Here is a 57,671-nt window from a genome sequence, read left to right as displayed (position 1 = left end):
TTGCACCGCGGCCTCGGCCAACTGCTGGGTTTGCTGGTCGCTGACGGTCAAGTCGCTACGCATCTGCTCCACCGCGTGGAACAGGCTGTCGAGTTGCACCCGATTGGTCTCCGTGCCCTGGGCAATGGCGTTGACCTGGCCTTCCACGCCCGCCGCCAAGGTGGCAATGCTCTCCAGTTGCTCGCCGGCGTGTTCCACCTGCTCGACACCAGCCTGCAGATCCACGGACAGTTGGCGGATTTGCTCTACCACCTGCGCGGTACGCTGCTGGATATCAGCCACCATCACCCCCACTTCATCGGTGGCGGTCGCCGTACGACCCGCCAGCCCACGCACTTCATCGGCCACCACGGCGAACCCGCGCCCATGCTCGCCGGCACGGGCGGCTTCAATGGCGGCATTCAAGGCCAACAGGTTGGTCTGGCTAGCAATGGACTGAATCACCAGGGTCACGCGCTGGATCTCTTCGCTGCGCTGGCTCAGGGCCTCGATCAATTGCCGGCTATCACTGGCGCGCTGGCTGAGTTGATGCATGCGGCTGATGGACTCCCCCAGCACCGCGCGCCCCTCGGTGCTGCGCTGATGGGCCTGGCCCGCCGCGCCGAGGGCTTCACGACTGAGTTGGGATGTCAGCTGCTCAGTGCCAATCATCACTTCGGCACTGCTGACAATTTGCTGGGCGGCGCCCAATTGCGATTGCACCCGGGCCGCCAGTTGCTTGACCGAATAGGCCACGCCAGCGGCTGACAACGCATTATGGCTGGTGGTGTAGGACAGATCGCGAGTCAACGCGCCCATGGCATCCTCGGCCACATCAGGTGCGAGGCTGCGCGGCGGTTTTTTCAGGCGCGGCAGCCAGACCAGCAGCAGAGCGACGGGTACGCAGAGGTAGATCGACAGGTCGACAAACGCCAGGCCCAACAGGACCAGCACCAGGGCGATGCTTTGCAGGAGCGGTGTTACCCAGCCAGGCAGTTGGCGGCTCACCGCGTGCGGCGCCACGACGGCGCCCATCAGAGATCCATCCCCGGCCATGCTTGTCACCCCACTGCTTGTCATTATTGTCTCTGCATTAAACGCCACTAATTAGCCATTATCTATGGGCCTTTGGTGTTAGGGCTTGCAGCAGATCAATAGACTGGGGGATGAGGTTGCTGACGCTCACCTGATGTAGGAGCGAGCTTGCTCGCGAAGAACTCAGGGACAACACGTTTATCCAGAATACACGTGTAATCGTTGACGACTTTCGCGAGCAGGCTCGCTCCTACAGGGGCGGACAGATCAGGCTTGGCGCTGATGCTTGTCGATTTGCTCGTGGCGCTCTTGCGCTTCGATGCAGTATTTGGTGGTCGGGCTGATCAGCAGGCGCTTGAGGCCGATAGGCTCGCCGCTGTCGTCACACCAGCCAAAGGAATCTTCCTTGATACGGCCCAGGGCCTGCTCAAGTTGCGGCAGCATGCGCTGGTCACGGTCGATGGCATTGACCAACCAGGTGCGCTCTTCTTCTACCGAAGCTGCATCAGCCGGGTCAGCCGGGGTATCCAGGCTTTCAATGGCGATGCGGTTCTGCTCAATGCGCTCGTGGTGCTCGACTTTCATGTCTTGCAACAACTGCTCGAAAAAAGCGTGCTGCTCGGCATTCATGTAGTCATCCGCCGGCATGGCCAGCAACTTTTCCTTTGTCATTGATTTCTCTATAAAAAATACGTGCATTAAGGCGAATAAGGGAGCGTTCCGGCCAACCTCTGCAGATCGGGGAAAGACGCCGTCCATTCCAAGCGCCACCCGGCACTCAATTTACGAGGGGCGGCAGTCTACGGCTGACTTGAGGGCGCAGCAACTGAAATGACAGGCAATTTGTCCGACATTCCCCCAAAAGGCACCAGGACGGGCTCGGCAGGCGGTTATCGGAGTGCGTTTATAGCAAGAAATTCAGTGTTGTGGAGCTATATAGAAGACAAACGGTTAGCGAACGGCTACCGGTGGACAAATGTAGGAGCGGGCTTGCCCGCGATGGCGGTGGGTCAGTCAACTGTTTATCAACTGGCCCACCGCTATCGTGGGCAAGCCCGCTCCCACACAAGCCAAGCCCGGATTTTGAGCTTTTATAGGTTCAGGACCCGCTCAGCGCTTGAGCTTGCGCTTGTTGCGGTACTGGTCGATCACCACTGCCACCACGATGATCAGGCCCTTGATGATGTCCTGGATGTAGGCATCCACCCCCACGAAGGTAAACCCGCTGGCCATCACCCCGAGGATCAGCGCGCCAATCACGGTACCGGTGATGCGCCCTACCCCGCCCGCCAGGCTGGTACCGCCGATCACCGCAGCGGCAATCGCGTCCAGCTCATAAGACATGCCCATCCCGGCCTGCCCGGTCGCCGCACGGGCCGAGGCCACCACACCGGCCAGCCCCGCCAGCAGCCCGGCGATGCTGTAGACGATGATCAAATGCCGCTTGACGTTGATTCCCGAGGTACGCGCCGCCTGCATATTGCCGCCGATGGCGTAGGTGTACTTGCCGTACTTGGTGTAGCGCAGGGCAATGTGGAAGATCACCGCCACTACCAGGAAAATGATCACCGGCATCGCGCCATGGCCGATGGCCGTGTAGGAGTCCGACAGCATGCTCACCGGCTGGCCCTCGGTGTAATAGCGCGCCAGGCCGCGGGCCGACACCATCATGCCAAGGGTCGCGATAAACGGCGGGATCCCGGTAATGGCGATGATGCTGCCGTTGATCGCCCCCGCCAGCAGGCCCACGCCCAGCCCGGCCACCACCGGGATCCACACCGGCAAGTCCGTCAGCGATGGAAACACCGCGCGGGAAAAGTCCGAAGTTTGCGCCAGGCTCGCGGCAATCATCGCCGACAGCGCCAGCACCGAGCCCGAGGACAGGTCGATCCCCGTGGTTATGATCACCTGGGTCACGCCAATCGCCAGCAAGCCGATAATCGACACCTGCAGGATCATCAGCACCAGGCGCTGGGAGTTCATCAAAAAGCTCTGGTCCCGCACGATCCAGCCAAACACTTCAAACACCAGGCCGATACCGATCAGCACCAGGAAAATGCTCAACTCGGTCGGAAACCGCCGCCGACTCTTTACCGGTGCCGTGGCGGGCTTCTTTTCCTCGGGTTTGCTTTCCAGTATTGCGTTCATTACCCGTCACCTTTTTATTGGTTAGTGGACTGCCGTCATACCGGAAGCCAACTGCATGACTTTTTCCTGGGTGGCCTCGGCCCGGTCCAGGGTGCCCATCAAATCGCCTTCGTGCATCACCATCACCCGGTCGCTCATGCCCAGCACTTCCGGCAGCTCCGAAGAAATCATGATCACCGCCATGCCCTCGCTGGCCAGGAAGGCGATCAAGCGATAGATCTCCGCCTTGGCGCCGACGTCGATGCCACGGGTCGGTTCATCGAGGATCAACAGCCGTGGCTTGGTCATCAGCCAGCGCGCCAACAGGGCCTTTTGCTGATTGCCGCCAGACAGGGTGTCGATGCACTGCTCAAGGGAGGGGGTTTTTACCCGCAGCTTCTTGCACATTTCTTCGCACAAGGCCCGCAAGGCTTTTTGCTGGATGAAGCCATTGCCCGAGTAATGGGGCAGCACCGCCATTTCCATGTTTTCCAGGACTGACAGACACGGGAACAGGCCGGTGAGCTTGCGATCCTCGGTCAACAGCGCAAAGCCCTGCTTGATAGCCATGTGCGGGTCGCTGATGCGCAGCACCTGGCCGTCGAGGCGGATTTCGCCGCCGTCGCTTGGGGTAATGCCGAAGATCGTTTCCGCCACATTGGTACGGCCCGACCCCATGAGCCCGGCAATGCCGAGGATTTCACCGGCATGCAGGTCGAAGGACACGCCCTGGAACACCCCATCCAGACGCAGGTCGCGCACCGACAGCAGCAACTCGCCAATGGGTGTGTCGCGCACCGGGAACAGCTGGCTCAATTCACGCCCGACCATCATCGAGATCAAGCTGTCGCTGTCCATGCTGTCGGCCCGTTGCAGGCCGATATAGGCGCCGTCGCGAAACACCGCCACTTCATCGGCGATCGCAAACACTTCATTCATTTTATGGGTGATGTAGATGATGCCTTTGCCCTGGGCCTTGAGGTCGGCAATGATCGAAAACAGATGGGCCACTTCCTTGTCGGTAATCGCCGACGTCGGCTCATCCATGATCAGGATGTCGGAGTCGTAGGACACCGCCTTGGCAATCTCCACCATCTGCCGCTCGGCAATGCTCAGGTTGCCGACCAGCTCCTCGGGGTCGAGGTTGATCCGCAGCCGCGCCAGCAACTCGGCCGTGCAGCGGTGCATGGCCCGGTGGTTGACCAGGCGCAGGCCATTGAGCTGCTCGCGGCCGATCCAGATGTTCTCGGCGATGCTCATATGGGGCATCAGGTTGAGTTCCTGGTGGATCATCGCGATACCCGACTGCAAGGCGGCCAGGGGCGTCTCAAACACCACCGGCTTGCCCCGCAGGCGGATTTCGCCGGCGTCTGGCTGGTAAATGCCGGCGATGATTTTCATCAGCGTCGACTTGCCGGCGCCGTTCTCCCCCATCAGCGCCAGGACCGAGCCGGGGCGCACCCGCAGTTGCACATCGTCCAGGGCCACGACGCCGGGAAAGCCTTTGCTGATATGGGCGATTTCCAGCAGGTAGGGTTGTTCCAGGCCTGTGGGCTGCAAAGCAGTCGCTTGAGCGAGCATATCGGGGCTCCATCGGCAGGGCGATCGTGACCACCCTGCTGGCTTATTGTTGTGATTGAACGCTATTTGAATGACGCGACATTGTCCGGGGTGATCAGTTGGAAAGGCACCACGACGTTTGGCTCGACCGCCTCGCCCCTGGCCATTTTCACTGCCGCCTCCACCGAACCGACCGCCTGCCCCTTGGCATCCTGGAACACCGAGAGCGCCATCTCACCCTTGGTAATCGCATTCAACCCGTCGGGCGTGCCATCAACCCCACCAATCAATACGCTGCCCGGTTTGACGCCGGCGGTTTTCAACGCCATGGCCGCGCCAATCGCCATTTCGTCGTTGTTGGCGACCACCGCATTGAACTCACGGCCCTGGGTCAGCCAATCGTTCACCAGGGTCATGCCCTTGTCCCGCAGCCAGATCCCGGTCTGCTCCTGCTCAATCTTGATATCCGGATACTTACCCAGGATCTCCTTGACGCCCTTGGTACGGTTGGTCGTCGAGTTATTGGCCAGGTCGCCCAGCAGAATCACGATTTTGCCTTTGCCGCCCATCTTCTCGGCCAGGTACTGCATTTGCAGCTTGCCGGCCTCGACGTCATTGGACGTCACCGTCACCACCCCTTTGGGCAGGTCGGTCTGGTCCGGGCGGCGGTTGACGTACACCAGCGGGATACCGGCTGCCACGGCGGCTTTGGTGATGCGCGCGGTAGAGGCCGTGTCCACCGGGTTGACCACCATGGCATCGACTTTCTGGCTGATAAAGTTCTCGACCTGGCTCAGTTGCTTGACCACGTCGGCGCGGGCATCTTCGAACTGCAATTGCACACCATCGCCCTTGGGGTAGGACTTGGCCTGCTTGTCCATATCTTCACGCAGGTAAGTGAGAAAGGTGTCGTCGAACTGCGACATGCTGACGCCAATCTTGATATCGGCGGCCGCGGCCACGCCACTGGCGAGCATCATCGACAAGGCCAGCGAGGCGAAACGGATCTGGGTCTTCATGAACGGTCTGTCTCCACTTTCTTGTTGGTTTTCTGGAAGTAGCGTCTATCAGAGCGATGAGTTTGCGGCAGGCAGCCGTACCACCGGCGCACCTGGAATGCAGCACACCAGGGCGCCCTTGCTTTCGACGCAAAGGACATTGAGAAAAGAAAAATAGAAGGGTCGTGTGCGGGGCGGGAAGGCAGTACGTAACACGCGCAGTACAGCGTTGAAGATTTTCATCTGACGGTACCTGGTTGTTTTGATCTTGTTTTTGTTGAGTCCCCGCGCCTTCTTTATAAAGGAAGGTCGAGAGGGACTTTCGGCAACCTGGAAATGACTTTATTGGAAAATAATTTCCATATCAACTGATTTTAGAATTTTATTCCATTTCCACTCTCGGCCTTCCAGCGTCGCCATCTCCACCACTTGCCGGCGCTCGGCACTGAGCCTGGCGGCATCCAGTACATGGGTGGTTTCCCAGGCATCCCTGGCCTGCACCGGTAACTCGCCCTGGCCTTGGACGGCGCTTTGCAACTGGCGATAGAACTGGTTCCAGGCGCCCTTTTCCGAAGGGATACGCTCGCGTTCCGCGCCCTGTTCAAACCAGCCCCAGCGTCGGTGTTCTTCGGCGCCCCAGTGTTCGCCCTCGGTCTTTGGATTCTTGCCGGCCAACAGCGCCTCCTCCTGGCCGTCCAGGCCTTCGACGGTATAGCAACCCGCCGTGCCATTGACCCGCAAGCGCGGGGCCGGGCAGTTTTGCAGGGCGCTGCCCCACAGGTGGGATATCACCCCGTTGACGTGGGTCAGGCAGACGAAGAAGCCATGATCGAGCGTGGGGTGTTCGGCGCTGTACTGCAATTGCGCAAACACCCGCTCCACCGGGCCGAACAGTTGCAAGGCCTGGTCCACCAGATGGCTGCCCAGGTCCCGCAGGAACCCGCCGCCACTGGCATTGCCCAGCGCGTGTGGGGTGTAGCGCTCCACACGGGACTCAAAGCGGGTGATGGTGCCCAGGGCGCCAGCGTCGATCAGCTTGCGCAAGGTAAGGTAATCGGAGTCCCAGCGCCGGTTCTGGTAGACGCTGAGCTTCACCCCTTCGCGCTCGGCGGCGGTGATCAGTGCCTGGGCCTGCTCGGCATTGCTGGCAAAAGGTTTGTCGCTGACCACCGCCACACCGTATTCGATAGCCTCCAGCACCAGCGCCGGGCGGCCCTTGAGGGTGGTGGAAATCACCAGCACATCCACCCCGGCCTCGACGATCTGCCCAATGCTGTCGAAGGCGGGCAATCCGGGATGCTCCGTCGCCAGTTGCTGGCGCCGCTCGGGGGAGCGTGTCACCACGCCAACAAACGTCGCCCCGGGCAATGTGGCAATCAGCGGGGCATGAAAAAAACGGCCACCGTGGCCGTACCCAACCAGTCCGATGCGCATGAACCAACTCCTCTTCGTGATCTGCAAACCCAATCAAAATGTAGGAGCTGGCTTGCCTGCGATAGCGGTGGATCAGGTTAGAAATACTTGACTGATCCACCGCCATCGCCGGCAAGCCAGCTCCTGCATTGACCGCGCTAGCCGTAGAACGCCGGGCGGTCCGGCAAGCTGACCTTGACGATCTGCCCGCTGCCCTGGGCCTCGATACACGCATCCGCCGCCACCGCCGCGGCAAACCCGTCCCAGGCCGATGGCCCACCCACCTGGCCGGCACGCACGCCATCGATAAAGGCCTGCAGCTCGACGTCATAGGCTGCGATAAAGCGGTCTTTCCAATCCATCAAAATCGCATTCGACAGCTTGGCACCGCTGCGCAATTGCACCTGGGACGGCTCCGGCAATTTGGCAATCCCGGTCTCCCCCACCACTTCACACTGGATGTCGTAGCCGTACTGGCAGTTCACGAACACTTCCACATCGATCCGCGTGCCCCTGGCGGTTTCCAGCAGCACGATCTGCGGGTCGCGCAAATGGCTCAGGGCCTTGCTGGTTTTACGCGGGAACACCACCTGCACCGACACATAGTCATCGGCCAGCAACCAGCGCAGCACGTCCAGTTCGTGGATCAAGGTGTCGGTAATGGCCATGCCGGTGTTGTAGTTCTCGCCCACCGTCGGGTTGCGGTGGGCGCAGTGCAGCATCAGCGGCTCACCGATCTGGCCGCTGTCGATGACCGCCTTGAGGGCTTGATAACCCTGGTCGTACGGGCGCATGAAACCGACCTGGACCAGGCGCTTGCCATGGGCTACCTCGGCCTCGACGATGTTGCGGCAGCCCCGAGCCGTGACCGCCAGGGGCTTTTCGCAGAACACCGGTTTGCCCGCGGCAATCGCCGCCAGCACAAACTCCTCGTGGCTCGGCCCCCAGGAGGTGACCAACACCGCCTCGACCTGCGCCGACTGGATCAGCGCATGACCATCGGCGTACACCTCGGCATTGAGTTGCAGGTCCGCCACCACCTGGGCCGCCTGTTCAAGGTTGATATCGGTGACCGCCACCACCTGGCTGTTGAGCAAGGTCTGGCTGCAACGGCGGATATGGTCCCGGCCGATCGCGCCCGTACCGATCACACCCAGCTTCAAAGACATGGCAACACTCCTCTTATTGTCAGTACTGCCGGGCCTTGGCCAGGCGTTTATTGAGTTGTTTGGCGCAGGCGTTGGTGCGCTCGCTGGTGGACACCTGGGCCACACCGACCCGCCACCACGACAGATAGCCGTGGATCATGGTCTTGGGCAAAACCTTAATGTCGATCAGCGTCGACACGCTTTGCCCGCGCGCATCGGCCAACGCGGCGTGCAGTTGCGCAAGGGTTGTGACCTTGTAGGTCTTGCAGCCATAGGCCGCTGCGCTCATGGCGAAATCCACCGGCACCAGGCCGCCATCGAGCTTGCCGCTATCAGGGTTGCGGAAGCGGAACTCGGTGCCGAAGCTGTCCATGCCATTGCCCATCTGCAGGTTGTTGATGCACCCGAAGGCCATGTTGTCCAGCAGCACCACGTTGATCTTGCGCCGCTCCTGGATCGAGGTCGCCAGCTCCGAATGCAGCATCATGTAGGAGCCATCGCCGACCAGGGCGTAGACCTCGCGCGCAGGCTCCGCCAGCTTCACGCCCAGGGCCGCATTGATCTCGTAGCCCATGCACGAATAGCCGTACTCCACGTGATAGGTATTGACCCCTTTGCTGCGCCAACTGCGCTGCAAATCCCCCGGCAGGCTGCCGGCGGCGGCGACAATCACCGCGTCGTCGGCCAGGGTCTGGTTGAGTACGCCCAGTACCTGGCTCTGGGTCAGGCAGGAGCCGGTCAGCTCGATAAACTCGCGCAGCACCGCCGGGTCCATGTGGTCATGGATCTCGGGGGTGAAGTCGGCGTCGGTGTAGCGCGCCTGATAGACCCGATCTACCTCGGCATCCCCTTGCGCACGGGCCAGGTGTAGCTGCTCGCCCCATTGCGCGGTGTAATCGCCCAGCGCGTCGGCCAGTGCCAGCAGCCCGACCCTGGCATCTGCCAACACCTGGACCCCGTCGAGTTTCAGCACATCGCCGGGGCTGATATTGAGGTTGAGAAACTGCACCTCGGGGTGTTGGAACAGCGATTTTGAGGAGGTGGTGAAATCGCTGTAGCGCGTACCAATGCCGATGATCAGGTCGGCGTCCCGGGCCAGCAGGTTGGCGGCCAAACACCCGGTTTCACCGATGCCGCCGACATTCAAGGGGTGGCTGGAGACGATGGCGCTCTTGCCGGCCTGGGTCTCGGCAAAGGGGATCTGAAAGCGCTCGGCAAACGCTTGCAGCGCGGCATTCGCGCCGGAGTACTTGACCCCGCCACCGCAGATAATCAGCGGCTTGCGCTTGGACTTGAGCAGCGCGGCGGCATCTTGCAGCATCGCGTCGGTGGCCGGGCGGCGGTCCAGGCGGTGCACACGTTTTTGCAGGAAGTAATCGGGGTAATCCCACGCCTCGGCCTGCACGTCCTGGGGCAAGGCCAGGGTCACGGCGCCGGTTTCGGCCGGGTCGGTCAACACGCGCATGGCGTGGATCGCCGCACTCATCAACTGCTCGGGGCGGTTGATGCGGTCCCAGTATTTGCTCACGGCGCGAAACGCGTCGTTGGTGCTGATACTCAGGTCATGGAATTGTTCGATCTGCTGCAACACCGGGTCCGGCTGGCGACAGGCATACACATCGCCCGGCAGCAGCAACAGCGGGATGCGATTGGCCGTGGCGGTCGCGGCAGCGGTGAGCATATTCGCCGCGCCGGGGCCGACCGACGCCGTACAGGCGTAGATCTTGCGCCGCAGGTGCTGCTTGGCAAAACCAATCGCGGCATGGGCCATGCCCTGCTCGTTGCGGCCCTGATGCACCACCAGGTCGCCACTGTCTTGCTCCAGGGCCTGGCCCAGGCCCAATACATTGCCGTGGCCAAAAATGGTGAACACCCCGGCGGCGAACTTGCTCTGCACGCCATCGACTTCGATGTACTGGTTATCGAGGAACTTCACCAGGGCCTGGGCCATGGTCAATCGGGTTGTGGTCATGTTTGGCACCCGTGTCTTTTGGATTTGGCGTCGTTAGAGATCCAGCAACCAACTGTGCTGCGGGTCGTTGTGAAAGTGCCAGGCGCGCTTGGGCCCGGCCATCACGTTCAAGTAATACGATTCGTAGCCATACGGCACGCTGACCGGGTGATAGCCCTTGGGCACCACCACCAGGTCGTGGTTTTCCACGGCCATGGCCTGGTCGATGCTGCGGTCGTCGGTGTACACCCGCTGGAACACAAAGCCCTGGGGCGGGTTGACCTGGTGGTAATAGGTCTCTTCCAGAAAGCTCTGGTGCGGCAGGTCATCGGTATCGTGCTTGTGCGGCGGGTAGCTGGACGAATGCCCGGACGGCGTGCGCACCTCCACCACCAGCAGCGAATGAGCCGGTTCGCTATCGGGCAGGATGTCGCAGACATAGCGGGTGTTGGCGCCCTTGCCGCGCACGCTGCGCTTGCAGTGCTCGGGGCGGATCAGCCGGGGCGCAAGACCGGCGGCAGCAGAGCCCGGCGCAGCGCACACGGCGATCTGCACATCGCTCAGGGCCGTCACCTGGGCAACCGTGTTTGGCGGCAGGTAGGCTGCGAACGGCGATTTATCCTCGAACACCGACCGGCGATCCCCGAGGTTCTGCCAACTGAAACCTTCGCCTTCGATCGTCACCCGACCACTGAGCAGCACCAGGCACAGCTCTTTGTCGTCGGCACTGACCGCCAGCGTTTGCCCCAGGCCCAGGCGGTAAGCGCTAAACCCCACATACTCCAGGCCGCCGGCCGGCAGCACGACCAGGGTTTGCCCACGGGGCGTGCTTTTGACCAACAGGCTCATTGTCCGGCCCTCGCATCCAACAGCGCGCGCAAGGTATCGAAGCCTTTTTTCGCATAGATATAGCTGGGCGCCACAGCCGGATCCTGCTCGGCCTCCACCACCAACCAGCCGCTGTAGCCGGCGCCCAGCAGCACGTCCAGCAACTCGGCAAAGTCGATATCGCCATCGCCGGGCACGGTGAAGGTGCCGTTGACGATGCAGTCGGGGAAGCTCCACATCTGGTTGCGCGCCAGTTGCACCACCGGTTTGCGCACGTCCTTGAAATGCACATGGCAGATACGGTCCAGGTGCTTGCGCAGCACCTCCACCGGTTCGCCGCCCCCCATATAGCAGTGCCCCGAATCGAACAGCAGGCCAACCTCGGGGCCAGTGAGGCGCATCAGGGTGTCGATGTCTTCCGGGGATTCGACATAGGCGCCCATATGGTGGTGATAGGCCAGGCGCACGCCCTGGGACAGGGTAAAGCGCGCCAGTTCGGTGAGCTTGTCGGCATAGGCCTGCCAAGCCTGTTCGCTGTGAAAGCGCGGGCGCTCGAGCAGGCGGATCGGCGCGCCCTGGATCGAGTCGGCCACCTCGCCGTAGACCAGCACCGTGGCGCCATTGTCGCGCAGCAGTTGCACATGGCTGGCGATGGCGTCGATTTCTTCCGCCACCGAGCGCCGGGCCAGGCGGCTGGAGTACCAGCCGGAGACCAGCGCCAGGTCGTAGGGACGCAACACATCACCCACGCCCTTGGCGTCCTTGGGGAATTTGCCGTTGAGCTCGAAACCTGCGTAGCCAATGGCCTTGCCTTCGCCGAGCGCGGTGCTCAAGGGCGTCTCGCCGCCCAGGGCCGGCAGGTCGTCGTTGCTCCAGGAGATGGGGTTGATGCCAATACGGATTGCGGGCATGGCTGCACCTTTTATTGTTTTAACCTTGAGGCTGCTGAAATCTGCTTCTGTGGGAGCTGGCTTGCCTGCGCCTACAGTTGAGCGTGTTTAAGTTCTCGCGCTGCGCCAGGCCTGGATCAGTTGTTCGAAGGTCTGCTGCACCTGCTGGATCAGCGTTTCGTCGTCAATTTCACCCGCCATCCATGCCCTGCTCGGCTCCTGAAAGATCGTCCGGCCCACGGCAAACCCACGGCAGGTCCGGCTCTGGCTGGCCTGCTGGAAGCCCTCGGCCAAAGAATCTGCCGGGGCATTGAGGCCCAGCAATACCACGCCCCGGCAATAGGGATCGCGCTCCTCGATCAGCTCATCGAGCTTGCGCCACTGCTCGGCCGTCTGCGCCTCGATCTTCCACCACGCCGGGTAGATGCCCAGGTTGTACAAGCGCTTGAGGCTGCGGTAGAGCACATCCGGGTAGGTCGAGGGATGATCCTTGGGTGGCACCACTTCCAACAGCAGTTCATGGCCACTGGTTTGCGCCGCTTGATACAGGGCCTTGAGCTGCGCTTCCTGCTCCAGGCGCAGCAGCGGCTCGTCGTCGGGGTGAAACTGCACCAGGCACTTGATGATTTGCTCCTGGGGCCAGGCGATCAGGTTGCTGCCGATCGAACGGCCGTGCTCGAACGCCAGCGGCCGCGAGCCCTGGACCTCCGCCGGGCGCGCGACCCACCAGCCACGGCCACTGGCGGCGTTCAGCGCATCCTGGCCAAAACGCTGGTCGGCCAAAATGCCCACATCGGCCTCGACGCCCTGCTCGCGCAGCTTGCCCTCCACGCGTTCGACCGCCTGGATAAACAGCTGCTTGATCGCAGCGATCCGCGCCGGGTCCTGGCCGCCTTTTTGCGCCAGCTCCAGCAGTTGCCAGCGATGATCGAAGGCGAACACAAACAGCTGCTTCCAGGCCTTGCGCGGCACACTGACCTGATGCAGGCGCTGCAACACCGGGTCCTGGTCCGGCCGGGTGATCGGCACCGGGCTGCTGAACAGGTACTCAAGCTCGGCCGGGGTCGGCATCGCCGGCGCGCAGGCATGGCGTGACACCACCAACCCACCGCAGGCATTGGCCAGTTGGCAGCAGCGCGCGTCATCGGCGTCGTTCAACCAGCCGCTGAGAAAGCCCGCCATAAACGCATCGCCGGCACCCAGCACGTTAAGCACTTCGACCCGCACACCGGGGTAGATCGCGCCGTCCTCCAGGCGCGCCGGGATGGCCCCATGGATCACCGTGCAGCCTTGCGGGCCGAGCTTGACCACCAGCGTGGCGGTCGTCAGTTGACGCACCGTGCGCAAGGCGCTGAGCAGGTCTTGGCTGGCGCCGGCAATCAGGAACTCTTCCTCGGTGCCGACAATCAGGTCAAAGCGCGGCAGGATGCCTTGCAGGTGCTGGCTGACGTTCTGGTCGGCAACAAAACGCGTCTCTCCGTCAGCCTTGCCCGCCAGCCCCCAGAGCACCGGGCGGTAGTCGATATCCAGCACGCGCTTGACGCCGTGCCGCTCGGCGTAGTCCAGGGCCTGGAGGCTGGCCTGGTACACGCCATCGGTAGAAAAATGGGTGCCGGTGATCAACAGCGCCTTGCTGCTGGCAATCAAGGGTTCGCGGATATCCGCGGCGCACAGGGCCATGTCGGCGCAGTTTTCGCGGTAGAACACCAGGGGGAATGTTTCGCGGTCCTTGAGGCCCAGCAGGACCATGGCCGTCAGGCGCTGCGGGTCGACGGTGATACCGCTGACATCACAGCCCTCACGCACCAACGACTCCACTAGGAAGCGCCCCATATGATCGTCGCCGACCCGGCTCAACATCGCCGACTTGAGCCCCAACCGTGCAGTGCCGAAAGCGATGTTGGCGGAAGAACCCCCCAGGTATTTGGCGAAACTGGTGACATCTTCCAGCCGCGCCCCAACTTGCTGCGCATACAGATCGACGCCCAGGCGCCCAAGACAAATCAGATCCAATTGACGCCCACTGGCAAAACGAGTCTGGCCCATGCTGGCTCCTGTTATTTTTATCAGCCCGCGCCGGCCATCGTGATGGCGACGCTCTTGGTGGATGCAGACTAGGACGTCCCACGCCATCAATCAATATTTATTCCATAAATATTTTATGTGGAATATATATTCCATTAAGATATTTTTTGCCGCCTTCCCTGTAGACTTGCGCCCATCGACCTATTGTCAGGGGCAAGGTGCCGCTCACCTGCCCTGTAAGAACAAGCCAAAAGGATTGCCCATGTCCCGCACCGATCAGCAGGCTCCCACCGAGACGCTCGCCAGCCCTCCGATCAATGCCGAGCGTCTGTTGCAGCTGATCACCGATGAATACGAAAGCCTGCCCCGCCAGCTCAAGCGCATCGCCAGTTACATGAGCCAGCAGAGCGATCGGATCATGGTCGATCGCATCAGCGATATCGCCCGGGAATGCGAAGTCCACCCATCGGCCATCGTGCGCTTTTCCCAGCGCTTTGGTTTCAGCGGGTTCAGTGAAATGCAGGCGCTGTTTCGCGAGGCGTATACCCACAAGACCACGCCGGTGCAGAACTACCAGCAGCGCATTCGCAGCATGATCGCCAACAAGTCGCAGAAAGCCAGCGCCGGCGATCTGGCCCGTGAATGCGTGAATGCCACGCTGTCTGGCATCGAGCGCCTGGGCCTGGAGTTGGACGACGCCGCCTTCGAGAAAGCCGTGGACCTGGTGGTCAACGCCGACAATATCTACGTGGTCGGGGTGCGCCGGTCTTTTGCAGTGGCCGACTACCTGGTCTACAACCTGCAGCACACCAACAAGCGCATCCACCTGGTCTCGGGGCTGGGCGGCAGCTACCGCGAACAGATGCGCAGCGTGCGTGCCAATGACCTGGTGATCGCCATCAGCTTTACCCCCTACGGCAAGGAAACGCAGCACTGCCTGCGCATCGCCCAGCATCACCAGGCCAAGACGTTGATCATCACCGACAGCAACCTGTCACCGCTGGCCAAGCGTGCCAACACGGTGTTGCTGGTCAATGAAGGGTCGTCGTTTGCGTTCCGCTCGCTGAGTGCCACGCTGTGCCTGTGCCAGGCGCTGTTTATTGCCGTGGCGTACCGGCTGGAGCTGAAGGTCGATGAGATTCACGAGCAGGTGGGGTTTGACGATTAAAAAAAAGGCCGCTCCTGCGATACAGGAGCGGCCTTGATCAAGCACCTCAGTGGATCAGTGCATAAAGATCGCGATCAGGATAATGACCGGGATAGGCACACCGAGGAACCACAGCAGTAATGAGCGCATGACGTTCTCCTTTAATTAACGAATGGTTTCCAGGTACACCACGGCATCCCGACGGCGACCGCCGAAGGTTGCGGCGAAGCTGGCAAAGAAGGCACCGAGCAACAGCGCGACGAAGGTCCACAACGAGGTCACGGCGGCGATCTTGCTGGCGGTATCGGCGGCCTGTCTGGCCTTCAACTTGGCATCTTCCAGGGCTTTGCGGGCATCACCGTAGACCTGGTCGACACGCCGTTCGGCATCGGCCTGGCTGAGGTTGGTGCGCTGGCTGATCAACTGCGCCAGGTAGGCACGGTCTTGCGGGGCCAGTTGGCCATCGTTGCCCAGGGTGCGGGCGAAGATCCGCGCCACCACGCCATGCACTGCGTCATCACTGGCCGCTGCCGGGCGATCATCGCGGAACAGGCTGTCGACGTAATAGCCGAAGTCATCGCCATTGGCCGCGTTGCCGGCAGCCTGGGTCAAGCCGCTGGCGGCACCCGAAGCCACGCTGGCACCTGCCTGTACACCACCACCGACAATACTGCTGACCGAGCCGACCACCAGGGTTGCGGTCACCAGCGTGGCCACGGCCCAGGCGAGAAAGCCGTGGGCGGTGTCGCGAAAGTACACCTCATCGCCATGCATATTGGCCCACTTGACCCGCAGCCGGCCGGCGATATAACCGCCCAGCCCCGCCGCGACAATCTGGGTGAAGGCCAGCCAGACAATCGTGGAAATGCCCAGGCCCTTGGCGCTGATGCCGCTGTCGGCCCACGGCGACACCGCCGAAAAGCCCAGGCCGAAGCCCAGCAACACCAGGACCAGGGACAATGCAGCGGCAGCTGCGGCCCCGGCAAAGATCGCCCCCCAGGAAACCCCGGAGAGCGTGCTCGACTCTTGCAAAGTGGATGAGGATGTCATCATTGTTGTTGTGCTCCAGGCATGAAAAATGGTGTTACATCTGTCAAAAGGGACAGTGCAGGCGCCGTGCCAGTAGCCACAAAAATAAAAACCTTTTAATTTCAATGAGATAAGTAAGTTGAACTTCCTAGGATCATGCAACTTGCAAGAACGCCGCGTAAGTGGCGGGCGTTATGCATTCCCAAGCCATCCGCCAACCCCTGTGGGAGCGGGCTTGCCCGCGATGACGGTATATCAGTCAACTATTTATCAACTGACCGTGCGCCATCGCGGGCAAGCCCGCTCCCACATAGACCGAGCCCTACATGAATTTTCTTTTAGAAACCTCGCGATCATTTCTTGGCAAAATGCCCCCCATTCCCGTGTGACCAGGTAACCCTTATGACGCGCATTTTGACCATCGAAGACGACGCCGTGACGGCCCGCGAGATCGTCGCCGAGTTGAGCAGTCATGGACTGGACGTGGATTGGGTCGACAACGGCCGCGAGGGCCTGTCGCGGGCGGTGAGTGGCGATTACGACCTGATCACCCTCGACCGCATGCTCCCGGAGCTCGATGGCCTGGCCATCGTCACCACCTTGCGCACCCTCGGGGTGGCGACGCCGATCCTGATGATCAGCGCCCTCTCCGACGTGGATGAGCGAGTGCGCGGGCTGCGCGCCGGGGGCGATGACTACCTGACCAAACCCTTTGCCTCCGACGAGATGGCGGCCCGGGTCGAGGTGCTGCTGCGGCGCAACAAGGCGCTCAAGACCGCGCAAACCGCATTGCGCGTGGCCGACCTGGAACTGAACCTGATCAGCCGCGAAGCCAGTCGCGCCGACCAGCCACTGAGCCTGCTGCCCACCGAGTACAAATTGCTGGAATTCCTGATGCGCAACACCGGGCAGATCCTCTCGCGGATGATGATCTTCGAGGAAGTCTGGGGCTATCACTTCGACCCGGGCACCAACCTGATCGACGTGCACATTGGCCGCCTGCGCAAGAAAATCGACCCGCCGGGCCTGACGCCGCTGATCCGCACGGTACGAGGTTCGGGCTATGTCATTGCTGAACCCGTCTAACGGCTGGCGCTCCTCCAGCAGCCGCCTGCTGGCCCTGTACAGCTCGCTGTTCGTGGCCTGGAGTTGCATCCTCATGGGGGTGCTCTATTACGAAGTCTCGGGTTACCTGGGCGACCTCTCGCGCCACTCGCTGATGCAGCGCCGGCACCTGTTCCAGCGCTTTGAGGGCGCGCAACTGGATGAAGCCCTGGCCACCAGCATGACCTTCGATATGAAGGGCATTGACGCCTATGGCCTGTTCGATGGGCAACAACGGCCCCTTAGCGGCCCGATCCAGCAGATCCCGGCAGACTTGCCCCTCGACGGGCACATCCATGCCCTGGCCAACTGCACCGAATCGGACGACCCGAAACTGCCCCGGGGCAGTTGCGATGCGGTGGCGACCCACACCCAGGATGGCCGCTGGCTGGTGCTGGTGCGCGATAACGGCTCGTTACTGGGCGTGACCCGGATCATTCTGCAGGCCCTGCTCTGGGCAATCTCGCTGACCATCATCCCCGGCGTCGCCGGCTGGCACCTGCTACGCCGGCGCCCCTTGCGGCGGATTCGCGGGATCCAGGCCAGCGCCGAAGCCATCGTCGCCGGCGACCTGACCCATCGCCTGCCGCTGTCCAACCGCCGCGACGAACTGGACATGCTGGCGGCCATCGTCAACGCCATGCTTGAGCGCATCGAAAAGCTGATGAACGAGGTCAAGGGCGTATGCGACAACATTGCCCACGACCTGCGCACCCCACTGACCCGCTTGCGTGCGCAGTTGTATCGGATCAAGCAGCAGACCGCCGACGGCTCGCCCCAGGCTTTGCAGCTCGATGAGGTGATCAGCGAGACCGACACGTTGATGGCGCGCTTTCGCGGTTTGCTGCGCATCTCCGAATTGGAAGACCGTCAACGCCGCTCCGGCTTCCAGGTGTTCGATCCTTTGCCCTTGCTCCAGGAACTCCATGACTTCTACCTGCCGTTGGCGGAAGAAGGTCAGCTGGAACTGCTGTTGCAAGCCCCCGAAGCATTGCCCTCGGTTACCGGCGACCGGGCGCTGCTGTTCGAGGCCCTGGCCAACCTGCTGAGCAATTCAATCAAGTTCACCCCGCCGGGCGGCGAGGTGCTGCTGCGCGGCATCAATGATGCCGGCAGCACATGCATCGAGGTAGTGGACACCGGCCCAGGGATTCCCGAAGCGGAACGGGTGGCCGTGTTCCAGCGTTTTTACCGGGTTGGTGACGGTCAGCAACAGGGCAGCTTTGGCCTGGGCCTGTCGATTGTGGCGGCGATCGTCAACCTGCATGGCTTTGGGCTGGAAGTCGGCAGCAGCGAGCGCGGCGGCGCGCGATTGACCCTGCACTGCCGCGCACAAACCCCTCTGTAGAAACAGCAATCAGGCCGGGAAGTTTTTGCGCAGCGCCTCAACGCCGCCGGTGTAAACGCCGCTGAACAGCTCTTCAACCTCTGCATCGGTCACACCGGCAATCGGGGTGAACACACCCGACCAGGTGACTTTGGCCGAGTGCTCGCCCAGCGCTTGAACCTGCAATGTCGCCAGATACGCACTGACCGGGAACGGCGACTCACTGATGGTATAGCTGTAGGTACGCGCCACGTTATCAAAGGTCTGCAAATGCTCGACCACCACCGCGCCATCCACGGTTTGCAGGTGGCGCACGCGCCCGCCTTCGCCCGGCTCGCTCTTGGCAATCAGCGGCAGCCAATCGGGCAACGAGTTGAACCCGCCAACCAGTTGCCAGACTTGATCGGCCGAGACCGGGATTTCAATGCAAGCAGCTGCTTTGGCCACGATAAAACTCCACGACAGGGGGAAAGTCAGGCAGCTTACGCTGCCTGGCGGTGTTGGCGCTATTGGCCGGTCAGCCGTGGGCCGACTTGGCACACTCGCACCCGGTGGCCGACTCGCACGGCTCACCATGGGCATGATGCTCGGCACAACCCTGGCAGCAATAGCCCTTACCGTCTTTGGTCACAGCGTTCTGCCCCAGTACACATTTGCAATGAGGGCAGGCACAGGTTGGATCTGGCATGATCAGACTCCTTTTTCATGGTCGTCCCGGTGCAGCGAATGCCGGCACCTTAAGCAGTGACTGCCGGCCGACACCCAAGGTTCAGCGCCGTTAATCAGCCTGGCGTGTACTGCTGCGATACATGAACACCAACGCCAATGCCAGGCACAGCATCGCCAACACCCGGCTAGTGGACAGTTCGATGGCCGTGTTGCCCATCCAGCCGAAGTTGTCGATCAGCATGCCCATGGCCAATTGGCCGACGATGACCGCCACTGTCGCCACCGCCGTGCCCACGATGGGTACCGCGCCGACCATCACCATCATGTACACCACGCCGAACAACGCCCCGGTCAATTGCCACTTGGGCACCTCGAGCAGGCTCACCGCCTGGGCCGGTTCGAAGAACAGAATCAACAGGCCGGTCACCAGCGTGCCCACCGAGAACGTCACCAGGCTGCTGCGCAGCACGCCGACGGTTTGCCCCAGGCGCCCATTGATCGCAGCTTGCACACTCAACACCGCGCCTGCGGCAACCACCAGCACCAACAATAGAATCAGATTCATTACCTTAACCCCGTGCAATCAAAACAAGCGCCACCACAATCAACAGCAGCGCAATCCAGCGTTCGCCATTGACCCGCTTGCGGGCGGTGCCAAACCAGCCGAAGTGGTCGATCAGCACGCTCTTGCCGACCTGGCCGGAGAGGATCGCAATCATGGTCATGGCAATCCCGATATGGGGCGTGGCCAGGGTCAGCACCACCACATACATCGGCCCCAGAAAGCCACCGATCAGTTGCCAGCGCGGCAGTTCATTGAGGGCCGGGCCTTTTTGCGGGCCGCTGAACAGCAGGAGCAGCAGCAGGATTGCCGTGCCCACCCCGAAGATGCTCAAGGTCGCCCATAGGTGCCCCACCTGGGCGCCCAACGGGCCCAACAGGCCAGCTTCCACCGACAGGCCCATGCCCGCCAGGATCACCAGCGGCAACAGCAGCAGGCCCAGCCGGTGCTTGGGGCGGGCCGGCGTCTGGGTCGCGGCCTCGAGAGAAGAAGTTTGCATACACCACCTACACGTCAGAGAAGAACAATGGCGCGCATTATCCGGTGGCCCTGCTGTGCGATAAATGGGAGCATGCAGACAACACCTTTGCGCAACACGCACAGAACGGAGTGGCCATGCTGGGCTTCAACGAGTTGAGTTTCAAGGCGCTGCGCCTGTTTGTAGCGGTGCTGGACCACGGCAGCTTCTCCGAAGTCGCACGCCGCGAAGGCCTGGCGCCCTCCTCCATTTCCCGGCAGATCCAGTTGATGGAACAGGCCCTGAGCCAGCAATTGCTCTATCGGCATACCCGTGCGGTCAGCCCCACGGAAGCCGGGCGCTTGCTTGGGCATCATGCGCGCCTGATGCTGCAACAGCTGGAAGAGGCCGGCCAGGCCCTGCAAGAACAGGAAAGCGAGCCCAGCGGCCTGGTGCGGATCAATGCGCCCATGGTCTTCGGCCAACGGCACCTGTCGCCCTGGCTGGCCGAGTTGTGCCAGCGATACCCCAAGCTGCAACTGGATATCCAGCAGACCGACACCTACGTCGACCCCTTGCAGGAAGGCGCCGACCTGTTGTTCCGAATCGGCGTGCTCAACGACTCCGGGATGCAGGCGCGCATTTTTGCGCCCCAGCGCTACCGCATCGCCGCCAGCCCCGAGTACCTGGCGCGCTGCGGCACGCCGCGCCATCCCGATGAGCTGATCAATCACCAATGCCTGGCGTACAAGGGCGTGAACGGCCAGCAGCGTTGGTACTTTCGCCGCGAACAGGGCGACTGGACGCCCTACACGGTCAAGGGCCCGATCACCGGCAACCACGCCGACACCCTGGCCCGCGCTGCCGAACAAGGCCTGGGGTTCGTGGTGTTTCCTTCCTGGCTGATCGGCGACAGCCTGCGCGCCGGGCGCTTGCAGGCGGTACTGACCGACTACGAAGTGGCAACCACCCTGGAGCCGCAGCAGATTGCCGCCCTGTGGCCCGGCAGCCGGCGGTTGTCGGTGAAGGTCCGCACGGTCATCGACTTTTTTGTCGAACGCTTCGGCAGCGTGCCCTACTGGGACCGCTGAATCAGAACAGCCACTGGCCGATCAACCAGGCGTTGGCGCCACTGATCACGCTGAACAGGCTCCAGGCCAGGATCCGGGTGGGCAGGCGATTGACGAACGGCCCCATCAGTTGGCGGTCGCCGGTCATGCGGATCAGCGGGTACAAGGCAAAGGGCAACTGCAGGCTGAGGACCACCTGGCTGAGGACCAGCAATTTGCCGATGGCATCGTCGCCCATCAACCACACCCCGAGGAACGCCGGGATCAGCGCCAGGCCACGGGTGATCAGGCGGCGTTGCCAGCAGGGAATCCGCAGGTTGAGGTAGCCCTCCATGATCACCTGGCCGGCGATGGTGCCCGTGAAGGTCGAGCTTTGCCCGGACGCCAGCAAGGCAATGCCGAACAGGATACTGGCAAAGGCACCGCCCACCAGCGGGTCCAGCAGGTGGTAGGCGTCCTGGATTTCTACCACCTCGGTATGGCCGGTCTGGTGGAACGCCGCAGCCGCCAGCACCAGGATCGCCGAGTTGACCAGCAGGGCCAGGGCCAGGGAGCCGATGGTATCGATGCGCGCCAGCTTGACCGCGTCCTGGCGGCTGGCCAGGTCCTTGCCGAACAGGCGGGTTTGCACGATGGACGTGTGCAGGTACAGGTTATGGGGCATCACCGTGGCCCCGAGGATACCGATGGCCAGGTACAGCGGCGCGGCGTCACTGATCGCCGAGAGGGACGGTGTGAAACCGCGCATGACGTCCGGCCAATAAGGCTTGATCAACACCAGTTCGACGAAAAAACACACGCCGATGGTCGCCACCAGCGCCAGCATGATCGCCTCCAGGCGCCGGAAGCCACGGTTTTGCAGGGCCAGGATCAGCAGCGTGTCAAAGGCCGTGATGACAATGCCGGTCGTCAGCGAAACCCCCAGCAGCAGGTGAAACGCCAGGGCGCAGCCAAGGACCTCGGCCAGGTCGGTGGCGATGATCGAGATTTCCGCCAGCACCCATTGCGTGCGCGCTGAACGCTGGCTGTAGCGTTCTCGGCACAATTGCGCCAGGTCCTTGCCAGTGGCGATGCCCAGCCGCGAACACAGGCACTGCACCGCCATCCCCGCCAGGCTCGCGAGCAAAACCACGAACAGCAGGTTGTAGCCGTAGCGCGAGCCGGCCTCGATGGCCGTGGCCCAGTTGCCGGGGTCCATGTAGCCGATGGAGATCAGCAGGCCAGGGCCGGCAAACTGCAGCACCCGTTTGAAAAACGACGCGCGCGGATCAACGGGGATGGTGCCCGCCACTTCCGGGGGGCAGAACGGGGCAGTGGCAATTTTCGGCAGACTGAATTTCACGTTGGGTACCAGACAAATATATGGGTATCGGTGTTACCGGTGGCGAGGGGGCTTGTCCCCCGCTGGGCTGCGCAGCAGCCCCAAAACCTGCTATCCCGGTATCTAGGTGAGGCTTACTGGGGCTGCTGCGCAGCCCAGCGGGGGACAAGCCCCCTCGCCACGGAGATCAAGCGCCTCGACTACCTGCGCTACCAGATCCATTTCCTGATTCAGCGCCTCACGTTCCATACGCTGGCGAATCACCCCCAGCACCAACACCGCCAGGGTGGTGATGGAATACGCCGGCCCGGAAAACGCCCGCACCCCGCTCACCAGCAGCATAGCCGCCGCCAGCGCCTGCCCCACCACCGGAATCGCCGTGGCCGCACCTCGGCGCAGGATAAACCCGGTCAGCCCGGCCAGCGCCGTACCGCTCAGGGCAGTGGTGGCCGAACGGCCGACATCGAATCGGTTGAAAAAGCCCTGCTCCTTTTGCGCCGCCGCCCGGAGTTCGGCCTCGAACACCGCGCGGTCGGCCAGGCTGAGTTTGTCCTTGTACTGCTCGATCAGGGTCTCGGCGACCCGCTCTTCCAGGCTCACCAGGGCCACACTGTCGAGGGGCTGGTCAAACTTGAGCCCAACGCGCAGGGCCACGTCCTGGGCCAATTGGCGATAACTCACCCCATGCCCACGGGCCAGGTTCATAAAGCTGTCACCGCCCATGCGCTGCAACTCGATGGCCAGTTGCAATGGGTCGCGCACCTGGGCATCGATGGTCGCGCTGCGCTTGGCGGCCATCAGCTCGGCGAGAAACTGCAGCTCTGGCGCCCGTGCCTGACGCAGCACCGGCAACAGGTCCACGTCTTCCTCGGCAAAACGCACCTCGGCACTGCGCTGGTCCGCACGGATCATGCCGCGGCGTTCGTGCAGCAAGTCGGTGTACTGCACCACGGTTTTCAACTGCGGCCAGTAGGCAGCGTGGTCGAAGGTGACCAGATGCACATTGGTCACTTTGCCCTTGAGGGATGGCGTCAGGGGGATGGCGTATCGGCCAATGCAGCGCTCGGCATCCGGTTTGAGCGCCAGGGCCCAGTCCTTGCTGGAATGGCAGTTGATCACCCGCCCCTTGAGCGGCGCCGATACCTGTTCCCAGGGGCTGGACGTGCAAATCGCGCCGCCCATCAACAACAGGTGATTGAGCGGCAGCTCCCGGGCCAGCTCCGGGTTGGCCAGCAGGCTCTTGACCAGCAGGCGAGCGCCCAGGGAATGGCCGATCAGGTTGATCTGGCGCACGTCGATCGACTCGGCGTGCAGGTAGTTGGCCAGTTCCTCCAACAGCGTCCTGGCCACTTCGTCCACCCGTGCCTCAACACTTTTGTAGTGATCGAGAAAATAGCCCACCGCCTTGCCCAGGCCCACGGTGGCCGCACCCAGGGTGCCGCCGCCGAGCATCGAGGTAATGATGTCCTTGAAGGGCGCGAACAGGTTTTCCAGGAAATGCCCGGCGGGCCAGAACAGCATCAGGTTGGTCGAGCCCTCGATCCCCGCCAGTTGCGCCTGGAAACTGGCCAACTGTTGCTGGTTGAAAAACGCAGAATAGCCATGGACATAGAGATTGAGCACCTGCCCCTGGGGCTCGCCGCACAGCACGAACGAAGGCTTGCGGGTGCGGTGCATTTCATCCCACTGGTGTTGCATGAGGCGCTGGCTCCTGGTGACGACGGAGGGCGATAGTAGCAAGAACCCGCCCTGCATGGATGGCGATAGACAGCAATCTACTGATGACAGAGCCACTCGCGTGGCCAAGGTTTTAGTAAAAATTCAGATTCAAAAACGCCAAACCGCGTTCTAATAGCGCCCTGTCGATTCGCCTCAAAGATCCTGGAGTAAGCGATGCCCCATGAAGGCAACCTGTTACAAGCGGCCGTGGTGTTCCTGTTGGCCGCGGTGCTCACCGTGCCCCTGGCCAAGCACCTGAAACTGGGGGCGGTGCTGGGCTATCTGTTCGCCGGTGTGATTATCGGCCCCTCGGTACTGGGCCTGGTGGGCAACCCGCAAAGCGTCGCGCAGTTCTCCGAACTGGGGGTGGTGTTGTTGCTGTTCATCATCGGCCTGGAACTGTCACCCAAACGCCTGTGGGTGATGCGCAAGGCGGTGTTTGGCGTGGGTCTGGCGCAAGTGTTGTTGACTGCCATGGTGATGGGCGCAGTGGCGCTCTGGGCGTTTGGCCAGTCATGGAACAGCGCGATTGTGCTGGGCCTGGGGCTGGCGCTTTCCTCCACGGCCTTCGGCCTGCAAAGCCTGGCCGAACGCAAGGAGCTGAACAGCCCCCACGGGCGCCTGGCCTTTGCGATCCTGCTGTTCCAGGACATCGCGGCAATCCCGCTGATCGCTATGGTGCCGCTGCTGGCCGGCAGTGACCACACCACCACCGCCGCCCAGGACCTGAACCACGGTTTGCAGGTATTGGGCAGTATCGCCGTGGTGATCATCGGCGGTCGCTACTTGCTGCGCCCGGTGTTTCGCATCGTCGCCAAGACCGGTCTGCGCGAAGTGTCCACCGCCACCGCGCTGCTGGTGGTGATCGGCACCGCCTGGCTGATGGAGTTGGTGGGCGTGTCCATGGCCCTCGGCGCATTCCTCGCCGGCCTGCTGCTGGCCGACTCGGAATACCGCCACGAGCTGGAGTCGCAAATCGAGCCGTTCAAAGGCCTGTTGCTGGGGCTGTTCTTTATCAGCGTGGGCATGGGCGCCAATATCGGCCTGTTGTTCAGCACGCCCTTTGTGGTGCTGGGGCTGACCCTGCTGCTGATCGCTATCAAGTTGCCGCTGCTGTACGCGGTCGGGCAGATGGTCGGCGAACTCAACCGCGAGAGCGCAGTGCGCCTGGGTGTGGTGCTGGCGGCCGGTGGTGAGTTCGCCTTCGTGGTGTTCAAGATCGGCCGCGACCAGGGCCTGTTCGCTCCGCATCTGTACGACGTGTTGGTGCTGACCATCACCCTGTCGATGGCCCTCACCCCGCTGCTGTTGCTGCTGTGCCCCAAGCTGTTTCGACCCAAGACCAAACCGGTAGAAGTGCCAGAAGAGTACCGCGCCATCGAGAGCGACGCGCCACGGGTGGTGATCGCGGGCATGGGCCGTATGGGGCAGATCGTGGCGCGGATCCTGCGGGCGCAGAACATTTCGTTTATCGCCCTCGACACCTCAGTGGAAACCATCGAGCTGACCCGCAGTTTCGGCGGCATGCCGGTGTTTTACGGTGACCCCCAGCGCCCGGAAATCCTGCATGCCGCGAAGGTCGACCAGGCCGAGTACTTTGTGATCGCGATGGATGATCCGGAAATCAACATCAAGACCGCCGAACTGGTGCGCAACCTCTACCCGCACATGAAAATCATCGCCCGTGCCCGCAACCGTCAGCACGTGCATCGCCTGGTGGACCTGGACGCGTCACCGGTGCGTGAAACCTTCTATTCCAGCCTGGAAATGAGCCGCCGCACCCTGGTCGGCCTGGGACTGAGCGAGACCCAGGCCGATGCGCGGATCAACCGCTTCAAGCACCACGACCTGCAACTGCTGACCGCCCAGCACGCGGTGTATGACGATGCGGCCAAGGTGATGCAGTCGGCCCAGGAGTCCCGTGCGGAGTTGGCCCGTTTGTTTGAAATGGACCGCCTTGAGGAAGAGTCCGGGAAGGTCTGAGGATGGATCAGAACGAAGTTGCGAATTTTCTGACAGAATATGACGCAATTTCGTTCATCCATTGGAAGACCTCATGCTCAGCCTCAGCAAAACCGCAGCCCGCCTGGCCCTGGCGCTGACCGTCAGCCTGGGCGCCAGCCCGCTGTTCGCGGCCGCCAAGCCGGCCCCGCTGCCGCCGGATGAATTCCAGATCGTCTCGACCCTGGACGGCAAGTTCACCTTCACCCTGCCCAAGGGCTACGTCGCCGAGGCCTTGCCCGCCGGCGTACAAGCCCAAGGCACTGCGGGCGCCAACAGCACGATGTATATCAACAAGGCGTCAAAAAGCGTAGTGGTGGTGGCCCAGACCCTGCGCAACGATGGCATCGACCTGAAGGACGACGAACCGCTGTTTCTCGATAGCGCGGTTAAAGGTTTCCTCAAGGAGATAGGCACCAGCCTGCCGGACTACAAGAAACTGGCGCAGAAGAAACTCCTGGTCAAGGGCGTGGGCCTGCGCCAGGTTGATGGCACCGCCAGCATGGGCGGCGGCAAGACCTTGAACTCGATGTTTCTCGCGGGTTCTGGCAACCGGTTGCTGGTGATACAGGCCATCTCCCGGGCTGAAGATGTGACGGGGCATGAGTTGCTGGTCAGGCAGATTACCAGCGGCAAGTGACATCCTCCTAAGCACCACAAATCCAATGTGGGAGCGGGCTTGCCCGCGATTGCAGTGGGTCAGTTAGTTAGATGTCTACTGACACACCGCTATCGCGGGCAAGCCCGCTCCCACAGGTTTAACTGCATTCCTCCCTACGGCTTGCGCAGCAGGTAGGTATCCATGATCCAGCCATTGGCCTGGCGCGCCGCCTTGCGCACGCGCTCGATTTCGTCGGCCACTTCGGCCACCTTGCCGCTGATCAGGATTTCATCCGGGGTGCCCAGGTACGCGCCCCAGTAGATGTCCATCTGCTGATCCGCGACGCTCCGGTAGGAGTCCTCGGCGTCCAGCATCACCACCAGCGTATCGGCATCACCGACCTGCCCCGCCGCAAGCCGGCGCCCGGTGGTGATCTCGATGGAACGGCCGATGCGGTTCAGCGGCACTTTATGCTGGGCCGCCAGGGCCTGGACGCTGGTGATGCCGGGGATGACCTCGAACTCAAACGTACAGCTGCCACTGGCCAGAATCGCCTGCAGGATGCGGATGGTGCTGTCGTACAACGCCGGGTCGCCCCAGGCCAGGAAGGCCCCCACTTCGCCGTCGGCCATTTGTTCGTTGATCATCCGCTCGAAGGTCTGTTGCTTGTCGCGGTTCAGATCCTGCACAGCCGTGGTGTAGTCGATCTCGCCACGCACACGCTCGGGGCAGTCGGCTTCGACAAAGCGGTAGGCATGCCCGGCGTCAATGTAGGTCTGGCAGATCTCCCGGCGCAGGTCGATCAGTTTGTCCTTGCTCTGGCCCTTGTCCATCAGAAAAAACACGTCGGTACGGTTAAGCGCCTTCACCGCCTGCATCGTGATGTAGTCGGGGTTGCCGGCGCCAATGCCGATGATCAGGATCTTTTTCATGAAGGTGTTCTCAGTGCGGGGCCGGGATTTTGCCATGTTCGCGCCACTCAGGTCTCGTGCGTTTCCAGGCGCAGACGCCAGACGTTGTTGAAACGCAGCTCGGTAGAAGACAGCGGCTCCACATCAATCAGGTAAAACATAGCGATGGGTGCCTGCATGACATGAAGCAACGCAGCACGAACCACCGCCGGATGCGTCACCGCCAGCACATGGCCGGGCTGCTCTGCGACGCGTTGCAGCCACTGGCTGACGCGCTCGCACAACTGCGTCACTGACTCACCACGGTGAGGCGCGCTGGTGCTGTCGGTGAGCCAGGTCGTCAGTTCGTCGCGGTCGATGTCATTGATATCCCGACCGCGCCAATGGCCCACGTCCATATCGCGCAACCCGTCATCAATCGTGGCGTGCTGACCGAACAGCGTCGCCGTTTGCCGGGCCCTGGTCTCAGGCCCGCATAACAGGCGTGGCGCTTTTTTGAAACGTGCGGCCAGCCTCAAGGGCGACGGCGGCGTTTCCAGGGCTTCATCAAGGGCGAAATGCCCAAGCTTTTGCGCGCGGGTCGCACCATGGCAAATCAGCGTCAATCGGGTGCTCTGCATGGACGTGCGGCTCTGGTGATCAAGCGAAGCAAACATATTACAACGATCCAGACCCACCGGTTCGACCACTGGATAAGTTGACCAACGGTCGCGGGAATGTTCAGATGCCGGCCTGTTTCAGGTGCCTCATGCCGCCGTGCATGGGGTGAAACGGGAAACCGGTACGCTCGATCGAGCAAGTCCGGTGCTGCCCCCGCAACGGTATACGCGTGACCCCTTCGACACACCACTGTGGCCAGAACGCCATGGGAAGGTGAAGGGTTCGATACGCGTGAGCCCGGAGACCGGCCTGGAATTTCTGTTTGGCAAAATCCTGCGGTGGGCGGGCATGGGCCGGTATTGGCGTGTGCTCGATACCTTCTCCTGCGTGCTTCTGCGAAGATACTTTTCGAGAAGACTATGATTTTTCAACGCGGCGTCACTTCTGGCCCAACCTTGCTGTTGGGTTGTCTGTTCAGTCCCCTGCTACTCGCTGACAATAGTGCCCTGGAACTCAAGGCACAGACTGTTTCCGCGCCGTCGGTGGAGTCCACCACCGTGGCCGACATGGCCCAGTACGGCAGCAAGGTCGAAATTGTCACCCGCGAACAGATCGAACGCGCCGGCCCCAGCGCAGATATCACGCGGGCGATGCAGATGTTCATCCCCGGTTTCTACGTGGCCCCGAAAAACGGCCCGTTCGACTACGGCACCTATTCCCTGTTGGGCGGGCGCAATGACGACACCCTGATCCTGCTCGACGGCGTACGCCTGAACAACCGCCTGTACGGTGGCCTGTACCTGGATACCTTGCCGGCCAACGCCGTGGAACGCATCGAAGTGCTCAAGGGCGGCCAGAGCCTGTTGTTCGGCACCCAGGCCGTGGCGGGGGTGATCAACATCGTCACCCGCAGCCCGCAGACGCGCGACGTATCCGGCGAAACCAACCTGGGCGTCGATACCTTTGGCGGCACCACCGGCGATGCCCGGGCCGAGCGGATTTTCAGCAATGGCCTGGGCGACCTGGGTTTGCTGGCCTATGTCAGCCATAACGTGTCCGAGGGCTACCAGCCCTTTCGTAACCGCGACATGAGCAACGTCACCGACAAGAAACGTTCCTACGAAGTCACCACACTCGGCGCCAAGGCCATCCAGTCTTTTGGCGATGACTCGCGCCTGGAGCTGTTTTACCAGTACACCGACGCCAACCTGGACTTCGCCGGCGCCACCAACAACCGCAAGACCACCAACGACCGCGTGCAGCAGATTGCCACGGCGACTTTCGAACAGAGCATCAACGAGCGGCTGAGCTACTTCGTCAAGGGCCATATAACGACTGGGATACCCGCTACTCACGGGTCAACAACACCGCCGACGGCGGCACCGTGGTGCGCAATCACGATGACTACTGGGGTTTTACCGACTGGGGCGTGCAGGCCGAGGGCAAGGCCGAGCTTGCGGGCGGCCATGTGCTGGTATTCGGTACCGACAACCAGTGGTTCAAGGGCCAGGACGATGTGCTGGTCATCGACAACAACAAGGCCGAAGCCCACGCCGTTTACACCCAGTTGCGCCCGCAGATCGACGCCCTGCCCGACTGGCATCCGAGCCTCGGCGTGCGCCACGAAACCATGAGCGGCGGCGACAGCGCCACGGTCGGCATGCTCACCTCGCTCTACGACCTCAACGCCAACTGGGCCCTGCGCGGCCAGTACGGTACGGCCTACAAGCTGCCGAATGCCGAGCAACTGTTCGTCAACGAACCCGGCGACGAGATCGGCAACCGCAACCTCAAGCCGGAGAAAAGCCGCAACGCCGAGCTGGGCCTGGACTACAAGGGCCTGCTGGCCGACCGCGAGTTCAGCGCCAGCGTGACCCTGTTCAAGCGCAAGATCACCGACCTGATCACCCTCGACGACATCCAGTGGGTCAACGGCCAGGGCCAGATCCAGGTGCGCGGCTTCGAAGCCGATGCCAAGTTGGCGCTCAACGATCAGTGGAGCCTGCAGGCGGACATGACCCGCAACCTGACCGAGTCGCGCACCGGGGTCACCATCAACGATGTGCCGAGCTTCTTCGCCCGCTCGCGGGTGGGGTTCGAATCGCAGAATCGCCTGTGGGGCGCCGGCGCGGCCATCCGCTATATCCACGATGTGACCAGCTCGAAAAGAGTCGAATACGGCCACTATTCGGTGGTGGACGCCGACGCCTATCGCTACCTCGACAACGCCCACCAGCACCGCGTGAGCCTGCTGGTAGAAAACCTGTTCGACCGCGACTACGTCACCAGCCGCTCCAGCAATGTCGACAACCTGGGCCGGCCATTCACCTCTGAGGTGCGTTACACGTATCGCTTCTGATGACTGAGATCACCCAAATCGACGGGGTGGACACCCACCCCGACTGGTCCCGCATCCCCGAGCATGCCCGCCATGTGCTGCTGTGCACCGGCCCGCGCTGCACCCAGCGGGGCGCGTTGCAACTATGGAAAACCCTGCGTCGGCGCCTCTTGGAACACCAGCGCATCGAAGTGCCCGGTGGTGTACTGCTCACGCGGACCCATTGCCAGTTCCCGTGCAACCTGGGGCCGGTGCTCACGGTATACCCGGAGCGCTGCTGGTATGGGATACACAGCAAGGCCGACGCCGTGCGCCTGGTGGACATGCACCTGGTGGGCGGTGAAGTGGTCGAAGAGCTGTTGATCCGGGAGCGCCCATGAAGCGCCTGGGAGGGTTGGCCATCGCCCTGTTGTGCAGTGCGCCGGCCCTGGCGGACGGCTATCGCAATTGCCAGCAGGATTGGCAACTGCCCCATGCGCCGCCGTCGCGCATCGTCGCCCTGAACCAGCACGCCGCCGATATGCTGCTGGCCCTGGGCGCCGGCCCGGCGCTGGTAGGCGTGGCGTACCTGGATGACAACGGTGCCGCGCATAAACAGGGCAGGTACTTCGGTGTGCCGGTGATTGCCCCGCGCTATCCGGCCAGCGAGGTGTTATATGGGCAACGGCCGGACCTGGTGGTGGGCGGTTTTGCCACGGCCTTTGGCAACGGCATCACCTCGCGTACCGGGCTGGCCGGTAATGGCGTGGGCTCGTATCTGCTGGAGTCGGCGTGTGCCGGGCGCTCCCTGGATTACTTCGGCCACATTCGCACCGACCTGCTGACCCTGGGCAACCTGCTGCACAAACCGCAGCGGGCCCGCGACCTGATCGAGGCCCTGGACGCTGACCTGGCCAGCGCCCAGGCACTGGCCAAGCCGGCAAAACCCTTGTCGGTGTTTTATCTCGACAGTGAAGTCAACGGCCTGGACAGCGAGGGCCGGCAAGGTTTCGTCAGCGCCCTGCTGGCCGCGGCCGGGGCTCGCAACCTGTTGGCCGGAATCAATCAATACCGGGTCACGGTCAGCAGTGAGACGTTATTGATGAGCGACCCGGACGTGATTCTGCTGGCCGATGCCGTATGGTCCCCGGCCAGCCGTAAACGCCAGCTGCTGACCCGCGACCCGGTGCTGTCGCGCCTGCGGGCCGTGCGGGAAAACCGCATGATCGATATCCCGTTTAGCCACTTGGTGCCCAATGTCGGCAGCGGCAAAGTGGTACTGGACCTGGCCCGCCAACTCAAAAATCTGTAGAAACCTACGGTTGTGGCGAGGGGGTTTGTCCCCCGCAGGGCTGCGCAGCAGCCCCAAAACCAACCACCTCGGTGTATCTGGTAGAACGTGGTGAGGCTGTTGGGGCGGCTTTGCCGCCCAGCGCGGGGCAAGCCCGCTCGCCACAAGAAAGGCCAGTGGTGGGTAGCCCTCTGTCCCCTGCAAGCTCGCCTTATCACCACAATGGGACTCATGACTTCTGGTCAAGAGTGATTTGAACAATCGTGGGTGTTTGCGCTGGCGCGTGCGGCTGATACTCAACGCCATTGTTCATGCCACAACAGGAGTCATTCATGTCTATTCCCGCATTCGGTCTTGGCACTTTCCGCCTGCAAGGCCAGGTGGTCATCGATTCGGTCAGTACCGGCCTGGACTTGGGCTACCGGGCCATCGATACCGCACAGATCTATGAGAACGAGGCCGATGTCGGCCAAGCGATCGCCGACAAGGGTATCCCCCGCGATGAATTGTTCATTACCAGCAAGATCTGGATCGCCAATTTTGCCGAAGGCCAGTTGATACCCAGCCTCAAGGAAAGCCTGCGCAAGCTCAAGACCGACTATCTGGACCTGACCCTGATCCATTGGCCATCACCGCAAAACCAGGTGCCCGTCGCCGAGTTCATGGGGCAGTTGCTGGAAGCCAAGCGCCTGGGCCTGACCCGGCAGATCGGTGTTTCCAACTTCACCGTGGCGCTGATGAAAGAAGCCATCGCCGCCGTCGGTGCCGAGAACATCGCCACCAACCAGATCGAACTGCACCCGTACTTGCAAAACCGCACCGTGGTGGATTTCGCCACGCGCCACGGTATCCAGATTACGTCGTACATGACCCTGGCCTACGGCGAAGTGCTCAAAGACCCGCTGATCCAGGCGATTGCCCAGCGCAACCAGGCCACGCCCGCACAGGTCACCCTGGCCTGGGCCATGCAATCGGGGTATGCGGTGATTCCGTCCTCGACCCAACGCGCCAACCTGCAGAGCAACCTCAAGGCCGTGCAACTGACCTTGAGCGAAGCCGACATGGCGCAGATCAACGGCCTTGAGCGTGGCCATCGCCTGACCAGCCCCAAGGGCATTGCGCCGCAATGGGACTGAGCTAAACCACCGGGCTGCGCGCCAGTTCCCGCAGCCATGGCAAGACCCGCAAGCCGCTGACCGGTGACGGCGGGTCGATGATGCCCATGAAGTGTTCCAAGGCGACACTGTCGAGCGCGCCTGGCAAACGCATCAGGACCAGGGGCGCAAGAGAGACCGCTGGCTCCAGGTCCTGGTCGGCATAGACCAGCACATGGCGCACCTGCGGATGTTGCTGGCGCAGCACCCACTCCCCGCCGGCGCTGGCGGCCAGGCCCGCATGGATGACCAGCACATCGAAGGGCTCGGCCGGGATGTCGGTGAGGATCAGTACTTCCTCGACAGTCTGCACCGGGACGATCCGGTAATAGCCCAACTGGTTAAGCATTTTTTCGATGTGCAGCCGTTGCAGGTGCTGTTCATCAGCGATCAGGATGGTCAGTGCTTTGGTGGGCATGGCAAGTCCCTGAGCAGGTCGCGCTCGTGGCCGGAAGGAGCGCGCTACTGTTCCAGACATAAATGGTCTACAAAATCAGCGGAGTTCCCCCAGAGCGTAGGATTTCTCCCAAATCCTACCTTTGAGCATGATCGCAGTAGTCCGTCAGGGCCTGATGCAACTGGTCAATGGCTTGCTGCACGCCCGCCACCGCAGCGGCCAATGCCTGAGGGTCGCGCTGTTCACAGGCGGCTTCCAGCGCCTCACAGTGGCTGACCAATACCTGGGCCGAGACCAGGCGCGCGCCGCCCTTGGTGCGATGAGCCAGGTCATGCAACTGGGCATAGTCGTGTTTATTGGCCAACGCCTGCAGTAGCGTACGGTCGGCGGCAAGGCTTTCGAGCAGGGGGGCCAGCAACTCCTTGATGGCGTCCACGTCGGAGCCGGTCAACGCCAGCAACCGACTCAAGTCCATATCCGGCATGACGTCAGCCTGCACTTCGGCCTGGACCGACGGCTTGGCGGTACGTGACGCAAGCGCGGCATGCAGGTCCTCCAGCCCCGTGGGCTTGAACAGGCAACCATCCATCCCTGCCGCCAGGCAACGCTCGGTTTCTTCGGGCTGGGCGTTGGCGGTAAACCCCAGCAACAGGCAAGGCGCCAATCCCCGGGCACGCTCATCGGCACGGATTTCCCGCGCCAGGTCATAGCCATTTTTCAGCGGCATATTGCAGTCCGTGATCACCCCGTCGAAACGCTCGGCCTGCCAGCGCTCCAGGCCTTGCACACCATCGTTGGCGGTGGTGATGCGGTGCCCCAGGAAGCTCAGTTGCCGGGTCAGCAATTGGCGGTTGGCGGGGTAATCATCCACCACCAGGATGTTCAACATGTGAGCTGGCGACGCGTCCAGTGCAACCGACTCATGCTCGGCGCTGGTGCTGGACGCCACCGCCAGGGACAGCGTGACCTCTACGCGGGTCCCCTGCCCCAGCCGGCTGCTCAATTTCAGTTGGCCGCCCATCATTTCACACAGGCTGCGGCTAATCACCAGGCCCAGGCCGGAGCCACTGCGCGCCGACTGGTCGGTGTTGCGCCCCTGGACAAACGGATTGAACAGCCGCGCCTGGTCCTCGACGCTGATACCCACCCCGCTGTCTTCCACCACCAGCCGCAGGCTCACGTAGCCATTGGCGACTGCCGGCGAGCCTCTGGCGCACAAATGCACATGGCCCTTGGCAGTAAACTTGATGGCATTGCTCAACAAATTGGAGACCACCTGCTTGAAGCGCAACGGGTCGATCATCACGTAACGGTCCACCAGCGGGTCCAAATCAACCTTGAGCATCAGGCCCTTGGTCCGTGCCAGCCCTTCGAAGATGCGGGCCACCGAGGCCAGCAGTTCGCGCGGGTTCGACGGTTCCAGGGTCAGGGACAAGTGGCCGGACTCGATCCGGGCAATGTCGAGAATGTCGCCGATCAACTCCAGCATGCCCCGCGAAGCATCAGAGGCCACCGCCAGGGCATCGTGGTCGATACGGCCCTGCTCGGCGTTTTTCAGCGCCAACTCGATCATGCCGATCACCGCATTCATCGGCGTGCGGATCTCGTGGCTCATGGTCGCCAAGAACGTGGTCTTGGCCCGATTGGCGGCGTCTGCCCCCTCCTTGGCCTCCTGCAGTTGCCCCAGCAAACGCTGGCGCTCACTGACGTCCACCCAGCCGGCAATCATGCCCACGACCTTTTCGTCACCGTCGCGGTAAGGCAGCATCCAGTGATAAATGGTCAGGGTCGCCCCGCCCGGCACCTTGAGCACACGGTCGTGGATCTGCGGCTCTCCGCGCTCCATCAGGCGCAAGTAGTCTTCGTGGTAGGACTGGGCCTGGGGGTGGTTGCCGGTGTCAGTCTCGACCACGGTCTTGCCGATCACATCTTCGAGCCGGAAGCCGAACACATTGAGGTAGGCACTGTTGCATGCCATCAACCGGCCCAGGCGGTCACGCACATAAATCGGGTGCGGCGTGCCGTCGATCAGCACGCTCATAAAACGCATCTGGTCGCTCAGCGCGCGCTCGGCCTGGCCGCGCTTACGAATCAGGCTGCGCAGGTAAATCGCCCAACCCAGGGTGATCGTCAACAGCAGCGCGGCCACTGCGAACCCCTGGATAATCGTGTTGCGGTGACGTAGCCAGTAACTGTCATCAATCACCACTTCGCTACGCCAATGATTGGTCAGCTCATCCATCTCCTGGGGCGTGATACTCAAGAGCGCCTTGTCCAGGATCGAGTACAACTCCAACTGGCCGCGCCCCACACCAAAGGCCACTCGCGCGGGCTGCGAGCCGACCGTGCTGGTGATGCGCAGGCGATCACGGTAGTGCTGGGCGATGATGTAGCGCGCAATGATCAGCGCGTTGACCGTCGCGTCCGCCGTGCCACTGACGACCAACGCCATGGCCTGCGCGGAATCCTCGGCGTCCACCAAGTGGATATCGGGATATTCGCGGCTGATGATCTCGCGCTGGACGCTGCCGCGGATGACCGCCAGGCGCTTGCCCGCCATGTCCTCGATGGTGATCGGACGGCTGCCATCGTCGCGCGAGATCAGCACAAACGGGTTGTTCAGGTACGGGCGAGTAAAGCGGATCAGGTCCTCACGGGCCATGCTCGGGGTGATGAACGCGATCATGTCCGCGCTGCCCTCGCTGACTTGGCTGACTTGACGGGGCAGTGACTCACCACGCACCACATCGAACTTCAGGCCGGTGCGCAAGCTGATCTGGGCCAGCACTTCGGCGCTCAAGCCTTGCAGTTGCCCGTGCTCATTGAAAAAAGACAACGGCTGGAACTTGTCGAGCGCCGTCACCTTGACCCGTGGGTGCTTGTCCAGCCAACGCTGCTCACTGGCGCTCAGACGCAGGCGCTCGCGGCCAACCACCCCCAGGTTGCCCGCGCTCCAGCGCCGCAGGATTTCCATCTGCTCACTGACCGGAATCATCTCCAGCGCCGCATTGACGATGCGCAGCAGACGCAGATTGTCGCCGTCGACCGCGAACGCGAAGGGGTTGACCTCCAGGCTGGAAAAATCAGCCATGCGCACGTTATTGAGATGGTTTTTGTTGATCAGATAATTGGTGCTGATGGCATCGCCCAGATAAACGTCCGCCTGGCCGAAGGCGACGGCACCAATGGCCTCGAAGGTCGAGGGGTAAAGCTGCAAGGAGGCGTTGGCGTAATAGGCGGCCACTACCTCGGGCTGCATGTAGTGATAGAGCATGGCCAGGCGCTTGCCCTCAAGCTCGGCGCCCAGGGCCTGGCTGTCACCGACACGCGTCACCAGGGTCGGCTGGTCGTTAGCGTACGAGCGCGAAAGCTTCAATTGCCGATCCGCCGCCTCGTAGCCATTGGCTGTGCCCAGGAAGTCCACCTCACCACGCTTGAGAGCCGCGATGACGTCGTCCCGATGCTCGTAGCGCTGGACCTGGATGGTCACGTTCAACATCTGCGCGATCAATGCCGCGTAATCGGCGGTGATGCCCTCCAGTTCGTCGTTGTTGTTCGTCAGATCGAAAGGCGCATAGTCCGGGGCGGACACCCCCATGACCAGCGTGCGGCGCTCGCGCAGCCAACGCCAGTCCGTCTCTTTGAGGTGCACCTGCGGGACGTCGAAACTCGAGTGCCCCAACAGGTGCAGTTGCTGTGGCGCGCCCAGCGCCACGTTGATAATGAGTGACAGGCTCGCCAGCCAGAGTACCGCGAGCCACTTGCCAAGAGACGTCGACATGTCAGATCAGGTGGTTACGCTGAGCGAACTTGGACAGATGAACCACCGAAGACATGCGCAACTTCTCCTTCAACCGTGTTTTGTAAGTGCTGATGGTCTTGTGGCTCAACAGCATGTCCTGGGCGATCTCCTTGTTGCCCAGGCCCAACGCCAATTTTTGCAATACCGTTAGCTCCCGGTCAGAAAGCGCTTCGACCAGTTGCAGTTCCGTGGTCTGCAAGTCGTCCTTGCGCACGGAGCTGGTCGGCAGGCTGGGGAAACAGCTGTAGTTGGACATGACCGCCTTGATGGCCTTCTGCAACTCATCCAATTCACCGGTTTTCGCGACAAATCCCATCGCCCCGGCGCGCATGCAACGAGCCGAGAAAAAAACCGCCAGATACGAGGTCAGTACCAGAATCTTGCAGGGCAGGCCCAAGGTCTTGACCCGGCTTATCACCTCCAGCCCGCCCAACTTGGGCATCGCCAAATCCAGAATGAGCAGGTCAGGCCGCTCCTCCCTGGCAATCTGTAAGGCATCAGCGCCGTTGCCAGCCTCGAAAATCTTGTCAAAGCCTTCCTGGCGCAACAGGTACTTGACGGTTGCACGAATGAACGGATGATCATCCACGATTAATGCTTTGCTCATGCGACTCCCTGGGAAGACACCACCGATTAGTTGCATTACTGGCGCCTTGCCATTCTTGCGGCGCCAATACCCTTACACATCACACGAAACCCCTGTACCTGTGAAAAGTACCAGTTCCGACCAGCGGCACTGTCTACACAGAACGTTTCAACGGAACCTGGCTAGGTGCAACGGCGCAACATTAACAACGCGACGATGCCTTAACCGAAGGGAAAATCCGACCATTACGTAGGACTAATCCTCACTAGAGCGTAGTCAAATATACGCAAAAAGCCGCCTCCCCCCTCTAAGGAGCATCCCTTTCAAGGTGTATGAGAAACCGGTTTTGACTAGTTCCGATCAGTTTGGGACAACCGCCGAGTTGTGGGGAGCGGGCTTGTTGTGGAGAGCAGGCTTATTGTGGAAGGCGGGCTTGTTGTGGAAGGCGGGCTTGTTGTGGCGAGCGGGCTTGCCCCGCGCTGGGCTGCGCAGCAGCCCCAATAAGGTCCACCCATTTTTTCAGGGACACCGAGGTGGCTGGTTTTGGGGCTGCTGCGCAGCCCAGCGCGGGGCAAGCCCGCTCGCCACAACAAGCCGGCTCTCCACAACAAGCCCACTCGCCACAGCCCCTGCAGGCGCTGTAAGCCTTTGCCGTCAGTCCGTGGTGCTGGGGCTCCAGAACGCTTGCACCACCAGGGTCGACTGTGAGATCCGTGTGACCAGGGCATCCAGTTCGTCGCCATCCACCGAGTTGGCCGCCAGGGTGGCCTCAATCTCGACCTCGTCACTGCCAAAGGGCCTTACGTCGACATCACTGGCTGGGTAGTTACAGCGCGCCAGTTCCGACTCCAGCAACGCCATCACCGCTTGCTGCTGGGTACGCCGGGCGATCACGTAGAGGATGTTGGTGACCTCGGCAGACACCACATCCAGCGGCTGGCGGTTGATGTTATTGACGATCGGGCGCAGCAGCGTGTTGGCCGCCAGCACAAACATCGTGCCCAGGAACGCCTCGAGGATCAGGTCTGCACCGGCGCAGGCGCCCACGGCGGCGGACGTCCACAGCGTGGCTGCGGTATTGAGCCCGCGCACGTTGCCCTCCTCGCGCATGATCACCCCGGCGCCGAGAAAGCCAATACCCGACACCACATACGCCACCACTCGCACGGCGCCTTCGGCCCCGGCCAGGCGGTTGGCCATGTCGACAAAGATCGCCGCCCCCACCGCCACCAGTACGTTGGTGCGCAGCCCCGCCGTGCGCTGGCGGAACTGGCGCTCAAAGCCGATCAGCCCGCCCAGAATAAAGGCGGCACTAAGACTGACCACGGTGTCGATCAGGGAATCCAGATTGATGTTGTTGAGGGCTTGCATGATGAATCTCCCTTTGATTGCCCGCAGAATCAGCGTCGAAAAAAGGGGGATAAGGCAGGAACCAGGGAGGTTCGCCACCGAAATACCGCTTCTCGCTTTAACGGCGAGGCAACGGCACGAAGATGCGCGTCAGCTGGCCAAGCCTGGTCGACAACTGTCACTCGAAAGTCTGTTCACGAAAGTCTGCGCTATGGTTGAAAACCGGCGCAGCTTACGCCCGCAGTCTGCGCGAGCAAAGTGACAGTGCGGCGAATCGGCGGGTTCTTCAGCAAGGGTTCAGGCAAGGGTCGCTCCCGCGGGCACGGGAACGACCCTCCAGGCTGTCAGCTCGCGGTGGCCAGCAGCACGTCACGCACCGAACGCCCCTGGCCCAGGTGCCGATCATGTTGATGCAGCGACGCGGCAATCTCATCGGCACGAATCGGCAGGATCGACAGCAAGGTATCGCTCAAGCCATGGCTGGCCTGGCTGAAACCCTGCATGTAGATACCGGCCTTGCAGCGCTCGTCGGTGACCACGCGGTAGTCGCGGCTCACTTCAAACTCACCCATGTAGGCTTCGAGCGGCGCCAGCAACTGGCGATGCATCTGCCGCTCATAACCTGTGGCCAGGACCACCGCATCGTAGTGATTGATCACGGTCTCGCCGGTAGCGTTGTGACGCACCACCAACTCGATGCCCAAGGGCCCGGCACTGGCTTTTTCCACGGTGGTCAGGGTACGGAAGGCGTGACGGGCGATGCCCGAGACTTTCTGCCGGTAGAAAATCCCGTAGATGCGCTCGATCAGGTCCAGGTCCACCACCGAATAGTTGGTGTTGTGGTACTCGTTGACCAGGCGTTCGCGCTCGCTGCTGGGCTGCTGGAACACCAGGTCGGTGAACTCCGGGGAGAACACTTCGTTGACGAACGGGCTGTCATCGGCAGGCTTGAGGGCCGAACCGCGCAGGATGATATCCACCTGCACCGAAGGGAAGCTGTCGTTCAGATCGATAAACGCCTCCGCCGCGCTCTGCCCGCCGCCGATGATCGCAATGCGCATTGGCTTGCCCTCGACACAGGGCTGCTGGGCCATGCGCGCCAGGTACTGGGAATGGTGGAACACCCGCCCGTCATCCTTGAGCGCCTTGAACGCCTCGGGGATACGTGGCGTGCCACCGGCACTGACCACCACCGAGCGCGCGGTGCGCACCAGTTGCTCGCCGTGGGCATCCCGGGAGATCACCCGCAGCGCCTCGACCTGCTGCTGATGCAGGATCGGCTCGATGGCCAGCACTTCTTCGCCATAGCGGCTCTGCTCGGTGAACTGCCCGGCGACCCAGCGCAGATAGTCGTTGTACTCCATGCGGCACGGGTAGAACGTGCCCAGGTTGATAAAGTCCACCAGGCGCCCGTGGGCCTTGAGGTAATTGACGAAGGAATAGGGGCTGGTGGGGTTGCGCAGGGTCACCAGGTCCTTGAGGAAGGAAATCTGCAACTCGCTCTGGCTCACCAGGGTGTTGCCGTGCCAGCGGTAGTCGGCCTGCTTGTCGAGAAACAGTACATCGAGCTTGCCCTGGGCTTTCTCGCGCTCTTGCAGGGCGATGGCCAGCGCCAGGTTCGAAGGACCGAAACCAATACCGATCAGGTCGTGAACCGCGGGCGATGCAATTGCCTGTGTCATTCCAGTGTCCTCTGGATAAGCCCCGTGGCGGTGGGGCGGAAAGCCTGGGCGACCTGCTGAACAACAGGCCATGTGTTGATAGGAAACGAGGACAATGAAAAAAAATTTAAGGCCCGCACCTGATTCACTCCAGCAGCCACGAAGGTAGCTGCCGTGGCCGCACAGTGATGGCAGTTTGGGCTCTTCTAATTTATAGTAATTCTCATCTAGATTTGAATTGCCTCACCCTCGCCGTCCAATACTGGCGTTTCGCCCAGCTGTAACGGCATATGTAAGCAGTTAAATTTCAGAGCAAATACCTCGTTTACCTGACAGCTTCCCGCGCCTGTCTCTGCCCTTGCGGGCGATTGAGTTGCGGTCCGAACTTTCCTGGCTGGAACCCGTGCATGAACCGTCCCCGACACACCCGGCGCGCTCTGCTGGCAGCACTTTGCCTGATCCCCGTGGCCGCCTTCGCCGCCTGGCAACTGATCCCGCCCGGTCGGGATAAATTTGCCACCCTGCAAGTACACCGGGGCGATATCGAAAGCAGCGTGACCGCCCTCGGCACCCTGCAGCCGCGGCGCTACGTCGATGTCGGCGCCCAGGCGTCGGGGCAGATCCGCCGGATTCACGTCGAAGCCGGCGCCCAGGTCAAGGAAGGCGACCTGCTGGTCGAGATCGATCCCGCCACCCAACAAGCCAAGCTCGACGCCACTCGCTACTCCATCGCCAATCTGCAAGCCCAACTGCAGGAGCAGCACGCGCAAAACCGCCTGGCGCAGCAGAAATTCCAGCGCCAGCAACGTCTGGCCGCAGGTGGCGCCACCCGCGATGAAGACGTGCAGACTGCCCAGGCCGAACTGGACGCCACCCAGGCACGCATCAACATGTTCAAGGCCCAGATCAGCCAGGCCCAGGCCACGCTGCGGGTCGACCAGGCCGAGCTGGGCTACACGCGCATCTACGCGCCGATCTCCGGCACGGTAGTCGCCGTGGATGCCCGCGAAGGCCAGACCCTCAACAGCCAGCAGCAGACGCCGCTGATCCTGCGGATCGCCAACCTGTCGCCCATGACCGTCTGGGCGGAAGTTTCGGAAGCTGATATCGGCCATGTCGAACCTGGCATGCAGGCCTATTTCACAACCCTGAGCGGTGGCAACCGGCGCTGGACCAGCACCGTGCGCCAGATCCTGCCGGTCCCCCCCAAGCCCCTGAACGAAACCAGCCAGGGCGGTGGCAGCCCCAGCAGTTCGAGCAAAAGTGGCAGCGGCCGCGTGGTGCTCTATACCGTGCTGCTGGATGTCGACAATGCCGATAACGCTTTGATGGCGGAAATGACCGCCCAGGTGTTTTTCGTCGCCAGTCGCGTCACCAATGCGCTGACTGCGCCGGTCGCAGCCCTGCAAGGCGGCACCCGCCCCGACATGCAATTGGCCCGCGTGGTGGCCAAGGACGGCAGCATCGAAGACCGCGAGGTGCGGGTCGGTATCAGTGATCGCCTGCGCATCCAGATCCTCGATGGCCTCAACGAAGGCGATCACCTGCTGATCGGCCCCGCCCAAAGCAGCGGAGGCTGAATGTTGACGCCGCTGATCGAACTTCGGGACATCCGCAAATCCTACGGTGGCGGTGATGCGCCTCAGGTCGACGTGCTGCGCGGGATCGACCTGTCGATCCATGCCGGGGAATTCGTGGCGATTGTCGGTGCCTCGGGCTCCGGCAAGTCCACCTTGATGAATATCCTCGGCTGCCTCGACCGCCCCACCGTCGGCCAGTACCTGTTCGCCGGGGAAAACGTTGCTCAACTAGACACCGACGAACTGGCCTGGCTGCGCCGCGAGGCCTTTGGCTTTGTATTCCAGGGCTACCACCTGATCCCCTCCGGCTCAGCCCAGGAAAACGTCGAGATGCCGGCGATCTATGCCGGCACGCCCGCCGCCGAGCGCCACGCCCGCGCCGCCGCACTGCTGACCCGCCTGGGGCTGGCCGGGCGCACCGGCAACCGCCCGCACCAACTGTCCGGCGGCCAGCAGCAACGGGTGTCGATTGCCCGGGCCTTGATGAACGGCGGCCATATCATCCTCGCCGACGAACCCACCGGCGCCCTCGACAGCCATAGTGGCGCCGAGGTCATGACCCTGCTCGACGAGCTGGCCAGCCAGGGTCACGTGGTGATCCTGATTACCCATGACCGCGAAGTGGCGGCCCGGGCCAAGCGCATCATCGAAATCCGCGACGGCCTGATCATCAGCGACACCCCCAACACCCACGACCAACCTGCCGCCGAGCCCAACCCCAAGGCCCTGCAAGCGGTGGACCTGCGCCAACGCCTGGCCGATGGCGCCGAGCACAACGGTGCGTGGAAAGCCGAACTGCTGGACGCGGTGCAGGCAGCCTGGCGGGTGATGTGGATCAACCGCTTCCGCACGGCCCTGACCCTATTGGGGATTATTATCGGCGTAGCCTCGGTGGTGGTGATGCTTGCGGTGGGTGAAGGCAGCAAACGCCAGGTCATGGCGCAGATGGGCGCCTTTGGCTCCAATATCCTTTATGTCAGCGGCTCGGCGCCCAACCCGCGCACACCGCCCGGCATCATCACCATGAACGACGTCGCCGCGATGGCCGCGCTGCCACAGGTCAAGCGCATCATGCCGGTCAATGGCGCGGAGGCCGGAGTGCGTTTCGGCAACGTCGACCACATGGCCTACGTGGGTGGCAACGACACCAACTTCCCGGCGATCTTCAACTGGCCGGTGGTCGAGGGCAGCTACTTCACCGAGGCTGACGAACGCGCCGCCGCGACCGTCGCGGTCATTGGCAAGCGGGTGCGCGACAAGCTGTTCAAGGACCTCCCCAGCCCTATCGGCCAATACATCCTGATCGAAAACGTGCCGTTCCAGGTGATCGGTGTGCTCGCCGAAAAAGGTGCCAGTTCCGGCGACAAGGACAGCGACGACCGTATCGCCATCCCCTACTCCGCCGCGAGTATCCGCCTGTTCGGCAGCTACAACCCGGAATACGTGGTGATTGCCGCCGCCGACGCGCGCAAGGTGCATGAGGCAGAAAAAGCCATCGACCAGTTGCTGCTGCGCTTGCACAACGGCAAGCGCGATTTCGAACTGACCAACAACGCCGCGATGATCCAGGCCGAGGCGCGGACCCAGAACACCCTGTCGCTGATGCTGGGTTCGATTGCCGCCATCTCGCTGCTGGTGGGCGGCATCGGGGTGATGAACATCATGCTGATGACCGTACGCGAACGCACCCGGGAAATCGGCATCCGCATGGCCACCGGCGCTCGACAGCGGGACATCCTGCGCCAGTTCCTCACCGAAGCGGTGATGCTCACGGTGGTTGGCGGGGTGGCCGGGATCGGCCTGGCCCTGCTGGTGGGTGGCGCGCTGATCCTCAGCAGCGTGGCTGTCGCCTTCTCGCTGCCTGCCGCCTTGGGCGCCTTCGCCTGCGCCCTGGTCACCGGCGTCATCTTCGGCTTTATGCCCGCCCGCAAAGCAGCCCGGCTCGACCCGGTCACGGCCCTTACCAGTGAATGATCGCCCTATGAAAGCGCACTTGACCCTTGTCGCCGCCAGCGTGCTGCTGGCCGCATGCAGCAGCCCGGTGCAGCGCCCGGACAGCGGCCTGCAGCCACCCCCTGCCTGGGCCACCGCAAACCAGGCCAGCGCCCTGCACGCCAACCAGCAATGGTGGACAGCCTTCGCCAGCCCTCAGCTCGACCAACTGATCGAACAGGCTCGCAACGCCAGCTTCGACCTGGCCAGCGCCGTGGCGCGAGTGCGTCAGGCCCAGGCCGGCGCCGTGGTGGCCGGCGCACCGCTGCTGCCCGAACTCAAGGGCGGACTCAACGCCAACCGCCAGAAACTGCTGCGCGGCAAGGGCTACAGCGAACTGGACGCCGACAACAACAACGACGCGGTGGACTACTTCAATGCCAGCCTGACGGCCACCTACGAAATCGATTTCTGGGGTGGCCAGCGCGCCGCGCGCGACAGTGCCGAACTGGCGGTGCGCGCCAGTGAATTCGAGCGTGCCACGGTGGAGTTGACCCTGCTCAGCGGCGTGGCCACCACCTACACCCAGCTCCTGGCCCTGCACGAGCAACAACGCATCGCCGAACTGAACCTGGCCAATGCGCAGAACGTCCTTAAGCTGGTGCAGACCCGTTATGAAGCCGGCTCTGCCACCCAGCTTGAGCTGGCCCAGCAAAAGAGCCTGGTCGCCGCGCAGCAACGCCAGTTGCCAGAAGTACGCCAGCGTGCCGAGGCTGCCCGAATCAGCCTCGCCGCCCTGCTCGGCCAACCGGTGCAGGCGCTGCAACTGACGCCACAGGCCTTTGATCAACTGCGCTGGCCGAGCATCGCTGCCGGCGTGCCCAGCGACCTGCTCAGCCGCCGCCCGGACATCGCCAGTGCCGAAGCACAACTGGCGGCCGCCCAGGCCGACATCATTGTCGCCCGCGCCGCCATGCTGCCCAGCATCACCCTTACCGCCAACCTGGGCTCCGGCGCCAACCGCGCCGCGGATATGCTGCGCAACCCGTTCTACAACCTCACGGGCGGGCTGATCGCACCGATTTTCAACAACGGCCGCCTCAGCGCCGAACGTGACAAGGCCACGGCACGCCAGGATGAACTGCTGCAAACCTATCGCGCAGCGATCATCAATGGCTTTGCCGATGTGGAAAAAGCCCTGAGCAGCATTCGCCGGCTGGACGAACAACGCCAGTGGCAGCGCGAGGAGCTGGACCAGGCGCAGACCGCGTTCCGCATCGCCCAAAGCCGCTACGAGGCTGGCGCGGAGGACTTGCTTACCGTACTGGAAACCCAGCGCACGCTGTATGCCGCCCAGGATTTGAACGTGCAACTGCGCCAGGCGCGGTTGGCGGCGAGTATTGCGCTGTACAAGGCGCTGGGCGGCGGTTGGCAGGCGTCCGATATCTAACAGGTAGCGAGCTTGCTGTGGGGAGCGGGCTTGTTGTGGCGAGCGGGCTTGCCCCGCGCTGGGCTGCGAAGCAGCCCTAAAACCAGGTGCCTCGGTCTGCCTGAATAAACGCGGGGAGGTTTAGGGGGGGCCGCTCCGCAGCCCAGCGCGGGGCAAGCCCGCTCGCCACAACAAGCCCGCTCCCCACAGCAAGCCCGCGCCCCACAAAAAGCCAGCTAGCCACAATAAGCCCACACACGCGGCGGTCAAATCGTGCGTTCCTTGACCTTCAAATGCCGCGCATACCACGGCCGCTTGGGCACCTTGCGGAACAAGTCCTGCAGTTTGTCGTCATCGGCACCGAAGGTGATGCGCAATGCCAGTTTCATGGTTTCCGGGTCCATTTCCACGGTGCGGCCCATCTGCAGTCCCGGGGTGGTGCTGCAACCATGGGTATCCGGCCCCAGCCAAGGATCACCCACCTCAACCCAGCGCCCAGGCGCAAACCACGGCACACCATTGACCTCCAGGCGGTTCAGCTCACCCGGATGAAAGCGCTGATGGGCGCGAAACCAATCCTCAAGGCGATCATCGATCCAACCGTGAAAATGCCAGAACACCGGGTTTACATGGGAGGAAAACGGGTCGCCCAAAAAGTCATTCTCCGGCTCATACCAACGCGCCGCAAAATCCGCCGGATCCCGGGCAAAGGGCACCGGCGCGCCGTTGGACGGGTCGCGCGGTACCGACGCCCAGCGCATATGCAACCAATCGTGCAGCCCCAGCTCAACCTCAGAGCCAAACTGGCCCAGGGTCAACTTGGCCAGGTAACGCGGGTCGCGGTACTGCGACTCCCACACCTGGAAGTTGCTGTGATAGGTCTCGGCCGCCTTGATATCACTGACCCACTGGCTGTACTGCTCGTCGCCACTGGCCGTCCAGGTCGGCGGCAGTGCGAAGCCATCGTGATTGTCGAAGTAGCGCGCAAAGCCCTGGCGATCACGCTCAAGCTCTGGCTGGGGCTGCGGGAAGCGCGGCCAGGACGGTAAGTCCTGCAGGGAACGCGCGGTGCCAAGCATGTGCCGGTGCATGAAGAAAAAGTCGATACCCGAGCCATTGCGATCCTTGCGCGGGCCACGGGCGTCGCGCTCGTTATCCCGTGGCCCGGGCTGCCAACCGATACCGCGCAGGGCATTGCGCTTGTCTTCGGGCAGCTTGTGCCACTGGTCCCGCGAGGCGTGCCAGAGCTGGTGGAACAGGCGGTGCTCGGGGGCTATCAACCAGGCCAGTAGCGCAGGGTTCAGGCCGATTCGTTCGCGGGCTTCGGGGAACAACTGCTTGGTGGCGACAAACCGGTTATCCAGCTCCAACGCTGCCAGGGGCCGGTCGAGGCTGAGGATCTGCCCGCTGAGGGTGCCGCTGCCAGCATTGCCGAAACTGTCCCAGACTTCGTCCAGGCTCATCTTGAATTCATAGGCCGGCATGCCATCTGGCGAGTCGCGGTCGATCAGGCGCCAGTACAGCAGCGCTGCATTGCCCGGAACCAGATCACCCAGGACCTGATAGCGCGGCTCATCCGGCCCCCGCAGGTGCCCAGCGGTGTCCAGGTAGCCGCGCACGCCACGGCCACGCGGTGCGATATCAATAAACAGTTGCAGATCGTCGAGGGGCAAGCCTTGCAACCCGGCATCACGCCCTTCCAGGCGCAGGCTCCAGATCCCGCGCAGGCTGTTCGCCAACTGCTGGCCGGCGGCGTCCGCCAGGTCCACCGTGGCTTCCTCGGGCGTGATGGGGAACTCCTCACGCGTCAACTCGCGATGGGCATAAAAGGCTGCAGGTACGGCGGCGCCGGTCAGCGCCAGGCCTGCGATAAACCCTCGTCGAGAAATCGTCATGTTCCTACCTGTGTCAGCCTTGGAGCAGGCTTTATCCAAGCTAGAACGTTTTGCCGGACAGCAAATTTACTGTGGGAGCCGGCTCCCACCGTTGATGGTGGGGATACTTAAATTTTCCGGGCCTGCGCTCGTTCTTCCCAGATAGCAAAGGCCCCTTGCGCCTGCACCTCAAAGGCGAACCGACTGAGATGGCAATGACAAAACCACGTTCGAAAAAGGCTCTATACATCGGTCTGCCCTTGGCCCTGGCCATCGCTGCCGGCGCAGGCTTTGCCTGGGACCACTGGTTTCGCGGCAACGCCGGCTATTCGCTGGAAGTGATCAAGCAGGCCAATGAACTGCAGGACCGTCTGCTTTCGTTCGACAGCCATATCACCGTGCCCCTGGACTTCGGCACCGCCGGCCATGAAGCAGACAAGGACGGCAGCGGCCAGTTCGACCTGGCCAAGGCCAGTCGCGGGCGCCTGTCGGGGGCGGCGCTGACGGTGTTCGGCTGGCCCGAACTGTGGAATGGCCCCAACGCGCCGCACAAACCCACCGCAGGCTTTGTCGACGAGGCCCGAAACCAGCAAGAGGTGCGCTACAAGATCATTACCGGCATGGTTCGTGACTTTCCCAACCAGGTGGGCATTGCCTACACCCCGGCCGATTTCCGCCGCCTGCATGGCGAGGGCAAGTTTGCGATCTTTATCAGCATGCTCAACGCCTACCCCCTGGGCAATGACCTGAACCTGCTGGACATGTGGACGGCGCGGGGCATGCGCATGTTCGGCTTCAGCTACATCGGCAATAACAGCTGGGCCGACTCTTCGCGCCCGCTGCCGTTTTTCAATGACTCGCCGGACGCCCTCGGCGGCCTCTCACCCATCGGCAAGCAAGCGGTGCAGCGCCTGAACGACCTGGGCGTGATCATCGACGTGTCGCAAATGTCCACCACCGCCCTGGAGCAAGTGGCGCAGTTGAGCCGCACGCCCATGGTCGCGTCCCACTCCGCGCCCCGCGCCTCAGTGGATATCCCGCGCAACCTCAGCGACAAAGAACTGCAACTGATCAAGAACAGCGGCGGCGTGGTGCAAGTGGTGGCGTTCGGCGGGTATCTGCGCCCGCTGAGCCAACCGATCCAGGACAAGCTCAACGCACTGCGCGCGCGTTTCGACCTGCCGCCCCTGCCCAACCTGGCGATGGCCCTGATGCCCGGCGACCCGATCATTGCCGCCTGGCCGGAACAGAAGTTCGGCGAATACGCCAGCGAGCTCTACGCCATTCTCGAAGAGGAGCCCAAGGCCAGCCTCAAGGACCTGGGAGATGCCATCGACTACACCGTGCGCAAGATTGGTATCGACCACGTCGGTATCGCCTCGGACTTCAACGAAGGCGGCGGCGTCAAGGGCTGGAACGATGTGAGTGAGGTGCGCAACGTGACCGCCGAACTGCTCACCCGTGGCTACTCCGAAGCCGATATCGCCAAGCTGTGGGGCGGCAACTTCCTGCGGGTGTGGGAGCAGGTGCAACAGTCCGCCAAGCCCGGCGTGCCGCCAAGCGAGCAGATGCCATGAGCGACCGCCGCACCTTTCTCAAACAGGCTGGCATCCTCGCCGCCAGCCTGCCGTTGGGGGCCAGCCTGGACGTTCAGGCCGCCAGCGCCAAGGCACCCGCCGATAAGTGGGCCAGCCTGCGCCAACTGTTCGACCAGGACCCGAACTACATCCACTTCTCCAACTTCCTGATCACCTCCCACCCAAGGCCGGTACGCGAGGCCATCGAGCGCCACCGCGCCGCCATTGACCGCAACCCCGGCCTGACCATGGATTGGGACCTGCAGGAACCCTGGAAACGCGAAGGCCAGGTGCGTGAATGGGCCGCGCGTTATCTGCAGGCCAAGCCCGGCCAGATCGCCCTCACCGGCAGCACCACCGAAGGGCTGGCGATGATCTACGGCGGCCTGCGCGTGCGCCCCGACCAGGAAATCCTGACCACCGAGCACGAACACTTTTCCACTGACAGCATCCTCGCGTTCCGCACCCAGCGTGACGCCACCCAAGTGCGCAAGATCAAACTGTTCGCCAACGCCCACCACGTGTCGGTCGATGAAGTGCTGACGAGCATCGAGCGCAGTATCCGCCCCAATACCCGGGTGCTGGGCATGACCTGGGTCCAGTCGGGCAGTGGCGTGAAACTGCCGATCGGCGAAATCGGCCAACTGGTCAAGCGCCACAACCAGGGGCGTGACGAAAAGGACCGCATTCTCTACGTGGTGGATGGCGTGCATGGCTTTGGCGTCGAAGACCTGGCCTTCCCGGACATGCACTGTGACTTCTTTATTGCCGGCACCCATAAGTGGATGTTCGGGCCACGGGGCACCGGCCTGGTATGCGCCGCCTCGGAGCAAGTGACCAACCTCACCCCGAGCCTGCCGACGTTCTCCGAAGACACTGACTTTGCTACTTCCTTCTCCCCCGGCGGCTATCACGCCTTTGAGCACCGCTGGGCGCTGGATGAGGCCTTCAAGCTGCACCTGCAACTGGGCAAGGCCGAGGTCCAGCAGCGCATCCACAGCCTCAATACCTACCTCAAGGAACGCTTGCAGGCACGCCCGAACATCGAGCTGGTCACCCCCGCCAGCCCGCAACTGTCGGCCGGTTTCAGCTTCTTCCGGGTCAAGGGCCAGGACAGCGACAAGGTGGCCGCCTACCTGATGCGCAACCGGGTCATCAGCGACGCGGTGAACCGCGATGTCGGCCCGGTGGTGCGCACTGCGCCGGGCCTGCTCAATACCGAAGATGAAGTCGACCGCTTCCTGGCGCTGCTCGACAAAACCCTTTGACACCTTTTTCTTGTTATCGAGACGACTCATGAACGATGAACCGCTCACCCCAACGCTGCTCAAGTCCCTGGCCCTGACGGCATTGATGGCCTGCCTGGCGCCAGCCGCCCAGGCTGCAACACCGCCCAAGCCCGGCACTGTGTTCAAGGACTGCAAGCACTGCCCGGAAATGGTGGTGCTGCCCACCGGCACCTTCAAGATGGGCACCCCGGACGATGAAGTCGGCCGCCAGCCCGATGAGGGGCCGATCCATGACGTGACCTTCGCTAAACCCGTGGCCATCAGCCGCTTCCAGGTACTGGCCGGCGAGTGGGACCGTTTTATACGAGAGACCGGCTATAAAATGCCCGACGGCGACGACCGACCAGGGCGCAAATGCACGGCTGGCAAGCCCAGCTACCCCATCACCGCCAAGCATCCGGCCGTGTGCATGGACTTTGCCGAAGCCAATGCCTATGTCGCCTGGCTGTCGAAGAAAACCGGCAAGCACTACCGCCTGGTCAGCGAGTCCCTGCGCGAGTACGCCGCCCGGGGCGGTACCTCCGGGCCCTTCCCGTTCCCGTTCGACGAGGGTGAGAAATACGGCATCGCCAAGCACGCCAATACCTACGGGCCGGCGGATGGCTACAGCTACACCTCGCCCGCCGGCAGCTATGCGCCCAATGCGTTCGGTGTGTATGACATGCACGGTAACGTTTATGAATGGGTCGAAGACTGTGAACACGACAGCTATGTGGGCGCGCCCAGCGATGGCAGCGCCTGGCTGACCGGGCAATGCGAGGTGCGGCAGATTCGCGGCAACGACTGGGGCGAAGCGCCGATTTTTTCCCGTTCCGGCAACCGCAACAGCCTCTACTCCAATGTGCGTGGCGACTGGCTGGGCTTGCGGGTGGCACGGGACCTGTGAGCCTGCGCAACTCGGCGCGAGGCTAAATCGCGCCCCACCCGACTCGTCCTCCTACTATCGGCCTGCTAGCGGTAAACCTGCGCACGCAGGCCTTCACTTGCCCACAGCACGTAGCCACGTCGCGATCGAGGTAGTTTCATGACCGCAGCACCGCGCAGCGCCATTCGCGAACTCTTGAGCCTGCTCAAGCCCTATCGACGGATTGTCATTTCTTCCATCACCCTGGGCATCATCGGCGGCCTCAGCGTCACCGCGCTGCTGGCCACGGTCAACCGCGGCCTGCACAGCGCCGACGGCATGGGTACCGGCGTGGTCCTGGCCTTCGCCGGGCTGTGCCTGCTGGCCTTGCTCAGCAGTATCGGCGCCGATATCGGCACCAACTTCGTCGGGCAGAAGGTGATTGCCAAACTGCGCAAGGACCTCGGCGCCAAGGTGCTCGCCGCGCCCATCGAGCAGATCGAGCGCTATCGCACCCACCGCCTGATCCCGGTGCTGACCCACGACGTCGACACCATCAGCGACTTCGCCTTCGCTTTCGCCCCGTTGGCGATTTCCACCACAGTGATCCTTGGCTGCCTGGGCTACCTGGCGGTGCTGTCCTGGCCGATCTTCCTGATGACCCTGCTGGCCATCGGGATCGGTTCGGCGGTGCAGTTCGTGGCCCAAAGCAAAGGCATCAAGGGCTTCTACGCGGCCCGCGATGCCGAAGACAACCTGCAAAAACACTACTCGGCGATTGCCGAGGGCGCCAAGGAACTGCGCATCCACCGCCCGCGCCGGCACGCCATGCACACCCGCAATATCCAGGGCACTGCCGACCATATCTGCGATACCCATATCCGCTCGATCAATATTTTCGTGATCGCCAAGAGCCTGGGCTCGATGCTGTTTTTTGTGGTGATTGGCCTGGCGCTGACCCTGCAACAGTTCTGGCCCAGCTCGGACCCGGCGGTGATGAGCGGCTTTGTCCTGGTGCTGCTGTACATGAAAGGCCCGCTGGAAAACCTGATCGGCAACCTGCCGATCATCAGCCGCGCGCAAATTGCCTTCCGCCGCATTGCCGACCTGTCGGAGCGCTTCTCCTCGCCGGAACCGCACCTGCTGCTCGATGACGCCGACAAAAGCGTGCCGGTGATGAAGCACCTGGAACTGCGCAACGTGCAGTACGCCTTCCCGCCCGTGGAGGGCAGCGAGCCGTTCAAGCTGGGCCCGGTCAATTTGAGCATCGAGCCTGGGGAAATCCTGTTTATCGTCGGCGAAAACGGCTGCGGCAAGACCACCCTGATCAAGCTGCTGCTGGGCCTGTACACCCCGCAGCAAGGCGAAATCCGCCTCAACGGCCTGCCCGTGGACGCACTGGGCCTGGACGACTACCGCCAGATGTTCACCACGATCTTTGCCGACTACTTCCTGTTCGACGACCTGGTGCAGAACGACAAGGCCCTGCCCGACGACGCCACCCAATACCTGGAGCGCCTGGAGATCGCGCACAAGGTCAGCGTGCGCGACGGTGCGTTCACCACCACCGACCTGTCCACCGGGCAACGCAAGCGCCTGGCCCTGGTCAACGCCTGGCTCGATGAGCGCCCAGTGCTGGTGTTTGACGAGTGGGCGGCCGATCAGGACCCGACCTTCCGGCGGATTTTCTACACCGAGTTGCTGCCGGACCTCAAGCGCCTGGGCAAGACCATCATCGTCATCTCCCACGACGACCGTTACTTCGATGTGGCTGACCAACTGGTGCGCATGCAGGCCGGGCGCGTCATCAGCGAAAAAGCCTTTGCCTGATACCTGAGGCAGGCCTTCTGTGGCAATGAGCTTGCCTGTGGCGAGCGGGCTTGTCTGTGGCGAGCGGGCTTGCCCCGCGCTGGGCTGCGTAGCAGCCCCCCCTAAACGCCCCGCGTTTATTCAGACAAACCGAGGCGCCTGGTTTTAGGGCCGCTTCGCAGCCCAGCGCGGGGCAAGCCCGCTCGCCACGGACAAGCTCCCAGCACCGCAGACAATCTCCAGCAACCACAGACAAGCTCCCTAGCCACAGGCCATTGCGCCTAAATCTCATCGATCGATCTTCGTCTTCCTGACACAGCTTATTTCCTCTGCCGACGGCGACGAGATCGATCATGAACCAATTGAACCAACTTCCCGACGACGACCTGCTGGCCCTGTTGCTGGCCGATGAAGCCGGCGCCGGGCAGTCCATCCAGAGCCTCGCCGGGCATGACCCGGTACCGCTGTCGTTCGCCCAGCAGCGCCTGTGGTTCCTGCAACAGTTCGATCCCCAGAGCCATGCCTACAACCTGCCACGGGCGATTGCCCTCAAGGGCCCGGTGGACGCGCGCGCCCTGGAAGCGGCCCTGAATCGGGTGATCGATCGCCACGACATCCTGCGCACGGCCTTTCGCGACACCGACGGCACACCCCTGCAAGTCATCGAACCTGGCGCGCGCCTGACCCTGCTGGAAGAGGACCTAAGCACCCTGGATAACCAGCAGCGCGACCTGCAACTGCAACAGCGCATCCGCCAGCACGCCACCCAACCCTTCGACCTGCGCCAGGCGCCGCTGATTCGCAGCACCCTGCTCAAACAGGCCGAGCAGCACTACGTGCTGCTGCTCAACATGCATCACATCGTCTCGGACGCGTGGTCCAACCCGATCCTGATCCACGACCTGGCCAGCGCCCTGCGCGAACCGGGCCAGGCCCTGCCGCGCCCGGCCATCCAGTACGCCGACTACGCCCAGTGGCAGCGCCAGGACTACCCGCTGACGCCGCAACACAGCTTAGCTGCGCAGTATTGGAAAGCCTGCCTGGGCGACGAGATCCCCACCCTGGAGCTGCCCCGCGAGCGCCTGGAACAACACGCAGGCGCCGGCCATCATGGGCACGCGCTGCCCGCCCTGTTGAGCGAGCGTTTGCAGACTTTTTGCCAGCAACAGGGCGTGACACCCTTCGTGGTGCTCCTGGGTGCCTGGCAGCTGCTGCTGGGGCGCTACAGCGGCCAAGTCGACTTCACCGTCGGCGTGCCCAACGCCACCCGCAACCAGGCGCAGATCCAGGACCTGGTGGGCTTTTTTGTCAGCAGCCAGGTGTATCGCGCGCGACTGGCGCCCGAACAAACCTGCAGCGCGTTCCTCCAGGGCCTGCGCCAGCAATCCCTCGCTGCCCTGGAACATGCCGACTACCCCATCGAGCTGATCCTCGAAGACCTGCACCTGCAACGCAGCCCCCAGGCCAACCCGCTGTTCCAGACCCTGTTCAACTGGCGTGTCGGCGCCGTGCAGGAGGCGGCCCTGCACCTGGGCCCGCTGCAATTGAGTTTTATGGACAGCCACCCGCTGCAGGCCAAGTTCGACCTGTCGCTGGATGTGGAATACAGCCAGCAGCAGATCACTGCGCATTTTGAATACGACGCCGCTTGCTTCGCCCCAGCGACCATTGCCACCCTGGCCGGGCACTTCCAGAACCTGGTGCAGGCGATGCTCGAGCAGCCCCAGGCACGGATCGGCGAACTGCCGATGCTCAGCGCCGAGGAGCGTGGCCAGCAGTTGGCGCAGTGGAATGCCACGGCGGTCCATTACCCCAACGCCGCACCGGTGCATGTCTTGCTCGCGGAACAAGCCGAACGCCTGCCCCATGCCGTTGCCGTGGAGTTCGGCAACCAGCAACTGACCCTGGACCAGCTCAACCGCCGCGCCAACCAACTGGCCCATAAGCTGCTGGAACTGGGCGTCGGCCCCAATACCTGCGTGGGCCTTGGCCTGGAACGCAGCCTGGAAATGGTGATCGCCCTGCTGGCCGTGCTCAAGGCCGGCGGCGCCTATGTCCCGCTGGACCCGGCCTACCCCGCCGACCGCCTGGCCTACATGATCAATGACAGCGGCATCGGCCTGCTGCTGACCCAAAGCAGCCTGGCATTGCCCGTCCCGGACCGCCTGCCGTCCCTGAGCCTGGACCAGGACAGCGACTGGCTGGAAGGTTATGACAGCGCCAACCCACCGGTCACGGTCAGCGCCGATCACCTGGCGTACATGATCTACACCTCCGGCTCCACCGGGCAGCCCAAGGGCGTGCAAGTGCGCCATGGCGCCCTGACCAATCATATGCTCTGGATGCAGGGCGAATTGGGCCTGAGCGCTGCGGACCGGGTCTTGCAAAAAACCGCCTTCAGCTTCGACGCCTCGGTGTGGGAATTCTGGCTGCCATTGCTCAACGGTGCGCAGCTGGTCCTAGCGTCCAGCGAACTGTCCGCAGACCTGTCGATGCTCTGGTCGCAAGTGGCCGCCCAGCGCATCAGCGTGTTGCAAATGGCCCCTTCGCTGCTGCAAGCCTTGCTTGCCGATGAACAGGGCGCGCAGATGCAATTCTTGCGTTTGCTGCTGCTCGGCGGCGAAGCCCTGGGCACCGCGTTGGTGGCACAATTGCGCGAGCGCTGGAACGGCCGCCTGTGCAACCTCTACGGCCCAACCGAAGCCACCATCGACACCACGTTGTTTGATGTCGACCGCCTGCCAGAGGGCGCCATCGCCCCTATCGGCCGCCCCATCGCCAACGTGCGCACCTACCTGCTCGATCATGACCTGCAGTTGTGCCCGGTGGGCACCCACGCCGAGCTGCTGATCGGCGGCGACTCCCTGGCGCAGGGCTACCACCAGCGCCCGGGCCTGACCGCCGAACGCTTTATTCCCGACCCGTTTGCCGGCAATGGCGCGCGCCTGTACCGCAGCGGCGACCTGACCCGCTACCGCGCCGATGGGGTCATCGACTACATCGGGCGCATCGACCATCAGGTCAAAATCCGCGGTTTGCGCATCGAACTGGGGGAAATTGAAGCGCAACTGCTGCAACACCAGACGGTGCGCGAAGCCGTGGTCATCGCCCACCCAGCCCCGGGCGGCGCGCAGTTGGTGGGCTATGTGGTGCCAACAGAACCGGCAACGGACATCACCCGCCAGGACGCCTTGCGCGACACCCTCAAGGCCCACCTCGGCGAACACCTGCCGGACTACATGGTCCCCGGCCACCTGCTGATCCTGGCGCAATTACCCCTGACTCCCAACGGCAAGCTCGACCGCAAGGCCCTGCCGGCCCCCGATGCCAACCAGGCCCTGCACGCCTACGTGGCCCCGCAAAACGAAGTGCAACAACGCATCGCAGGCATCTGGCAAGACGTGCTCAAACTGGAAAAAATCGGCCTGAACGACAACTTCTTCGAACTGGGCGGCGACTCCATCATCTCTATCCAGGTCGTCAGCCGCGCGCGCCAGGCCGGCATCCACTTCACCCCCAAGGACCTGTTCCAACACCAGACCATCCAGGGCCTGGCCAGCGTGGCGAAAAACCAGGGCCAGGGCCTGGCGATCGACCAGGGCCCGGTCACGGGTTTGGCACCGCTGCTACCGATCCAACACCTGTTCTTCGACACCGACATCCCCGAGCGCCACCACTGGAACCAGTCCGTGCTGCTCAAACCCGCCACAACCCTGGACCCGCACCTACTGGAACAGGCCCTCAACGCCCTGATCCAACACCACGACGCCCTGCGCCTGCGCTTCACCCAGACCGACTCTGGCTGGAACGCTGAATACCGCCCGCAAACCGCGTCGGTGCTGTGGCAAACCCGCATCGACGACGCCACACAGTTGCAATCTTTGGGCGACGAAGCCCAACGCAGCCTCGACCTGCAACATGGGCCGCTACTGCGCGCGGTACTGGTGGGTTTGAAGGACGGCAGCCAGCGGTTGCTGTTGGCTATTCACCACCTGGTGGTGGATGGGGTGTCGTGGCGGATTTTGTTTGATGATTTGCAGATGGCTTATCGTCAACTGCAAGCGGGTCAGACGATCGGGCTGCCGGAAAAGACCAGCGCCTACAAGACCTGGGGTGAGAAGTTGCTGGGGTATGGGCAGAGGGCTGAGTTGCAACAGGAACTGACGTACTGGACGCAGCAACTAGACGACACCAGCCACGACCTGCCACACGCAAACCCTGAAGGCAGCCAGCGGCACACCCAGGCGACGACTGTCGATATCCAACTCAGCAAAACCCTGACCCAACAACTTCTGCAAGTCGCACCC

44 protein-coding genes, 1 pseudogene and 1 riboswitch (1 of these 46 running past the window's edge) are annotated in these 57,671 nt (G+C 62.6%); of the genes and pseudogenes, 18 read left to right on the top strand and 27 right to left on the bottom strand.

The genetic code is table 11. The annotated features are described in order from the left end of the window. The 12 genes from BHC62_RS12915 to iolC all read right to left on the bottom strand — a co-directional run. Positions 1-651 carry the 5' portion of a methyl-accepting chemotaxis protein gene (locus BHC62_RS12915; protein WP_371128919.1) on the bottom strand. It extends 570 nt beyond the left edge of the window, so only the first 651 of its 1,221 coding nucleotides appear in the window; it begins with the start codon at positions 649-651; the stop codon falls past the left edge of the window. 630 nt (positions 652-1,281) lie between these two features. Continuing rightward, positions 1,282-1,686, bottom strand: a complete 405-nt coding sequence (locus tag BHC62_RS12910) for a TraR/DksA C4-type zinc finger protein (protein WP_010173153.1) — start codon at positions 1,684-1,686, stop codon at positions 1,282-1,284. 438 nt (positions 1,687-2,124) lie between these two features. Beyond that, positions 2,125-3,162, bottom strand: a complete 1,038-nt coding sequence (locus BHC62_RS12905) for an ABC transporter permease (protein WP_029293056.1) — start codon at positions 3,160-3,162, stop codon at positions 2,125-2,127. 21 nt (positions 3,163-3,183) lie between these two features. Beyond that, positions 3,184-4,722, bottom strand: a complete 1,539-nt coding sequence (locus BHC62_RS12900) for a sugar ABC transporter ATP-binding protein (protein WP_029293058.1) — start codon at positions 4,720-4,722, stop codon at positions 3,184-3,186. A gap of 62 nt (positions 4,723-4,784) precedes the next feature. Continuing rightward, positions 4,785-5,720 (bottom strand): sugar ABC transporter substrate-binding protein, encoded by a 936-nt coding sequence (locus BHC62_RS12895; RefSeq protein WP_029293060.1) that lies wholly within the window; start codon positions 5,718-5,720, stop codon positions 4,785-4,787. Between the two features lie 48 nt (positions 5,721-5,768). Next, the gene (locus BHC62_RS28585; protein WP_166647900.1) at positions 5,769-5,942 is read right to left on the bottom strand and encodes a hypothetical protein; all 174 of its coding nucleotides are present in this window, start codon (positions 5,940-5,942) and stop codon (positions 5,769-5,771) included. 99 nt (positions 5,943-6,041) lie between these two features. Then, positions 6,042-7,133, bottom strand: a complete 1,092-nt coding sequence (locus BHC62_RS12890; protein WP_083335443.1) for a Gfo/Idh/MocA family oxidoreductase — start codon at positions 7,131-7,133, stop codon at positions 6,042-6,044. Positions 7,134-7,270: 137 nt separating this feature from the next. Beyond that, the gene (locus tag BHC62_RS12885; protein WP_029293063.1) at positions 7,271-8,281 is read right to left on the bottom strand and encodes a Gfo/Idh/MocA family protein; all 1,011 of its coding nucleotides are present in this window, start codon (positions 8,279-8,281) and stop codon (positions 7,271-7,273) included. Positions 8,282-8,300: 19 nt separating this feature from the next. Then, the gene (gene iolD / locus BHC62_RS12880) at positions 8,301-10,232 is read right to left on the bottom strand and encodes a 3D-(3,5/4)-trihydroxycyclohexane-1,2-dione acylhydrolase (decyclizing) (protein ID WP_070995234.1); all 1,932 of its coding nucleotides are present in this window, start codon (positions 10,230-10,232) and stop codon (positions 8,301-8,303) included. Between the two features lie 33 nt (positions 10,233-10,265). Beyond that, positions 10,266-11,060 (bottom strand): 5-deoxy-glucuronate isomerase, encoded by a 795-nt coding sequence (iolB, locus tag BHC62_RS12875; protein ID WP_070995233.1) that lies wholly within the window; start codon positions 11,058-11,060, stop codon positions 10,266-10,268. Next, the gene (gene iolE, locus BHC62_RS12870; RefSeq protein WP_070995232.1) at positions 11,057-11,950 is read right to left on the bottom strand and encodes a myo-inosose-2 dehydratase; all 894 of its coding nucleotides are present in this window, start codon (positions 11,948-11,950) and stop codon (positions 11,057-11,059) included. The genes iolB and iolE overlap by 4 nt, the downstream gene beginning before the upstream one ends. 87 nt (positions 11,951-12,037) lie before the next feature. After that, positions 12,038-13,975 (bottom strand): 5-dehydro-2-deoxygluconokinase, encoded by a 1,938-nt coding sequence (gene iolC, locus BHC62_RS12865; RefSeq protein ID WP_070995231.1) that lies wholly within the window; start codon positions 13,973-13,975, stop codon positions 12,038-12,040. A 241-nt stretch (positions 13,976-14,216) separates the two neighbouring features. Here iolC and BHC62_RS12860 point away from each other — a divergent pair, with 241 nt between their 5' ends. Continuing rightward, the gene (locus BHC62_RS12860) at positions 14,217-15,122 is read left to right on the top strand and encodes a MurR/RpiR family transcriptional regulator (protein WP_029293072.1); all 906 of its coding nucleotides are present in this window, start codon (positions 14,217-14,219) and stop codon (positions 15,120-15,122) included. A 144-nt stretch (positions 15,123-15,266) separates the two neighbouring features. Here the strand turns inward: BHC62_RS12860 and BHC62_RS12855 are convergent, their stop codons facing one another. Beyond that, complete coding sequence (locus tag BHC62_RS12855; RefSeq protein WP_070995230.1) at positions 15,267-16,154, bottom strand: hypothetical protein; 888 nt, start codon at positions 16,152-16,154, stop codon at positions 15,267-15,269. Between the two features lie 378 nt (positions 16,155-16,532). Between BHC62_RS12855 and BHC62_RS12850 the strand changes: the two genes are divergently transcribed. Both BHC62_RS12850 and BHC62_RS12845 read left to right on the top strand, forming a co-directional pair. Further along, on the top strand, positions 16,533-17,216 hold the full coding sequence (locus tag BHC62_RS12850) for a response regulator transcription factor (protein ID WP_070995229.1): 684 nt from the start codon (positions 16,533-16,535) through the stop codon (positions 17,214-17,216). Then, positions 17,194-18,582 (top strand): HAMP domain-containing sensor histidine kinase, encoded by a 1,389-nt coding sequence (locus BHC62_RS12845; protein ID WP_029293078.1) that lies wholly within the window; start codon positions 17,194-17,196, stop codon positions 18,580-18,582. The genes BHC62_RS12850 and BHC62_RS12845 overlap by 23 nt, the downstream gene beginning before the upstream one ends. Before the next feature lie 9 nt (positions 18,583-18,591). Here BHC62_RS12845 and BHC62_RS12840 read toward each other — a convergent pair whose 3' ends face one another. The 4 genes from BHC62_RS12840 to BHC62_RS12830 form a co-directional block, all read right to left on the bottom strand. Beyond that, positions 18,592-19,008: an SRPBCC family protein gene (locus BHC62_RS12840; RefSeq protein WP_029293080.1), complete on the bottom strand. Its 417-nt coding sequence runs from the start codon at positions 19,006-19,008 to the stop codon at positions 18,592-18,594. Positions 19,009-19,078: 70 nt separating this feature from the next. After that, positions 19,079-19,249 (bottom strand): metallothionein, encoded by a 171-nt coding sequence (locus BHC62_RS27420; protein WP_029293082.1) that lies wholly within the window; start codon positions 19,247-19,249, stop codon positions 19,079-19,081. A gap of 90 nt (positions 19,250-19,339) precedes the next feature. Further along, complete coding sequence (locus BHC62_RS12835) at positions 19,340-19,795, bottom strand: DMT family transporter (protein ID WP_070995228.1); 456 nt, start codon at positions 19,793-19,795, stop codon at positions 19,340-19,342. 4 nt (positions 19,796-19,799) lie between these two features. After that, positions 19,800-20,291: a DMT family transporter gene (locus BHC62_RS12830; RefSeq protein WP_029293087.1), complete on the bottom strand. Its 492-nt coding sequence runs from the start codon at positions 20,289-20,291 to the stop codon at positions 19,800-19,802. Positions 20,292-20,407: 116 nt separating this feature from the next. Here BHC62_RS12830 and BHC62_RS12825 point away from each other — a divergent pair, with 116 nt between their 5' ends. Further along, complete coding sequence (locus BHC62_RS12825; protein ID WP_070995248.1) at positions 20,408-21,340, top strand: LysR family transcriptional regulator; 933 nt, start codon at positions 20,408-20,410, stop codon at positions 21,338-21,340. Position 21,341: 1 nt separating this feature from the next. On the opposite strand, the gene BHC62_RS12820 is transcribed toward BHC62_RS12825, so the two are convergent. Both BHC62_RS12820 and BHC62_RS12815 read right to left on the bottom strand, forming a co-directional pair. Beyond that, positions 21,342-22,661 (bottom strand): Nramp family divalent metal transporter, encoded by a 1,320-nt coding sequence (locus tag BHC62_RS12820; protein WP_029293091.1) that lies wholly within the window; start codon positions 22,659-22,661, stop codon positions 21,342-21,344. Between the two features lie 102 nt (positions 22,662-22,763). Beyond that, the gene (locus tag BHC62_RS12815; RefSeq protein WP_050492765.1) at positions 22,764-24,338 is read right to left on the bottom strand and encodes a DUF726 domain-containing protein; all 1,575 of its coding nucleotides are present in this window, start codon (positions 24,336-24,338) and stop codon (positions 22,764-22,766) included. A gap of 195 nt (positions 24,339-24,533) precedes the next feature. Here BHC62_RS12815 and BHC62_RS12810 point away from each other — a divergent pair, with 195 nt between their 5' ends. Continuing rightward, entirely contained in the window at positions 24,534-26,342 is a 1,809-nt protein-coding gene (locus BHC62_RS12810) for a monovalent cation:proton antiporter-2 (CPA2) family protein (RefSeq protein ID WP_070995227.1), read from the top strand. A 73-nt stretch (positions 26,343-26,415) separates the two neighbouring features. Next, positions 26,416-27,000, top strand: a complete 585-nt coding sequence (locus BHC62_RS12805; protein WP_070995226.1) for a hypothetical protein — start codon at positions 26,416-26,418, stop codon at positions 26,998-27,000. Between the two features lie 134 nt (positions 27,001-27,134). On the opposite strand, the gene cobF is transcribed toward BHC62_RS12805, so the two are convergent. Both cobF and BHC62_RS12795 read right to left on the bottom strand, forming a co-directional pair. Then, a complete protein-coding gene (cobF, locus tag BHC62_RS12800; RefSeq protein WP_029293099.1) occupies positions 27,135-27,893 on the bottom strand; it encodes a precorrin-6A synthase (deacetylating) in 759 nt (252 codons plus the stop codon). 47 nt (positions 27,894-27,940) lie between these two features. After that, complete coding sequence (locus BHC62_RS12795; protein ID WP_070995247.1) at positions 27,941-28,492, bottom strand: histidine phosphatase family protein; 552 nt, start codon at positions 28,490-28,492, stop codon at positions 27,941-27,943. A 102-nt stretch (positions 28,493-28,594) separates the two neighbouring features. Further along, positions 28,595-28,800: riboswitch (cobalamin riboswitch) on the top strand. A 91-nt stretch (positions 28,801-28,891) separates the two neighbouring features. Between BHC62_RS12795 and BHC62_RS12790 the strand changes: the two are divergent. The 4 genes and pseudogenes from BHC62_RS12790 (at position 28,892) to dkgB (ending at position 33,216) form a co-directional block, all read left to right on the top strand. After that, a pseudogene (locus BHC62_RS12790) lies at positions 28,892-30,831 on the top strand (TonB-dependent receptor plug domain-containing protein). Further along, positions 30,831-31,190: a ferredoxin gene (locus tag BHC62_RS12785; protein ID WP_029293105.1), complete on the top strand. Its 360-nt coding sequence runs from the start codon at positions 30,831-30,833 to the stop codon at positions 31,188-31,190. The pseudogene BHC62_RS12790 and the gene BHC62_RS12785 overlap by 1 nt, the downstream one beginning before the upstream one ends. Then, entirely contained in the window at positions 31,187-32,101 is a 915-nt protein-coding gene (locus BHC62_RS12780) for an ABC transporter substrate-binding protein (RefSeq protein WP_070995225.1), read from the top strand. The genes BHC62_RS12785 and BHC62_RS12780 overlap by 4 nt, the downstream gene beginning before the upstream one ends. 311 nt (positions 32,102-32,412) lie before the next feature. Further along, a complete protein-coding gene (gene dkgB / locus BHC62_RS12775) occupies positions 32,413-33,216 on the top strand; it encodes a 2,5-didehydrogluconate reductase DkgB (protein ID WP_029293109.1) in 804 nt (267 codons plus the stop codon). A 1-nt stretch (position 33,217) separates the two neighbouring features. On the opposite strand, the gene BHC62_RS12770 is transcribed toward dkgB, so the two are convergent. The 5 genes from BHC62_RS12770 to BHC62_RS12745 form a co-directional block, all read right to left on the bottom strand. Further along, on the bottom strand, positions 33,218-33,652 hold the full coding sequence (locus BHC62_RS12770) for a hypothetical protein (protein WP_029293111.1): 435 nt from the start codon (positions 33,650-33,652) through the stop codon (positions 33,218-33,220). Positions 33,653-33,767: 115 nt separating this feature from the next. Then, a complete protein-coding gene (locus BHC62_RS12765) occupies positions 33,768-37,412 on the bottom strand; it encodes a transporter substrate-binding domain-containing protein (RefSeq protein WP_070995224.1) in 3,645 nt (1,214 codons plus the stop codon). 1 nt (position 37,413) lies between these two features. Beyond that, positions 37,414-38,040 carry a response regulator transcription factor gene (locus tag BHC62_RS12760; RefSeq protein ID WP_029293115.1) on the bottom strand — a complete coding sequence of 209 codons (627 nt, stop codon included), beginning with the start codon at positions 38,038-38,040 and terminating at the stop codon, positions 37,414-37,416. A 633-nt stretch (positions 38,041-38,673) separates the two neighbouring features. Next, entirely contained in the window at positions 38,674-39,390 is a 717-nt protein-coding gene (locus tag BHC62_RS12755; RefSeq protein ID WP_029293117.1) for an MgtC/SapB family protein, read from the bottom strand. A gap of 323 nt (positions 39,391-39,713) precedes the next feature. Then, a complete protein-coding gene (locus BHC62_RS12745; RefSeq protein WP_029293121.1) occupies positions 39,714-41,051 on the bottom strand; it encodes a lysine N(6)-hydroxylase/L-ornithine N(5)-oxygenase family protein in 1,338 nt (445 codons plus the stop codon). A 386-nt stretch (positions 41,052-41,437) separates the two neighbouring features. Between BHC62_RS12745 and BHC62_RS12740 the strand changes: the two genes are divergently transcribed. From BHC62_RS12740 to BHC62_RS12730, 3 genes are read left to right on the top strand one after another with little or no spacing between them, the layout of a single operon-like run. After that, positions 41,438-42,610 (top strand): efflux RND transporter periplasmic adaptor subunit, encoded by a 1,173-nt coding sequence (locus BHC62_RS12740; protein ID WP_070995223.1) that lies wholly within the window; start codon positions 41,438-41,440, stop codon positions 42,608-42,610. Continuing rightward, positions 42,611-44,584, top strand: a complete 1,974-nt coding sequence (locus tag BHC62_RS12735; RefSeq protein ID WP_029293127.1) for a MacB family efflux pump subunit — start codon at positions 42,611-42,613, stop codon at positions 44,582-44,584. 7 nt (positions 44,585-44,591) lie between these two features. Then, positions 44,592-45,992, top strand: coding sequence for an efflux transporter outer membrane subunit (locus tag BHC62_RS12730; RefSeq protein WP_070995222.1), 1,401 nt, complete (start codon positions 44,592-44,594; stop codon positions 45,990-45,992). A 245-nt stretch (positions 45,993-46,237) separates the two neighbouring features. Here the strand turns inward: BHC62_RS12730 and BHC62_RS12725 are convergent, their stop codons facing one another. Continuing rightward, positions 46,238-47,866: a PvdJ/PvdD/PvdP-like protein gene (locus tag BHC62_RS12725; protein ID WP_070995221.1), complete on the bottom strand. Its 1,629-nt coding sequence runs from the start codon at positions 47,864-47,866 to the stop codon at positions 46,238-46,240. Between the two features lie 194 nt (positions 47,867-48,060). Here BHC62_RS12725 and pvdM point away from each other — a divergent pair, with 194 nt between their 5' ends. The 5 genes from pvdM to BHC62_RS12700 form a co-directional block, all read left to right on the top strand. After that, the gene (pvdM, locus tag BHC62_RS12720) at positions 48,061-49,422 is read left to right on the top strand and encodes a pyoverdine-tailoring dipeptidase-like protein PvdM (protein WP_070995220.1); all 1,362 of its coding nucleotides are present in this window, start codon (positions 48,061-48,063) and stop codon (positions 49,420-49,422) included. Continuing rightward, positions 49,419-50,690, top strand: coding sequence for an aminotransferase class V-fold PLP-dependent enzyme (locus BHC62_RS12715; RefSeq protein WP_070995219.1), 1,272 nt, complete (start codon positions 49,419-49,421; stop codon positions 50,688-50,690). The genes pvdM and BHC62_RS12715 overlap by 4 nt, the downstream gene beginning before the upstream one ends. Positions 50,691-50,718: 28 nt before the next feature. Further along, positions 50,719-51,597, top strand: a complete 879-nt coding sequence (locus tag BHC62_RS12710; RefSeq protein ID WP_029293137.1) for a formylglycine-generating enzyme family protein — start codon at positions 50,719-50,721, stop codon at positions 51,595-51,597. Positions 51,598-51,735: 138 nt separating this feature from the next. Then, positions 51,736-53,385, top strand: coding sequence for a cyclic peptide export ABC transporter (locus BHC62_RS12705; RefSeq protein ID WP_070995218.1), 1,650 nt, complete (start codon positions 51,736-51,738; stop codon positions 53,383-53,385). 332 nt (positions 53,386-53,717) lie between these two features. Then, positions 53,718-57,671: non-ribosomal peptide synthetase (locus BHC62_RS12700; protein ID WP_143007534.1), on the top strand; the 3,954-nt coding region annotated here is incomplete at its 3' end.

This window comes from Pseudomonas sp. 06C 126, assembly GCF_001855215.1.
Taxonomy (GTDB): domain Bacteria; phylum Pseudomonadota; class Gammaproteobacteria; order Pseudomonadales; family Pseudomonadaceae; genus Aquipseudomonas; species Aquipseudomonas proteolytica.
Note: the sequence above shows the minus strand (reverse complement) of the source record. Positions and strands in the feature narration are given on the sequence as shown.

Excerpts from the sequence above, each read along its gene's own strand:
- BHC62_RS12910 (WP_010173153.1), bottom strand. The coding sequence starts at position 1,686 with ATGACAAAGGAAAAGTTGCTGGCCATGCCGGCGGATGACTACATGAAT.
- BHC62_RS12905 (WP_029293056.1), bottom strand. The coding sequence starts at position 3,162 with ATGAACGCAATACTGGAAAGCAAACCCGAGGAAAAGAAGCCCGCCACG.
- BHC62_RS12900 (WP_029293058.1), bottom strand. The coding sequence starts at position 4,722 with ATGCTCGCTCAAGCGACTGCTTTGCAGCCCACAGGCCTGGAACAACCC.
- BHC62_RS12895 (WP_029293060.1), bottom strand. The coding sequence starts at position 5,720 with ATGAAGACCCAGATCCGTTTCGCCTCGCTGGCCTTGTCGATGATGCTC.
- BHC62_RS28585 (WP_166647900.1), bottom strand. The coding sequence starts at position 5,942 with ATGAAAATCTTCAACGCTGTACTGCGCGTGTTACGTACTGCCTTCCCG.
- BHC62_RS12890 (WP_083335443.1), bottom strand. The coding sequence starts at position 7,133 with ATGCGCATCGGACTGGTTGGGTACGGCCACGGTGGCCGTTTTTTTCAT.
- BHC62_RS12885 (WP_029293063.1), bottom strand. The coding sequence starts at position 8,281 with ATGTCTTTGAAGCTGGGTGTGATCGGTACGGGCGCGATCGGCCGGGAC.
- iolD (WP_070995234.1), bottom strand. The coding sequence starts at position 10,232 with ATGACCACAACCCGATTGACCATGGCCCAGGCCCTGGTGAAGTTCCTC.
- iolB (WP_070995233.1), bottom strand. The coding sequence starts at position 11,060 with ATGAGCCTGTTGGTCAAAAGCACGCCCCGTGGGCAAACCCTGGTCGTG.
- iolE (WP_070995232.1), bottom strand. The coding sequence starts at position 11,950 with ATGCCCGCAATCCGTATTGGCATCAACCCCATCTCCTGGAGCAACGAC.
- iolC (WP_070995231.1), bottom strand. The coding sequence starts at position 13,975 with ATGGGCCAGACTCGTTTTGCCAGTGGGCGTCAATTGGATCTGATTTGT.
- BHC62_RS12860 (WP_029293072.1), top strand. The coding sequence starts at position 14,217 with ATGTCCCGCACCGATCAGCAGGCTCCCACCGAGACGCTCGCCAGCCCT.
- BHC62_RS12855 (WP_070995230.1), bottom strand. The coding sequence starts at position 16,154 with ATGATGACATCCTCATCCACTTTGCAAGAGTCGAGCACGCTCTCCGGG.
- BHC62_RS12850 (WP_070995229.1), top strand. The coding sequence starts at position 16,533 with ATGACGCGCATTTTGACCATCGAAGACGACGCCGTGACGGCCCGCGAG.
- BHC62_RS12845 (WP_029293078.1), top strand. The coding sequence starts at position 17,194 with ATGTCATTGCTGAACCCGTCTAACGGCTGGCGCTCCTCCAGCAGCCGC.
- BHC62_RS27420 (WP_029293082.1), bottom strand. The coding sequence starts at position 19,249 with ATGCCAGATCCAACCTGTGCCTGCCCTCATTGCAAATGTGTACTGGGG.
- BHC62_RS12835 (WP_070995228.1), bottom strand. The coding sequence starts at position 19,795 with ATGAATCTGATTCTATTGTTGGTGCTGGTGGTTGCCGCAGGCGCGGTG.
- BHC62_RS12830 (WP_029293087.1), bottom strand. The coding sequence starts at position 20,291 with ATGCAAACTTCTTCTCTCGAGGCCGCGACCCAGACGCCGGCCCGCCCC.
- BHC62_RS12825 (WP_070995248.1), top strand. The coding sequence starts at position 20,408 with ATGCTGGGCTTCAACGAGTTGAGTTTCAAGGCGCTGCGCCTGTTTGTA.
- BHC62_RS12815 (WP_050492765.1), bottom strand. The coding sequence starts at position 24,338 with ATGCAACACCAGTGGGATGAAATGCACCGCACCCGCAAGCCTTCGTTC.
- BHC62_RS12810 (WP_070995227.1), top strand. The coding sequence starts at position 24,534 with ATGCCCCATGAAGGCAACCTGTTACAAGCGGCCGTGGTGTTCCTGTTG.
- BHC62_RS12805 (WP_070995226.1), top strand. The coding sequence starts at position 26,416 with ATGCTCAGCCTCAGCAAAACCGCAGCCCGCCTGGCCCTGGCGCTGACC.
- cobF (WP_029293099.1), bottom strand. The coding sequence starts at position 27,893 with ATGAAAAAGATCCTGATCATCGGCATTGGCGCCGGCAACCCCGACTAC.
- BHC62_RS12795 (WP_070995247.1), bottom strand. The coding sequence starts at position 28,492 with ATGCAGAGCACCCGATTGACGCTGATTTGCCATGGTGCGACCCGCGCG.
- BHC62_RS12785 (WP_029293105.1), top strand. The coding sequence starts at position 30,831 with ATGACTGAGATCACCCAAATCGACGGGGTGGACACCCACCCCGACTGG.
- BHC62_RS12780 (WP_070995225.1), top strand. The coding sequence starts at position 31,187 with ATGAAGCGCCTGGGAGGGTTGGCCATCGCCCTGTTGTGCAGTGCGCCG.
- dkgB (WP_029293109.1), top strand. The coding sequence starts at position 32,413 with ATGTCTATTCCCGCATTCGGTCTTGGCACTTTCCGCCTGCAAGGCCAG.
- BHC62_RS12770 (WP_029293111.1), bottom strand. The coding sequence starts at position 33,652 with ATGCCCACCAAAGCACTGACCATCCTGATCGCTGATGAACAGCACCTG.
- BHC62_RS12765 (WP_070995224.1), bottom strand. The coding sequence starts at position 37,412 with ATGTCGACGTCTCTTGGCAAGTGGCTCGCGGTACTCTGGCTGGCGAGC.
- BHC62_RS12760 (WP_029293115.1), bottom strand. The coding sequence starts at position 38,040 with ATGAGCAAAGCATTAATCGTGGATGATCATCCGTTCATTCGTGCAACC.
- BHC62_RS12755 (WP_029293117.1), bottom strand. The coding sequence starts at position 39,390 with ATGCAAGCCCTCAACAACATCAATCTGGATTCCCTGATCGACACCGTG.
- BHC62_RS12745 (WP_029293121.1), bottom strand. The coding sequence starts at position 41,051 with ATGACACAGGCAATTGCATCGCCCGCGGTTCACGACCTGATCGGTATT.
- BHC62_RS12740 (WP_070995223.1), top strand. The coding sequence starts at position 41,438 with ATGAACCGTCCCCGACACACCCGGCGCGCTCTGCTGGCAGCACTTTGC.
- BHC62_RS12735 (WP_029293127.1), top strand. The coding sequence starts at position 42,611 with ATGTTGACGCCGCTGATCGAACTTCGGGACATCCGCAAATCCTACGGT.
- BHC62_RS12730 (WP_070995222.1), top strand. The coding sequence starts at position 44,592 with ATGAAAGCGCACTTGACCCTTGTCGCCGCCAGCGTGCTGCTGGCCGCA.
- BHC62_RS12725 (WP_070995221.1), bottom strand. The coding sequence starts at position 47,866 with ATGACGATTTCTCGACGAGGGTTTATCGCAGGCCTGGCGCTGACCGGC.
- pvdM (WP_070995220.1), top strand. The coding sequence starts at position 48,061 with ATGACAAAACCACGTTCGAAAAAGGCTCTATACATCGGTCTGCCCTTG.
- BHC62_RS12715 (WP_070995219.1), top strand. The coding sequence starts at position 49,419 with ATGAGCGACCGCCGCACCTTTCTCAAACAGGCTGGCATCCTCGCCGCC.
- BHC62_RS12710 (WP_029293137.1), top strand. The coding sequence starts at position 50,719 with ATGAACGATGAACCGCTCACCCCAACGCTGCTCAAGTCCCTGGCCCTG.
- BHC62_RS12705 (WP_070995218.1), top strand. The coding sequence starts at position 51,736 with ATGACCGCAGCACCGCGCAGCGCCATTCGCGAACTCTTGAGCCTGCTC.